Below are 57671 nucleotides of genomic sequence, written 5' to 3'. Positions count from 1 at the left end.
TTAGCCAGCCCGGGAATGCAGCAAATAAAGCAAATGGTAGAGCGATGGCCAATGAAAACCCTAACATACCAATAATTGGGCCTATTTGGTTACCGCCAGCTGCTGCCTCAACAAGTAAAGTTCCAACAATAGGGCCGGTACAAGAAAAAGATACTATGGCCAATGCCAATGCCATAAAGAAAATACCAATCAATCCGCCTCTATCGGCTTGTCTGTCTACCTTGTTTGCCCACGAATGGGGTAGCATAATTTCAAAAGCCCCTAAAAATGAAGCTGCAAACACGAGCAGTAAAATAAAAAACGCAACGTTAAACCAAACATTTGTTGAGAGTGCATTAAGTGCATCTGCACCAAATATCAAGCTAACAAGCGTACCTAGCAACACATAAATAACGATGATTGAGATACCGTAAATTATAGCATTTCTGATGCCCTTGGCTTTATTTTTACTTTGTTTGGTAAAAAAACTAACCGTCATGGGTATCATTGGGAACACGCACGGGGTTAAAAGTGCTGCAAAACCAGAAAGAAAGGCGATAAAAAAGATGCCCCAAAGCCCTTTTTTAGAGCCTGATTCTGGAAATGGACCGGTTTCATTTTCTGGTATGGTCCGGACAGTTTCTTTGGTGTTTGTGCCATCTTCCGTTACCAAAGTATTTGCGGCAAGGTTGAACACCAAATCGACCTCGGTTGGGGGCAAGCATCGGCTATCGTCGCACACCATAAACTCCACGGTACCGTTAACCGCTTTTTTATCTTCTGATACTTCTATGGTTTGTTCAAAAACGGCACTTTTTTCAAAAAACTTGATCATCATTCCAAAAACGGGATCATCAACGGTATGCCCTTCATCTTCTGAGGTATTCCCAATTATTTTAATGGCGCCACCTTCATCATCATAAGTAAATGTTGTTGGAATGGGGCCACCCTCTGGAACGTTTTGAGCGTATAAGTGCCAGCCAGATTCTATAGACGCCTTGGTTATTAACTTGTATTTGGTTTCAGATATTTTCTCAACGGATGTTGACCATTTTACAGGGTCAAGAATTTGCGAAAACATATTGGAACAGTAAACCAACACTAAAATTAAAACTGTTTTCTTCATCATTTTATATTTTTTCAAGTCAATGACCGATAATAAATTGGTAAAGGTCATGACTTTTAACTAGGGTTATTTGTGCGAAACTGGGCTATTTTAAGCCCAAAATCTACCCTAACCTTTTCACGGAACAAAAGTAACAAGAAAGATATTGTTTTTTGTTTTAATGGAACGCCATTTTCGTCTGCCGGCCTTTTTTTAACAATGATTAACTTTTCAAAAGCAAAACAATAACAGTTAAGGCGATAGGGACAATAAGATTAAAATTGGATTTTGCGAAACATTCAAAATGCGCTTCCATAGAAAAAGTTTACTTTTAACCAATCACAAACCAACAACCAATTTGAATTATTCCGAAGTTTTACAATCATTCCATTTATCGGTAGTGCAATGGATAGCCATTTGCTTTACTGTTTTTTTATTGGGCCTTTCGAAATCTGGAATAAAAGGGATAGGCATTATCATTGTTGTGATATTGGCTTTTGTTTTTGGTGAAAAAACATCTACGGGAATCCTGCTCCCTATGTTAATTTTTGCCGATATTTTTGCCGTGATTTATTACAACAAGCACGCACAGTGGCATTACATAAAAAAACTGTTGCCCGCTATGGTATTCGGGGTTTTGGTGGGTGTTTGGGTAGGCAACGATATTTCCGAAATCATATTTAAACGTACTATGGCGGTCATTGTCATTGGGTCTGTGTTGATTATGTTTTTTATGGAAAACCGCAAATCCACAGCCATTCCTACCAACAGATGGTTTTCAAACGCTGCTGGATTCCTTGCTGGGTTTACCACCATGATAGGGAATTTAGCGGGCCCCATTTCCGACATTTATTTTCTTGCCATGCGCTTGCCCAAAAACGAATTTATAGGTACTGCAGCGTGGTTATTCTTCATAATAAACCTCTTTAAATTGCCCTTTCATATTTTTGTTTGGGAAACCGTAAGCGCAGAAACTTTGGTTTTAAATTCGGTTTTAATACCCATGGTTATTCTGGGCTTTTTTTTGGGAGCTTATATGGTTAAGCTCATATCGAATGTAAATTACAGACGTTTTGTGCTCATGGTCACGGCTTTGGGTGGCATCATTATGTTGTTTAGGTAACAATAAGTTTTTATTTTAAATCCATTTTTTTAGTATCTTAGTCTTCTAACTAAAAAAAACAATATATATGTCTGACGAAAAAAATATTAACGATAATCTTAACGATGATGCTAATCAATTTGCCGATCATCGTCAAGACCCTGCTCCGCAGTTTACTGAAAACGCCAAACCCATTTTATACGACGGTAAAAATGTGGCAATCATAGCCCATATTACGCTAATTGGCTGGATAATAGCTTTGTTTATGAACAATAACACTAAAAATGAATTCGCTTCCTTCTACATCAGGCAAATGTTAGGATTGATGATTGTGGCCTTCATTCTGTCTTTTATCCCATTTGTTGGATGGATATTAAACATTATCATGTTAGTGCTTTGGATAATTAGTTTACTCGGAGCATTTGAAGGACAAAAAAAGTTGGTTCCAGTATTGGGCGAATATTTCCAAGACTGGTTTAAATCTTTATAAACTTAAAAGTCGAAATCGATTATATTGTAACCGTTTGCGACCATGCCAACGAAAACTGCCCATACATCATACCAAGCAAAAGCGCCAAACGTTTGCACCATAATTTTTTCGACCCCTCAAAAGTAGTGGACAACGATGCAGAAAAACATGTCGCTTTTTTAAAGGCAAGGGAAGAAATTAAAGGGTATTTTAAGGGGTTTGTTGAGGAATTTAGTCTTGCCCCTAATCTTTTCAAAGTTATTTGGTCGCGATAGCCATCGGGATGGATTTTTTTTTTTTTGAATTTTAATATCTTGTTGGCTCTGCCTCGAGTTAGTTTATTCCTCATTATTCTCTAAAAACTTGCGTTCCAGTTCTGCTTGGAACTCTTCCATAACGGGGCGTACGGTGCTTTCGGGAAGGTCGGCTATTTTAATAGAGACCCTTAACAAACGTTGTCAATGTTACTTTTATATTTTGGTTATAAAGACTTTATATTTTATGACTAAAATTTATGTGGTTTTTTATAAAATTTATCTTCTACAGAGATCCCGAGTTATTGCACGCTGTTAGGTTACGATTACCATTATTAAGTGAAAGAGGTTTTTAGGTAGATGGCGGTTTTTATAAACCTGCCTTTATCATTCTCATTAAAAAGGCAGGCTATAAGTTAAAACCTAAGGATGGTATGCGATTCGGAATGATTACCAAAACTAATCGATATATACATCGTGTTATATGAGAACCCACTAAGGCCCACATCTCCACCTGATTTAAGTAATTGGGTGGTAGATAGCAATTGGCCGTAGGCTGAGTACAATTTAGCAATTGGATAGAAGTTATCAGGGACGACATTGGGATCTTTTAAAGTAATGTGTGCAAAATAAGCGCCTGTTGGATTAGGTGCTATAGTGTAGTATTTGGATGGCGGTGTTGGCGGTGTTGGCGGTGTGGTTGTACCATCGTTCTAAACAAAATATCTCCATGGTCCCCAACCACAGCTATTTTTAACCCGGCATTTAAATTGCAATGGCTTATCTGTGGGATTTGGACCGGTTAGATATATATTAGCCTGCTTACCACTGCGTGTATTACTATTGTATTGACTATTTTCCAAAAAATAAAAATTACCGGAAACCTTTTCCCATTGCCAATCAGAATCCTGTGGCACATAACTGCCAAGAGTTGCAGACAATGAAAACAACAAATAATTATTATTGGCAGCTACGTTCAAATTACATGGTGCACTATCTGTAATGCATGTAAAACCATCTATAGTGGGCATGGTGGAGCCTACAAGAATATTTTTAGTTTTGCTATACGATTGCCCACATCCGTCATAAATAGTGGCCGTGAGCGTAAAAGCACCGCTACCAGTTAGGTTCAAGTTGACGCCCGTGTTAGAACCATTGCTTAAAGTACCTACATTACTGTTAGATAGGCTCCAAGAAACGCTTTGCCCCGGTAAAACTTGTTCTGAACCGAAATTGTAATTATAACTACCACTGCATAGTGTGGAGGCACCAGAAATAGCTGTGATGGTCTGTATAATGTTATATCGTGTAACCGTTGCAGTTTTAGGTGGGTATGGTACCCCGTTTAAGGTAGCTGTCATGGTAACGTTTGAAGGCAATCCAGTACCTGATGCAGGCAATAACTGAATTACATTAGTGGTAGTTGTAAATGTACCACTTACAGGAACTCCATTATATTTCCAACCTGTACCAACATTCCAGCTGTAACTTAAAGTACCAGGAGAGTTGTTTACATTTACCGCTGTAAAAACTCGAGAACCTGCGGAACCACATGCCAAACTTACTGTTGTGGGTTGTAAATTAAACTGTGGTGTTGGCGTTTTAGTAATTGGATAGCTACAACTTGAAGTTTTATTGCCTCCAGAAGTTTCAAATTCTAAATAAATAGAACTACCCGTTTGTTGAACTTGAGATGCAGATATATCACGACTAATAGTTGTTTCATATGATGTACCGTTCCAAAAGGAATCCAAAATGTCTTGAGGTGCACCAATTATTTGAGGATTTGAAGTAGAGTTTAATTTAAACATAACCCTTAACTTACCTGTTCCGCTGGGTAAACTTTGAGGTCTAGAAAGCTTGAAATAAAAAACGAGATTGTTATTTTGAACAGTTCCAAAATCCAGAGTGTTACAATTTAAGACCGTCGTCTGGTTATTCAAATAAACGTTATTGATTGAGGTCGTAATCTGGGCATTTATATTTGCATAAGTTAAATATAATAGAATAAAAAGTAATATTTTTTTCATGATTTATAATTTTAGTTATTTTTCTAAATGAATTTGAAAACCCAATCCTAAACTAAAAATGTTATAGTTTGTCGATGAATCAAGTTTATTTAAGTTATAATTTAATGTCATTTCAAGAGCTACGCTACTGTTAAAAAACACTACTGGACCAGCTCTGAAATCCAACGCCGTACTTTTATCATTAGCTCTATTGTCCCCAAAATAAGAGTAACCAACATGTGATAAAACATTTATTCTATTTTCTGGTTTTAAAAAATAATATCTTATGTATGGACCAATACCATAACTTATTACCGAAATGCCATTTTCAGGTTTATAATATGCAAAAAGAGGAGACATACCCATCGCAAACTTATCTGTAATAAAATAGCCCAAATTTGGTCTTAACTCTAATCCTATTCCATTACTGGTCATATTATCATTTTTAAGTTGAGCACTATAAAAATTTCCGGTTCCCCCAACCATCCAGTTCCCCTTGGTTATTTGGGCATTAGCGGTTAAAAGGGTTGCAAATAGAACTAAGAAAAATAATGTTAATGTTTTCATTTGTTGTTAATATTAAATAGGTTATAAAAGTTGCAATACTATAAACTAAGCATGCGTTTATTTTTAAGCACACTTTGTTACATTAATCAGGTAGCCCAATAAGTTTGTAAAAAACCTATTAAGTTGCCATGGGCGTACTGCACATTAATAACATACACGTTTTTTTGTCTATGCAGTCTATAAAAAATGTCTATAAATTTGGTCTATGGTTGGTCTATTTTTTTTATAATACCGCAGCCTAAACCTGTATTTTTAAGCTACTAAATGTTACTTGGAGAGTAAAATAAAAAACTAGCGCTGGTTAAAAAGCACTCTTTATTGCCCTCAACATCTTTTTTGTATAGACCAAACAAAAAATAGGCTTTTGGACAGTACAAATATCAAAAAAAAAACATAACACACAAGTTTTTCCCACATTTTTTTAAAGATTTTTCGCTTTATGGGATTCCCGTAATTACTTTGAAGAAGAGGATTACTTTTGCCTAAATTGTATTTAATTTTCCATTGCGAGTGTAACAGCATGTTCCGTTATTTTTTCGAGAAAACACTCTGTTTATGTGTGGTTATCATAAACTTTAGAGTAAACATCATGAGATCGCTTCGTTCCCCGCAATGACGTTATTCCTCATTATTCTCTAAAAACTTGCGTTCCAGTTCTGCTTGGAACTCTTCCATAACGGGGCGCACGGTGCTTTCGGGAAGGTCGGAAATTCTGATGTACATCAATCCATCAACCGAGTTGTTGAACAAGGGATCCACATTAAAAGCCACCAATTTGGCATTTTGTTTGATGTACTTTTTAAGCAGTACGGGTAGGCGCAAGGCGCCTGGTTCTATTTCGTCGATAACCTTGTCAAATTTGTTTAAATCGGCTTCGGTTTCATCAAAAACAAAGTCTTTATCGGCATCCTTTAGCTTTACCTTAAATTCTTTTTTAGGGTGCACGTACTGCGCAATATAGGGGTCGTAATAATGCGATTTCATAAACTCGATCATCAACGATTTTGAGAAATTTGAAAACTGGTTACTAATGCTCACGCCACCAATTAAAAACTTATGTTCTGGGTAGCGCAGTGTGGTGTGTACAATGCCTTTCCAAAGTAAAAACAGTGGCATGGGTTTTTGTTGGTATTCTTTAATAATGAAAGCACGCCCCATTTCGATGGACTGGCTCATCATTTTATAAAGCTCGGGTTCAAACCGAAATAAATCCTGCAAATAAAAACCATCGATGCCGTAACGTTCAAAAATTTTAGAGCCTAGGCCCATTCTATAAGCGCCCGCCAACACATTCCGTTCATTGTCCCACAAAAACATGTGGTGGTAATACGTGTCGAAAGCATCCAAATCGATGGCTTCATTGGTGCCTTCGCCAACCTCTCTAAAGGTTATTTCGCGTAAACGCCCAATTTCCCGTAAGATATTAGGTATTTTAGAGGCTTCTGCCAAATACACTTCGTAATTTTTGCTTACCAAGAGACGGGAATCATCCTTAAGTAAAGCCGCAACTTCTGCAATCATTAATTTTGGATCCACCGGTGTGACAATGCGCTTTGGTGTTTTAGGTGTTTTTAAAGTAGATTGGATGTTATCCAATATCTTCGGTTTGTCCTCAAAAGAATTGGATAGCATATAGGTTTTCCGTCTTAAAAATTCCGAAAAATCTTCAAGTGAGGTGTGTTCTTTTTGATCTTCAACCAAAATGGGTTTCCCAATACGAACTTTAATGGTGCGTCGTTTTTGGGTCAATAATTCCGAAGGCAGTTTAGCAGTTCTAAAGGTGTCGCTAATTTTAGAGAGTTTGTAGAACAATCTACTGTTTTTAGCATGAAAATAAATAGGCACTACAGGAACTTCGGCTTTTTTAATCAATTTTATGGCAGCTTCTTCCCATGGTCTGTCAATTACCAATTTCCCGTCTCTATAGGTTGAAACTTCGCCCGCCGGAAAAATACCTAGCGGATGCCCATTGCGCAAGTGCAGTAACGCATTTTTAAATCCTGAAACGCTGGATTTAGCATCCTTTCGGTCTTCAAAAGGATTTACGGGCATAATATAGGGTTTCATGGGGGCAATGCGGTGCAACAAGAAATTAGCGATTATTTTAAAATCGGTGCGTTGTTCCAGCATCAGTTTTAAAAGCAATATGCCATCAATACCACCAAGCGGATGGTTGGATACCGTTATATAAGCACCATCTTTAGGTAAACGTTTTAAATCTTCTTCCGGAATTTCGAATTTAATTTGAAAATCATCTAAAATGGCATCCAAAAAAGGTAGATCGTTAAGATGCTTGTGTCGTTTATATATTTTATTGAGTGTGGAAATTTTAAGCAACTTCATAAGCAACCATCCAATAAACGTTCCAATAAACCCATAGTTATCTATGTTTATTGCTTTGGCTACTTCTTTAGCAGAGACTAATCCGGGATCTTGTTGTTTGGTCATGCCTGTAAATGTACTAAATTGTTTATTTACTTACTACTTGAACCGTTTCTTGTGTTAATTGTTTTAACAACACTGTTTTACCACCTTCAATTTGGTTAATGGCGGCTTGATTGTAATGGCGAATGGTGTAAAGTGATACATTTTCATTACAGGTTACTTTAAATTTCGCTTTTAAATGATGCAATAATTTGTCGAGGTTGTTATACATATTATCAACACATACCGAAAAGCTGATGGCGGAATTTTGAATAAGATCTACCTTCATTTTATATAAATGCAATAAATTGAATATGTCGCTAATGTTTTCTTCAACGATGTATGAAAAATCCAATGATGACAATGAAATTAAAATCTGATTCTTTTTCACTATAAAGCAGGGAACCATAGGGTCCAAGGTACTGTTTTTGCCAATTCTGGTGCCAGCGGCTTGGGGGTTTAGAAACGATTTTACGTATAACGGAATTTCTTTTCCCTGTAAAGGTTGCAAGGTTTTGGGATGGATCACCGAGGCCCCATAAAAGGCTAATTCTATGGCTTCTCTGTAACTTATTTTGTTCAGTAACTGGGTATTTTCAAAATAACGGGGGTCGGCATTTAAAACCCCTGGGACGTCTTTCCAGATGGTGACACTTTCGGCATTTAAGCAATATGCGTAAATAGCTGCCGTATAATCACTTCCTTCCCTGCCCAAAGTGGTTGTGAAGTTATTGGGGTCGCTTCCTAAAAAGCCTTGGGTGATATTCAAAACCGATTTGTTGAAATTGGCGGTTATCAAACGCTGGGTTTCCTCCCAATTTACATTGGCGCGTCGGTAATAATTATCGGTCTTGATCTGTTCGCGAACATCAATCCACTTGTTTTTTAAACCTACAGTATTAAAATATTCGCTTATAATTAGGGTTGAAACCAACTCGCCATAACCAATAACTTGATCGTAAACAAAATTATAATCGGGTGATTTATTGGTTTTAAAAAAACTGTTCAGTTCATCAAAAAGATTGGAAACTTTTTTAAAAACAGCATGGGTTTCATTATCAAACAAATCAAATAAAATCTGATTGTGGTATTTTATAACGTCTTGTAGCGAGCTTTGTAATTCGGCTTTGTTCTCGAAATAATTTTTAATGACAAATTCCAGGGCATTGGTTGTTTTTCCCATGGCAGAAACCACGATCAACGTGTTTTTGTAACCTACTTTCTGTAAAACGGAAGTTATATTTTTTACACCGTCGGCATCCTTTACCGATGCGCCACCAAATTTGAATACTTGCATTTTTGAGTGTTGGGTTATAAGGTTATGGGTTTATGAGGGTATAAGTTTATGGGTTTATCAGATTATTTAGTTATTGGGAAAAACCTAATTGCTTAATAACTCAATAATTTTTAACCTTTTAATTTAGACATATAATTCTTAATGTTTTGTTCGTCCATGTGAACAACGCGCCATTCCTCTTTTATAGCAGCACCTTTTTGTTTGTAAAAATCAATGGCAGGTTGGTTCCAATCAAGCACTTCCCAATTAATGCGTTTAACGCCCAATTGATGCCCATATTTAACGATTTCATCTAAAAGAGCTGTTCCCAATCCGGTGCCTCGCATGGTTTCATTCACTATTAGATCTTCCAAATGAATAGCTTTTCCTTTCCAGGTAGAATAGCGGTTGTAGCCTAAAGCAATGCCTTCTATTTTAGAATCCACTTCGGCCACAAAACAAAAGAAAGCGGGAGGCGATCCGAATCCGTCTTTTTGCAAATCCTCAGCCGAAATAATTACAGCTTCGGGTTCGTTTTCAAAGTGTGCCAACTGGTTTATAAGTGCCAAGACTTGTGGCATGTCCTCTTTTTTTGCTTTTCTAATTGTAAAATCCATAATGTTTTTTAATGAGTTCAAATATAACTTAAAGTTGACTATTTCAAAGATTAATCTTTAGCGAAATCGTTGTAGTTCCTTAAAAATAACGGATATTTGCATTATAAAATATATCATATATGGCTCATAAAAATCAAACGCTGGGAGAATTTATTATTGAAAACCAGTCTTCTTTTAAATATTCTTCTGGCGAGTTATCCAGTCTTTTAAACTCCATTCGTTTAGCCGCTAAAATAGTAAACCATGAAGTAAACAAAGCAGGATTGGTAGATATTATTGGGGCTGCGGGCGACACCAATATACAAGGGGAGGATCAGCAAAAGTTGGATGTTTATGCGAATGAAAAGTTTATACAAACACTTACCAAACGAAATATTGTTTGCGGGATTGCCAGTGAGGAGGAGGACGATTTTATATCTGTTAACAGCATTGATGAAAACCATCAAAATAAATACATCGTTCTAATTGACCCTTTGGATGGCTCCACTAATATTGATGTTAATGTATCGGTGGGGACTATTTTTTCTATATACAGACGTGTAACGCCCATAGGAACGCCGGTTTCCATACAAGATTTTTTGCAAAAAGGAAGTCAACAGGTAGCGGCGGGATATGTGGTGTATGGAACTTCTACCATGATAGTTTACACCACTGGTGATGGGGTTAATGGGTTTACCTTAAATCCTGCAATCGGGTCGTTTTATTTATCGCACCCAAGTATGCAATTTCCTGAGGATGGCACCATTTATTCTGTAAATGAAGGCAATTACATCCATTTCCCGCAAGGCATCAAAAACTATATAAAATACTGTCAAAAAGAAGAAGAAGACCGACCGTACAGGTCTAGATACATTGGTTCTTTAGTGTCCGATTTCCATAGGAACATGATAAAAGGAGGCATTTATATGTATCCTCAAAGTTCTAAAAACCCCAATGGTAAATTGCGTTTGTTATATGAATGTAACCCTATGGCATTTTTAGCCGAACAGGCTTTTGGAAAGGCCAGTGATGGATTTAATAGAATCATGGATATCCAACCAACGGAATTGCACCAACGTGTGCCCTTTATTTGTGGCAGCAAAAACATGGTTGAAAAAGCAGAAGAATTTATGCGGGATGCACAGTTACAGAAATAGTTATGCGAATCAAGGGTTTAAAATATTGTAACTATTAAGCCGAGTGAAAATTGGAGAGCGCGCTTGACTTAGGGGCGTTAGCCCTGTAGTCTTAGTAGCAAAATGAGCCATGATGATTAATTAGGGGCGTTAGCCCTGACATCTTTGATAAATTAATTGTGTACGTGTTTGCCATGTTTATTAATTTTACGAAGATAACAGGGCTACGCCCCTTTTTATTTAATTAACGTTTGTATCTACGACGATTTTAGGGCTAACGCCCCTGATATTGCTTTATAAATCATAATGGGTTTTAATCTTTTCAACACTTGATTAGCATTAGTTATTGAACTCATCTTGACTTTTTCTATTTCCTAAAAAACGGCTAAAATTCGTCCATATTTCGTTACCTTTTTTATGCGTAGCGATGCTATGCCTTTCAAAAAGTGCCTCATCTGAACAAATTTTATCTCGTTTTCGGTCAAAAACAAAAAGTCAAGATGAGTTCATTATAAAAAAAGAGGCTGTGCAAAAAATAAATATCATTACTTTGTCCGTTCGAGCGCAGTCGAAACCTTATTGATAGTAAACAATTTGAAGTTCTCGACTGTGCTCCCATTGACAAGTATTTTATATATTCATTTTCAAATATTCAAATAGTGCTCAAATTTTAAAAACACCCCTAAAGTCCCCTCTAGGGGACCATCCATATTTTCAAATTTTCAGTTTCAAATTCAATTTAATTGTCAACAATATCGCTTGATAAATTTTTTTATCTGATACCTCGAACGGACAGTAAACGTTACTTTTTGCACAGCCTCTTTTTTTGTGTCCTAATCTTTATGGGTATCTTTCACATTATCTTTAACCCAAGTCAGACATTCATTAAATGTTTCGAACAAACAGTCCTTAGAAATTAAATCTGGAATAATATCGATACGTTCCATCATGTACTTTGGCTGATTGTGCAAACCAACAAACAACACGTTTATATCATCCTTTCTTAAATCTACCAATACATCTTCCATAGCATATAAGCCAGATTGATCGATATAGGGCATTTTTTCCAAACGAATAACCACGGTAGATGCTGTTTTAGGTATTTGTTTTGCCAATTGCTGAAAATCGCTTGTGGTTCCAAAAAACAAGGGCCCTTTTATATGTTTTATAAAAACCTCTTCTTTTAATTTTTCAGGGAACCCGATTTCGTCCGTCCAAGCTTCTTCTTTTAAGGGTTTTACATCGGAGTTTTGCGCCGTAAGATCCCCAATTTTTTTCATGAACATGAGCGATGCGATTACCAGCCCAATTCCAACGGCGTACACCAAATTCCACAAACTGGAAAGTACTAAAACCACTAGCATGATACCGACTTCCGAACTCACTTTAAGAGGGCCTATTTTGGTGTCTTTTGGTAAACTTGGTATGGCTCTCAATCCTTTGTAGTCCATTACGCCAATACCCACGGTAATCAAAATCCCTGCTAAAACGGCCGCAGGAATTTTTGAAGCAATGGGGCCTAAGGCCAATAAAATAAAAAGCAGCACAATACCAGCTATCATGCCTGAAAGCTTTGTTTTTCCACCAGAATTGATGTTCACAACTGTTCTTATGGTGGCGCCAGCACCGGGTATTCCTCCAAAAATGGCACCAATACTGTTACCTATACCTTGGCCGATTAATTCTTTATTGGGTTGATGCTTGGTTTTTGTCATATTATCGGCAACCACACTGGTTAAAAGCGAATCGATGGCCCCCAAAAGTGCTAATGTGAGCGCGGTAAAAATATAGGGAGTGATGGTACTTAATTTAAAACCTGTTATAATCTCTAAATTTGGAATGGGCAACCCTGAGGGTATTTCTTCAATAGGTCTAAAATCCAATCCAAAGCCCACAGCAACTCCCGAAACTACCAGTAAAGCTACCAAAGTACTTGGAACAGCACTGGTAATGCGCTTAAACCCGTAGATGATCAATATGGTTGCCAATGCTAAAATAAATTCCAGCCAATTGATATTTTTTATGGCTTGGGGCAATACTTTGATGGCCCCTAAAACCCCCGATGCATTATTGGCAGCCAGGGTTTTTGATTCCTTTAGAATATCCTCCGGGGTCATGCCTTCAGCCCTGTCTATGGTCTCTTTAAAATCTTCTAAAACCAAAATGCCTTCCCCGGCTTCTTCCTTTAAAATATTTTCTAAAATGATTTCTTCCGCTTTAGGTTTGAATGTTTCAACAAAAGCCACATCTTCTTTGGGATAATAACCAATAGCGGGAAGAATTTGGGTAATTAAAATAATGACACCAATGGCGGTCATAAAACCCGAAACCACGGGGTAGGGAATGTATTTGATATATTTGCCCAAACCCAAAGCACCCAAGCCCACTTGCATGAGGCCTGCCAATAAAAAAACGGTTAATATGGCAGGAAGCGCTTTATTTACGTCGCCGTCGTTTACAGCTATGATGCCCGCAATTACAACCATGCTAACTGCTGTCATGGGAGCTGTTGGCCCTGAAATTTGCGTATTGGTGCCACCAAGCAAAGCAGCAAAAAAACTTAAGAATATGGCACCGTAAAGTCCAGCACTTGGACCTAATCCAGAGGATACCCCAAAGGCTAAAGCTAATGGCAAGGCGACTATTCCTGCCGTAATACCGCCAAAGGCATCTCCTTTAATGTTTGAAAACAGTTTTTTCATAATTTACTGCATTTAGGTTTTTTGGTAATTTACAGCTTTATTTAAACTTTTATAAATTTAAAAGGATACGAATGTAATAATATTAAATTGATCTCTGCTATTGGTTTCAAAAAACTGGTTCATGTAACCAGCTTCAATTTTAATGGACTTGTTTATATGGTAACCCATTCCTCCATAAAGCCGATTTCTATCAAAAATAGCTGTTTTGGTGTTCAAAAATATTTCATTGTAAGCTGAAAGATACCATTTGTTGGTTTCTTTTTTGCTAAACGGCACATTTAAACCTAAAAAATACCGAAAACGCATTTTAAAATCGCTTTCTACAAAACGTTGTTCAAAACGGTAGCGATGGCTCAATTTTACATTGCCCATACTTTGTTTTGATATAAATTGCTGAAAAATCCGATGTTCGTTTACCGAAACTTTATCATCTGTATTGCCTATATAATTTTCCGATAAAATATAGCCATACCCTAATAGAACATTGTTTTTTCCTTGGTTAAAGGTGTAGCCCAAACCTGTACGCAACAACAATTGTTCTAAATCGCCAAGGGCATTGTAGTTACGGTATTGAATTTCATTATGAATGTTCCATTTAGGGTTTATTTTTTTATCTCCTATATAAATCAACCAATTTCCAAAATCACTTTTTTGTGCATTCATAAAATTAGATAGCGCCAACACGAGTGTTAACGCTACCATGCTTATTTTCTTTTTCAAATTATTTTCTCCCATTAAATCAGTTTGTTTTATTCAAAAAATGTTACTTCGCCCGTATTGATGTCGTACATGGCGCCAATAATCATTATTTCTCCGCTTTGTTCCATTTCAGTTAAAATTGGGCTTTCGGCATGAATTCTAGCAATTGTCAATTCTACATTTTTTTTGGCAACGGTATCTACAAAATCCAAGTTTTCGGAATTTCTTAAACTAGCATCCTTAGGTTCTGAAACCGCGTTCACTGCAGGCCTTATCTTTTCAATGAGTTTTGTTAGGTTGCCCATTTTTGCATCATCGCAAGCACCTTTAATGGCACCGCAACTGGTATGGCCCAAAACCACTATTAGTTTGGTTCCTGCTAATTTACTGGCAAATTCCATACTGCCTAAAATATCTTCGTTTACAAAATTCCCTGCGATACGAACACTGAAAACATCGCCCAATCCTTGGTCGAATACCAATTCTGCCGAAACCCGGGAATCTATACAGCTTAATATGGTTGCAAATGGAAATTGCCCATCGCTGGTATCGTTAACCTGTTCTAAAAGGTTTCTATTGGCTTTTAAATTATTTTGGAAGCGTTGGTTGCCTTCTTTTAAATATTGCAATGACTTTTGTGGCGTCATGGTTGCCTGTGTTTCTCTGGTATGTGCTTTCATGATATATAATTATTTAAATGAATGTATTGGTTTTTTTTAATATGGTGTGTTGAAGTTGTATATTATTGACTTCCAGTTAGCAAGACACACACATTTAAGTTTTTAATGACGTCTTTAACATCTGACTTGATTGGATTTTTTTTGTTATCGCTTCTATCAACACATAATAAGTTCACATTGTTCTTTGATAGATAGTTTGAAAGGTTCTTGATGATGTTATCGTTATGTTCAAACACATATTCAATAGTGTTTTTGTCTTTTGGAACATCACTTTCCTTTAATGTATTTGTGTTTTTAATTATTTTAAACGATTTTATAGGTTCTTGGGTATTAGCCATTAAATCATCCATAAGCACCATATTAAATGGAGTATCCATATTATTGAGAATGCCAAGCGATAATTTTTTACCAGGCTCTAAAGTATTGTGTTTGTCGACTATCAAAACAGCACCGGAGTGTGTTTTTAAAACAAAATCGGTAATGTTATCTCCAATAAAATTTAATGCTTTCGATTTTCTTTTTCCCAATACAATCATATTGGGTTTTTTATCAAGAATGAATTTTTCAATTTCATTTTTCACGTTACCAAAAGAATATGTGTAATTTATGGTTACCCCATAATCTTTTGATATTGGGTTTATCAAATTTTGTATGTCTTTATCGGTTATAGTGTATTCTTTGTTAATAACACGATTTGCAGATAGCTGATTATCGTTTTCTATGATCTCGTTCGGTTTTTTCACATAGAAAAAATTAATTTCTGCATTGATCATTTTTGCAAGACTTACAGTGCTTTGAAGTGTTTTGCTTGTTGATTTATTTAAATCTGAAAGCACTAATATTTTATATTTATTTTTTTTTCATGATTTTTTATTTTAACTTAAACTTAATTTTGATTTGGGCCTTGTTTTAAAGAACTCAATAAAACTTGGTGGGTTTTCTACAACACCGCGTTTTGAAATTAGCTTGATGTCAATATTTCTTTCTTTGGCTTTAAACGCAAAATCTTCAAGTATTTCAATAACATCATTGTCTAAATACCGGGTTTTAATAAGGTCTATTTCTAAATAGGTGTCTCTTGGTAAACTGTCTAATTCTCTAAGGATAGCTCCTTTGTTAAAAAACGTTACTTCCTCGGCAAACGTCATTTTTATTTTATGCTTACCGTTACTATTATCTTCAATGTGAAGAAAATGGGAATTTTGGTAGCTTTTTAATAGTATCACTATAATACCAACACCTAAGCCTAAACCAATTCCGTAAAGCAAATCGATAAAAACAATTCCGAGAACTGTTACTGTAAATGGGATGGATTGTTTCCAGCCTAAATTGTACATTTCTTTAAATAAACGGGGTTTTGCTAACTTGTAACCAACAATCAATAAAATAGCGGCCAATACCGATAAAGGAATCATGTTTAACAACCTAGGAATTAAAATGACAGAAATCAATAAGAAAAAACCATGAATTATTGTAGACATTTTGCTTCTTCCACCAGATTGGATATTAGCTGAGCTTCTTACTATAACTTGTGTTATGGGAAGCCCACCGATCATTCCCGAAATAATATTTCCTGTTCCTTGTGCCAATAGTTCCCTGTTAGTTGGTGTTACATTCTTATGAGGGTCTAATTTATCTGTTGCTTCAACACACAAAAGGGTTTCTAAACTAGCCACTAATGCAATTGTGAAAGCTACAATCCAAACTTCTTGATTTGTTATGGCACTAAAATTCGGAAAACTAAACTGCCCCATAAAAGATGCAGCATCTTCAGGTATAGGCACGCTTACCAAATGGGATGGCAATATTGCTAACCCGTTATTAGACTGTGTTAACACGTAAAAAACAATCCCGACAACAACAGCCACAAATGGTCCTTGGATTAATTGGAATACTTTTCCTTTTTTTGACAATACTTTGTCCCACAGCAATATAATAGCTAAAGCAATAAAGCCTACAACCATGGAACCAACCATAATATTGTCAAATACGTGTAAAAGTGCTGAAAATGTATTTTCTCCCGATAATTCAAAAAAACTGTCTGCTCCTTCAGGTTCGGCGTCGTAGCCAAAAAAATGGGGGATCTGTTTTAAAATAATAATGATTCCAATACCCGTTAGCATGCCTTTAATTACCGAAGACGGAAAGTAATACCCTATAATGCCCGCTTTAAGAATACCAAATAGTATCTGAATTATTCCACCTAGCACAACAGCTACCAAGAAATTTTCATAACCGCCCAGCGTGCCAATGGCGGTTAACACAATGGCTGCCAATCCTGCAGCAGGACCACTAACACCAATTTTAGAACCACTTAAAGCCCCTACAACAATTCCACCAACAATTCCAGCAATAATCCCTGAAAATAGTGGCGCCCCACTTGCCAATGCAATACCTAAACACAAAGGTAATGCAACAAAAAATACGACTATACTCGCTGGTAAGTCACTTTTAATATATTTGAACATTTTATAAATAAATTTTACCCAAACCCAATAGAGTTTGAGATAATTAGACATGTTTTTTGGGTTGATAAACCCGAAACCTGAATTATAAAATGTTTACTTCTGGAGGAGGGGAAATTAGGTTAAGATGTGGTTTTGGATAATTTTTAAATTGGTAAGCAAAAAATTGATGTGTTTTTATTTTGAAATAAGTTAAAACACCATTGTTTTGTAAAGAAAAAGGGGATACCAATTTTTTGGCCTTGCCATTCTCTTCTTCCTCTGTTATAGAGTAGAATATAGAAGTATCAATAGAATCGTCCAATACAACAATTACTGATGGCGCCACAATGAGTGCCATGAATAGTATTGTAAAAAATGTTGCAATGGTTCTTTTGTACATCTAAAAAAGATTAAAGAGCAAATATAACATATACAATGGTTTAAATTGTTAAATAATTTCAAAAAAATCAGTCAACAATGGGCTGCTGCATTAAAATAGAAAAGGCTTTCAATTCTAGATTGAAAGCCTTTTTATTAAATTAAGTGATTTTATAGGGCCACTAAATCGTCCGTTTGGTTTTTTGTGGGTAAATCTGTTTTGCCCATCAAATAGATATCGATTTCACGAGCCGCTTCACGACCTTCGGAAATTGCCCAAACAATTAACGATTGGCCTCTACGCATATCGCCAGCAGTAAATATATTAGGAATATTGGTTTGGTATTTGCCATATTCTGCCTTGTAGTTGGTACGGGCATCTATATCTAAACCTAACTGGTCTGCAATAGTGCTTTCAGCACCTGTAAAACCAAGCGCTAACAAGGCTAAGTTACAAGGCCATGTTTTTTCTGTGCCTTCAATTTCTATGAGTTGTGGACGTTCGCCAAGAACCATTTTCCACTCGACATTCACTGTTTTTAAAGCGGTCAATTTTCCATTGGCATCCTTTATAAATTCTTTGGTATTTATCAACCAGTTACGTTCAACACCTTCTTCGTGTGAAGAGGAGGTTTTTAACTGTAATGGCCAAAAAGGCCAAGGTGTAGTGGGCGATCTATACCCTGGAGGTTTAGGCATAATTTCAAAATTCACAACTGATTTTGCACCTTGGCGGTTTGAGGTTCCCACACAATCGGAGCCCGTATCGCCACCACCAATCACAATAACGTTTTTATCAGTAGCCAATACTTGGTCCTTAACTTCTTTACCAAACAAGACTTTGGTTTGTTGTGTTAAGAAGTCCATAGCCTGTACCACGCCATCGGCATCGGCACCTGGAGTAGGCAAGCTTCTTCTTACGGTGGCTCCACCACATAAAACTACGGCATCAAAAGCTTTTAATTCTTTTGCATCATAGTTAACACCAACATTTATGTTCACTTTAAAAATAATGCCTTCGGCTTCCAAAATGGCAATTCTGCGATCTATGATCCCTTTTTCCATTTTAAAATTAGGAATTCCGTAACGCAGTAAGCCACCAACTTCATCATCTCTTTCAAAAACAGTTACAGTATGCCCCGCTCTGTTCAATTGTTGGGCTGCTGCTAATCCGGCAGGACCGGAACCTACAATGGCAATGGTTTTGCCTGTTCTGGTTTTAGGAGGTTGTGGCTTAATCCAACCTTCCTTAAACGCACGTTCTACAATTTGTTTCTCAATATTTTCAATAGAAACGGGGTCTTCAATAATACCCAAAACACATGATTTTTCACAGGGTGCCGGACATAAACGCCCCGTAAATTCTGGGAAGTTATTCGTTGAATGCAACAACCAAGAGGCTTTTTGCCATTCGCCTTGGTACACCATGTGGTTAAAATCTGGGATCAAATTACCAAGGGGGCAACCACTGTGGCAAAACGGAATGCCACAATCCATACAGCGTGCTCCTTGTTTAGTCATTTCAGCATCACTTAAAGGCACTGTAAATTCTTTATAATGTTTTACACGGTCTTTTACAGGCGTGTATGCTTCATCTTGTCTTTCAAATTCTTTAAATCCTGTTACTTTTCCCATGACACTATGCTGTTGTTAATTCTTCTACCATTTGTTCTTCAGTCTCTAAACGTTTTAACGCTTTTTTGTATTCGGTAGGCATTACTTTTACAAAATTTTTCAAGCTGGTTTCCCAGTTTGCCAATAATTCTTTACCGCGGTTACTATGGGTGTACAGTACATGATTTTCAATAAGTTCTTTTAAATCCTCGGCATCTTCATTTAAAACTGCTTCAAATTCTATGGATTGGGTATTGCACAACCCGTTGGTGAATTTGTTTTCGGGGTCGTAAACATACGAGATACCACCACTCATACCAGCAGCAAAATTTCTGCCTGTTTTGCCCAGTACCACTATTTTGCCACCCGTCATATACTCACAACCATGGTCGCCAACACCTTCAACAACAGCAATGGCACCCGAATTACGAACCGCAAATCGTTCGCCAGCAATGCCATTTATATAAGCTTGACCTTGTATAGCACCGAACAAACAAACGTTACCAACAATAATGTTATTTTCAGCAATAAAAGTGGCTTTGGCAGGTTTTTTAACAATTAATTTGGCTCCCGATAATCCTTTGCCTAAATAATCGTTGGTGTTTCCTTCAAGAGTAAACGTAAGTCCGTTAGCACCAAAGGCACCAAAACTTTGACCAGCAGAACCTGTAAAGTTGATGTTAAGGGTGTTTTCCGGTAATCCTAGATGGCCGTATATTTTAGAGATTTCATTACTAACGATGGCGCCCACCGTACGATCTGTGTTGTGTATTGGATAAGCCAAGGTCGTTTTTTCTTTTCTGTATAAGGCTCTGTGGGAATCCTTTAATATTTCAAAATCGAGAACCTCATCTAAATTATGGTCTTGTTTTTCAGTATTTCTAACGGTCATGCTCTTATAAGCTTCCGGTCTGTGTAAAATAGCCGATAAGTCCAAACCTTTCGCTTTATAATGGGTAATCGCTTTATTGGCATTGATTTTATGGGTTTGACCCACCATTTCCGCTAGGGTCCTAAACCCTAGCTGCGCCATGATACCTCTTAATTCTTCAGCAATGTAGAAGAAGAAATTAATAACATGTTCTGGTGTTCCTTTAAAGTTTTTGCGTAATTGCTTATCTTGGGTTGCAATGCCGACAGGACAGGTATTTAAGTGGCATTTACGCATCATTATACAACCAGATGCTACCAAAGGGGCTGTGGCAAAACCAAATTCTTCGGCCCCTAATAAAGCAGCAATCGCAACATCCCTACCCGTTTTTAATTGGCCATCGCATTCTACAACAATTCTACTTCTTAAGTTGTTTAAAACCAAGGTTTGTTGTGCTTCGGCCAAACCAAGTTCCCAAGGCAAGCCTGCGTGTTTTAATGAGGTTAAAGGAGAGGCTCCCGTACCGCCGTCATAGCCGGCAATAAGTACCACATCGGCTTTGGCTTTGGCAACACCGGCAGCAATGGTGCCAACACCAACTTCGGATACTAATTTTACATTGATCCGCGCTTCGCGATTGGCATTTTTTAAATCGAAAATCAATTGCGCTAAATCCTCAATCGAGTAAATATCGTGATGCGGCGGCGGCGAAATCAAGCCCACAAAAGGGGTTGAGTTACGAACGGCTGCAATCCAAGGATATACTTTTTCTCCGGGTAACTGACCGCCTTCGCCAGGTTTGGCACCTTGCGCCATTTTAATTTGAATCTCTCTGGCATTTGTTAGATAGTGGGAGGTTACACCAAATCTACCAGAAGCCACTTGCTTGATTGCCGAATTTCGACTATCGCCATTGGAGTCTGGATGGAAACGTTTTCTATCCTCGCCACCTTCGCCAGAATTGGATTTACCGCCAATGCGGTTCATGGCAATGGCCAAGTTTTCGTGTGCTTCCCTGGAAATGGACCCGTAAGACATGGCACCTGTTTTGAAACGTTTTACAATTTCGGTCCAAGGCTCCACTTCATCCAATGGAATGGGGTCCAATTTATCAAATTCAAATAAACCACGGATGGTCATTAAATTTTCAGATTGTTCGTTGATGGCGTTTGCATATACATCATAACTAGCCTGGTCGCTCAATCTTACGGCCTGTTGCAATTTAGCAACGGTGGTTGGGTTAAACATGTGGCGTTCCCCATTACGTCTCCATCGGTAATCGCCACCAATATTCAATCCTAAGCGTTTATCGATTAAATTATCTGGGTATGCGTATTTATAGCGTTCGTTGATTTCTTTTTCAATTTCATACAAACCTATGCCTTCTATTCTCGAAGCCGTATATGGGAAGTATTTTCCAACAAAAGCAGAACTGAAACCGACGATTTCAAAAATTTGGGAACCTCGGTACGAATGCAAGGTTGAGATGCCGATTTTGTTCATGATTTTTAAAATACCCGAACCAATGGCTTTGTTGAAATTATTGACCGCTTTTTCTTCGTCCATACCGGTTATGAAGCCTTCTTTTACTTGCGATCTGATAATTTCATTCACCATATAGGGGTTGATGGCACTAGCGCCATAACCAAACAAGGTTGCAAAATGATGGGGTTCGCGAGGTTCTGCCGATTCGATAATGATATCGAAATAAGAACGCTTGCGCAAACGGTTCATTTGATGGTTTACATACGAACAAGCCAGAAGTGCCGGAATTGGGGCAAACTCTTTATTAACCCCTCTATCTGATAATATGATAATATTGGCACCAGTGTCTAATGCTTTGGAAACTTTAATGATCATAGCTTCCAAAGCATCTTCAAGACCGTTAAGTCCTTGTGCTTTTGGATATAGAATATGAATGGTTTCAGCTTTGAATGCTTCTATTGAAATACTTCTGATTTTTTCTAGATCGGCATTGGAAATAACAGGGTTTTGTATTCTTAGTTTTCTACACTGTCTTTCCGTAATGCTGAAAATGTTTCTGTCTTTTCCCAGATTTAAGCTGATATCTGTAACAATTTCTTCGCGAATACCATCCAAAGGCGGGTTGGTAACTTGTGCGAACAATTGTTTGAAGTAGTTTGAGATCAATTGGGGTCTATCCGATAGAACCGCCAAAGGGGTGTCCGTTCCCATAGAGCCTAAGGCTTCCTTGCCCGCAACCGCCATGGGTGTAATAACATCCTGGATATCTTCAAACGTGTAATTGAATAAACGTTGTCTGGTTTTAATGTCAATGGTCTCTATGGGGCAAGTTTCGTTGGTGTAAGGCACATCCTTTAAATGTAAACGGGTTTGGTCCAACCATTTTTTATAAGGTCTTTCGCTAACAATTTTACTTTTAATTTCCTCATCTTCAATAATGCGGCCCTTGTTCATATCTACCAAGAACATTTTTCCTGGTTCCAATCTACCATGTCTTTCCACATCTTCTGGAGCAATATCAACCACCCCAATTTCTGATGCCATGATTAATTTACCGCTTTTTGTAATGGTGTATCTAGAAGGCCTCAGTCCGTTTCTATCCAATAAAGCGCCAATATAATCGCCGTCTGTAAATGGTACCGATGCAGGCCCATCCCAAGCTTCCATAATGCAGGCATTGTATTCGTAAAATGCTTTGCGTTCAGGAGACATGGTGGCATGTTTTTCCCAAGCTTCAGGAATCATCATCATCATGATTTCAGGTAATGAACGGTCTGTATGCGTTAACAATTCCACCACCATATCCATGGAAGCAGAATCTGATTTTCCGGGTAATATAATGGGGAATAATTTTTCTATTTGAGGGCCGAAAACATCGCTTTTCATGATTTCTTCACGAACGCGCATTCTACTAACGTTTCCACGGAGGGTATTTATTTCACCGTTTTGGCACATAAATCGGAACGGTTGCGCCAATTCCCAAGTTGGCATCGTGTTGGTAGAGAAACGCTGGTGCACCAAAGCTAAGCGGGTTACCAAATCTATTTGTTGTAAATCGGTATAATAAGGTCCGATATCCTCAGGCATGATGATGCCCTTATATATTAAAGTTGTTGTTGATAAACTTGGTACGTAAAAATAACCGCTTTCAGAGGTTTTGGATTTTCTAATGGTATGTTCTGCTATCTTGCGGCCAGCGAAGAGTTTGGCTTTAAAAACTTTTTCCTCAATGGCATCCGTTTTCCCAATAAAAACTTGTTCTATGGTAGGCTCTGAGGCTAAGGCAATTTCCCCTAGCTGGGAAGAATCTACCGGTACTTTTCTCCAGCCTAAAATGGTAAGCCCTTGTGCTTTTATCTCTTTTTCAAACGTGTTTTTGCAATAGTGGTATTGGTTGTGTGTTTTTGGTAAAAACACCATGCCTACGGCGTACTCTCTTGGGTCGGGAAGCGGGAAATTACAGACACGTTTAAAATAATCATGAGGAATATCAATCAGCAAACCAGCGCCATCACCAGTTTTTCCATCGGCACTTACACCGCCTCGGTGTTCTAATTTCACAAGAATTTCCAACGCATCATGGATGATTTGATTTGTTTTTTCCCCTTTAAGGTTACAAATAAAACCCGCCCCACAATTTTCGTGTTCGAATTCCGGCAAATACAGTCCTTGTTTCTTCATCATAATCAGCAAATATTGGTTTAAAAAATGAGTTGAAACGCTAAGATATGACCTAGTTTTTGAATAACCACAAGAGGCAATTCATTATTTCGATTTTAGAAGCGAAGTTGAGCTAAAAATAACTATATGTTAATAATAGAGGGATATATTAATAAAAATTCAATACATAATAAGTAGTAATAAATATGAATATATGAATTAATATTAAGAATTCTTCTTATTACTCAAAATAATAGCATTAAAAATTTGAAAATACTGACAATAATTCAATGAATTGATTTGTTAAAAAATCAAAAAACCACTTAAATAACATAATACCCATAAAAAAATAGGGTAAAAACTATAATATCAATAAAAATAGACTAAACCACCCCATTTTTTATGGGGGTTAAAACTTTTTACATAGATTTGCTTCATTCCTAAGGAACAAAAACCAATAAAATATTAACTTAAAAATTAAAACATTATGAAAAGATTAATTACACTTTCAATGCTTTTTATGGCTTCGGTTCTATTTGCCCAAGAAGGAGTAGAAGCAGCAAAATTTACATTAAGTGGTAGCATAGATGCTTATTATAGAGCAAATTTAAATGCCCCAAATGATGAAAACTTTATCGCGCCAGGATCATCATTTGCAAATTTACCTGGGTTTGCTTTAGGCATGGCAAATGTTGTTGCTTCCTATGAAGGCGAAAAAGTTGGTTTTGTTGCCGATTTGGTATTTGGCCCAAGAGGGGAAGATGCTGTTTTTGGCTCTCCTATGTACCAGTCTTTAAAAGGTACATTTGGTGGAAGCTCCCAAATAATCAACCAATTATTTGTGTACTGGAATGTAAGTGAATCTGTAAAACTTACATTTGGTAACTTCAACACCTTTTTAGGATATGAAGTTATTTCTCCTGTTGGCAACTTTAACTACAGTACATCTTACTTATTCTCCTATGGGCCGTTTAGCCATACGGGCCTAAAGGCGGATTTTGCATTGTCTGAAGATTTCAGTTTGGGGTTAATGCTTTTGAACCCAACGGATATGACAGAGTTCAATCCTTCAGGTGACTACCACTATGGTGCACAGTTAGGGTATTCAGGCCAATACTTAAATTTCATAGGGTCTTCAAATACGTTCCAAATTGACTATACGGGAGGTTTTGACGTTTCGGATGCTTTCCATTTGGGATTGAATCTTTCCTATGCAGATCTGGATGGCCCTGCGTTTTATGGTGCCGCCATATACCCCCAACTTGCAACTTCTGATTCGTTCTCAATTGGTTTGAGGGCTGAATATTTTGCAGAGACTGAAGGCGGTGCGGGCGGTATAGGCGCATACGATACAGACGGGGATGGAAATGTATTTGAATTTACCTTAACAGGAAGCTACATTATTGATAACCTTACCATCAAGCCAGAACTAAGATTGGATTCTGCAAGTGAAAATGCTTTTATAAATAATGATCTAGCTCCAACAAAAAGTTTAGGGTCATTTGTGTTAGCAGCTATTTATTCATTCTAATTTTATAAAAACAATTAATTATGAAAAAAATCGAAGCGATTATTAGAAAATCAAAATACAGCGTTGTAAAAGAAGCACTACACGAAATTGGCGTTACCTTTTTCTCTTATTGGGATGTTACTGGTATAGGTAATGAAAAAGAGGGCCATGTGTACCGTGGTATATCTTATAGTACAAGCGATATTCAGCGCAGATACCTTTCAATAGTAGTGAATGATAACTTTGAGGAAATTACCATAAAGGCTATTCTTAAGTCTGCTGGTACAGGAGAGGTTGGCGACGGTAAAATCTTTGTGTCTGATATCAAGGAAAGTTACAGAATAAGAACCGGAGAAAAAGGCGGCAACACTTTAAAATAATAACCATCTAAACAAAAATAATATTATGGAATTACTTACAGTAAACAATGTATGGATGATGATCTGTACAGCATTGGTGTTTTTTATGCACTTAGGGTTTTCATTCTTGGAAATAGGATTGACAAGACAAAAAAACACCATAAATATTTTATTCAAAAATATTTTTATCATAACCATTGGGTTGCTTTTATACGGTTTTGTAGGGTTCAATTTAATGTATCCAGGAGAGTTTAACGGATTTTTAGGTTTTGCCGGATTCGGTCTGGATTCGCCATTAACCGCCGAGGGTACTTTGGATTTAACCTATAACGAAGGCTATACGTACTGGACCGATTTCTTGTTCCAAGGTATGTTTGCCGCTACGGCCGCCACCATTGTTTCTGGAGCGGTTGCTGAGCGTGTTAAAATTGTACCGTTCATGATTTTTACAATCATATATGTAGGCTTGGTTTACCCCATTGCAGGATCTTGGAAATGGGGCGGAGGTTTTTTGCAAACTTTAGAAACTCCTTTTTACGATTTCGCAGGTTCTACCTTGGTGCACTCTGTAGGTGGATGGGCAGCAGTGGTGGCTGTTTGTTTATTAGGCCCACGTATTGGTAAGTTTAAAGAAGGAAAACCTCAGGCGATTCCTGGGCATAATATTCCATTGGCAGCTGCCGGTGTTTTGATCTTATGGTTGGGATGGTTCGGGTTTAATGGTGGTTCGGTGCTTTCTGCCGATCCTGGGTTAACTTCATTAACCCTAGTAACTACCTGTTTAGCAGCTGCAGCTGGCGGTGTTGTAGCTATGTTGGTATCTACGGCCATGTACAAAAACCTGGATTTAACCATGTTTTTAAATGGTATTTTAGGTGGATTGGTAGGTATTACTGCAGGTGCAGACCAAATGAGCCCAACCGATGCTATTTTAATTGGATCTATAGCGGGAGCAATTATTGTGTTTGCCGTAGCTTTTATTGACAGATTAAAATTAGACGATCCCGTTGGCGCCATTGCAGTACACTTAATATGTGGTATATGGGGAACTTTAGCGGTAGGTATTTTTGGCAATTTGGCTGGAATAGATCAATTTATAAGTCAATTGATAGGTGTTGGTTCTTATGCTGCGTTCTGTTTGCTATCGGCATTTATCATCATTTTTACACTTAAGAAAACCATGGGAATACGCGTTTCCGAAAAAGAAGAATTAGAAGGATTGGATGCCCATGAACACGGTATGGATGCCTATCCGGACTTTAGGTTGAATGAGCATTAATAACAAGTTTAGTTAGTGTTAAAGGATGTTTTGTCTATTGATGATAAAACATCCTTTTTTATTTTAGAACTCTTTTGATTTTTTTTTAGCCTATTGGAAAAGTCTACTCTATGTTGAAAAGGGTTTTTTAATAAAAAAACGACTTCGTGAAACTCTTTGTTTGTTTGTGCGGCTTTGCAATATAGCCTTTACACAAAGGGGCACAGAGTTTTACACGAAGTTACACAAAGAAAGGGAAAATTCCAATTTACAATAAACAATGCAGAAGCAAAAGTTTAAATGAGTTCTGTTACAAATTGTTGCCAATAATTCTTTAATTTTGAAATAAACAATTAAAAAGGGTTATTATGAAAAAAATTGAGGCGATTATTAGAAAATCCAAGTTTCGAGTAGTGAAAGAGGCACTGCACAACGTGGGAGTAAATTTTTTTTCATATTGGGATGTTACGGGTTCAGGAAACGAAAAGGAAGGCCATGTGTACCGAGGGGTTTCATACAGTACCAGCGATATTCAACGAAGATATTTGTCCATAGTTGTTAATGATGATTTTGAAGAAGTTACCATACAAGCCATTCTTAAATCGGCCGCAACAGGAGAAGTGGGCGACGGTAAAATATTTGTGTCCGACATCCATGAAGGCTATAGAATAAGAACTGGGGAAAAAGGCGGACATACTTTAAATTAGGATTTTCTGTTTATTGATAATTAAATTATTTCCACCATTGGCGTCTTTTTTAAGTTATTGATATCCATCGTATTATATTCAAATCTAAACCAAGATCCCTAGCCATTTTTTGCACAGAACGCTCGCTAATACGTATATGATCGGTAACCAGATATTATTATTCTTGTTTAAATAGAATTCACGTTTACATTATAATGTGTCCCTTAATTTTTTGGGCATGCCTTTTACAACCATATCATAAGAATGGTCTATAAGTTCTAAAATGAATTTAGGGTGCAACTCGCCATCGTTTATATAAATGCTATTCCAATGTTTTTTACTCATGTGGTAACCGGGTTGGATACTGCCATATTCGGCCCGTAGTTCTTCGGCATAATCGGGGTCGCATTTTAGATTGATGGCTTTCTCGGCTGCTTCCCACTTTTGCAACCCAATTAAGGCAAACATTTTACCCAATACTTTAAACACAAGCGTGTCTTCATCAAAAGGCAAGTCTTCGGTAACACCTTTCTTTCTAATACAATGGTCGCGTAGTTGTTCTATGTCCATAATTCCATCCTAACCTTCCCGAAAGGAAGAAACCCTTATTAAACGCTCCATCACTTTTTCGGGATGCTTCAATTCAGAATACCCAAATTGCTTATATAATTCGTGGGCATCAGCGGTTTTTAGCATCCAAGTTTTGCACGATTTAAGTTGCGGCTCATCATCAATAACTTTCATTAATTGTTTTGAATGGCCTTTACCTCCATGCTCCAGTAAAATAAACACATCCATCAAATAAGCAAAAACAGTATAATCGGTAACTATTCTGGCGAAACCAATTTGTTTTGTATTTAAATAAACGCCAAAACACAAACAAGTATCCATTGTTTTTTTTGACTTCATCAATAGTTTTCCCTTTACCCAATAAGTCTCGGTTAAAAATTGATGTATCACTTCAATTTGGAGTTTGCTTTTATCTGTTGAAATCTCCATCATTGCTTTCCTATGTTCCCTAAATGTGTATGTTTAAAATTATCGAAATATTTTAGACCATATCCAAAAATCATAATATATTGTCTATGTAATGGGTGTTATGCCAATTGCTGTTAAGTTACTACTGCCAAAAGTTAGAGATAATGCCTCCGCAGAGCAATAATGAGAATACAAATCCTGATTATTTGTGATTGTTTGATAGATTAAAAAGCGGTATTTTTGAACTATGAAAACCCTAAAGGAAATAAAAAGCACATTGAGTAGTCATAAAAGCAGATTATTTCGTGACTATCCTATAAAGTCAATGGCTATTTTTGGTTCTTATTCGCGCACGGAGCAAAAAGATTCCAGTGATTTGGATATTCTTGTGGAGTTCTCAGACCAGATAGGCATTCGATTTGTTGATTTAGCTGAGGAATTGGAAAATATTGTTGGATTTAAGGTGGATTTGGTTTCAAAAAATGGTGTTAAGACAAAATATTTAAATTCAATTGATTCAGATTTAATTTATGTCTAGGCGTGATACAATATTGTTATTGGAGGATATGTTGGAATCAGCGCAAAAAATTAAGCTATATACTAAAGGGCTTGATTATAATTCATTTTTAGCAGATGACAAAACAGTTGATGCAGTTGTTCGTAATTTTGAAATAATTGGGGAGGCAGCAAATCGTATTGACCCAGATTTCAGGGAAAGAAACCCAGAGATTGAATGGAAGAGATTACGAGGGTTTCGAAATAGGATTGACCATGATTATTTTGGGATTGACCATGGGATTGTTTGGAGTATTATAGAAAATTATCTTGATGAAATGATTGCTTGGTTGCACACAAAAATTGACAGTAATAGAGGTACACAGTCCTAAGATACGTAAAAAACCCGTAAAGGTTTCTGCGTTACACAGCTTAACAACTTCATCTAATTTTTTTTCTTTATAGGTTGATAAGTTCTCAATTCCTTACTACCCATACCATCAAAAAGGTTTGTTCAGACCCGTTAATTCCGAAGTTATAAGAATGCATCTTTTTCAATTGGTATTAGTTCAGCATAAATAAATCGGAAGCAATTCCGTCACTTAAAAATTTTCCTTTTTTAGTTACGAGTAATTTATCATCATCAAGATACAATAAATGCTCATTTATGTGTTTTTGGGATTGTTCTAAAAGATACTTTTTATAATGAAGTCCAAAATCTTGCTCCACTTTTTCTAAAGAAACACCCCAAATGGTTCGCAAACCCGTCATAACATATTCGTTGTATTTATCGGTAATTGACAAAGTTTCAGTTTCAATGGGAAGTATATTTTCTTCTAAAGCTTTTATGTATTTTGAATTGTTTCGCACATTCCAACCACGTTCGTTTCCGTTGAACGAATGTGCCGAAGGTCCAATACCCAAATAGGGTTTTCCTTGCCAATATGCCGAATTGTTTTTACTGAAATAACCGGGCTTTCCAAAATTTGACAGTTCGTAATGAACAAAGCCTGAAGCCTCTAGTTTTTCAATCAAAATATGGAATTGTTCTTGCGCCAACTCATCATCCACATTTTTAATGATGCCTTTTTTAATAAAAGTTTCCAAAGCTGTTTTAGGCTCTACGGTCAACGCATAGCTCGAAATATGCGGAATATTGTAACTTAAAACAGTGTTTATGTTTTTAATCCAATTTTCATTGGTCAATCCGGGAATTCCATAGATTAAATCGACCGAAATATTATCAAAATGGTTTGTGGCTTCTTGTAAACAGGCTTTTGCTTCTTCGGCATTGTGAGCGCGATTCATGAGTTTTAAGTCGGCTTCGAAGAATGATTGGATGCCGATGGATAAGCGGTTGATTCCGATTTTTAGGTAATTTTCATATATTGAATTACTTGTGAGACCTCTCGTCCCGATAGCCATCGGGAGCGCTCGAGGTGACATTTGAGATTGAATTAAATCGTCTGGATTGGCTTCTAACGTAATTTCTGGATTATCGGCAACTTGGTAATTCTTATATACGGTATCAATCAAAAACCGTAATTCATCAATCGTCAATAAACTTGGGGTGCCTCCTCCAAAGTAAATGGTCTCAACGGTTTGATTTTTAAATTCATCCTTGCGTAAAACCAATTCTTTTACCAGTGAATTTACCAACTCATCTTTCTTCTTTAATGAAGTCGAAAAATGAAAATCGCAATAATGGCATGCTTGTTTGCAAAATGGGATGTGTATATAAATAGCCCCCAAACCCCCAAAGGGGGCTTTTTTATAATCGCTTTCCATTTTGAAATGTTTATAAGAATTTATTTTGATTTTTTACGAAGATTAACAACAGTCTGCGCTTTTGCTCCCCCTTTGGGGGCGGGGGGGGCTTTCTGTTTCACAAAAGCACTCCACCCAGAATAACTGGTGCCTATCTCCACTTTTCCTGCGTTATAAAAATGGCACACCGCTGCCGCCAATCCATCTGTTGCATCGAGGTTTTTTGGCAAGGTTTTTAAGCCCAATAGACTTTGCAACATTTTGGCAACCTGTTCTTTACTGGCATTTCCGTTGCCGGTAATCGCCATTTTTATTTTTTTTGGAGAGTATTCCGTTATGGGGATTTCCCTGCTCAGGCCCGCTGCCATAGCAACACCTTGCGCGCGCCCGAGTTTTAACATACTTTGTACATTCTTGCCAAAAAAAGGCGCTTCAATCGCAATTTCGTCGGGGTGATGGGTGTCAATAAGTTCTATGGTACGTTCAAAAATGAGCTTTAGTTTTAGGTAATGGTCTTCATATTTTTTTAAATCCAGTTCATTGAGCTGTAAAAAAACCATGGATTTTCCAACAACCTTGATAAGTCCGAAACCCATAATGGTTGTTCCAGGGTCAATACCTAAAATGATCTTTTCTTTACTCATTAATGAACGCTATTTGATATGGTACCAGAATATTGGTTTAATTTGCAGCTTGGGTTTATGATGAATACGTTGCCATACAAAACTAAACAATTCTTTTTTGTGCTTATTAAAATAAGCATCGTTGTTGCTGCTTTTTATTTTATTTATCTAAAACTGACAAGAAATAGCAGTTTTGAATATTCGGGTTTTATTGATTTTTTAAACAAAAACAATCTTTTTTCATTAAAAATCATCGTTTTTTTAGTGGTTTTAACTGGTTTTAACTGTTTTTTCGAAATTTTAAAATGGCATAAATTAGTATCGGTAACCAGGAAAATTTCATTTAAAAGTGCACTCGAACAAAGTTTAGGATCGTTAACCGCTTCTATATTTACGCCCAATAGAATTGGTGAATATGGTGCCAAAGCCATGCATTATACCAAAGAATTTAGAAAAAGCATCCTGCTTATTAATTTACTTAGCAACGTTTTGCAAATGAGTGTTACGGTAATTTTAGGTATTATTGGTCTATGGTTTTTTATTTCTGCATACCCTATTGCATTGAACTATTCTAAAATATTCCTGACATTAACACTTATAGCATTTATTATAACCTTAATGGTTTTTGTATTGCGGAAAACAAAATTCACTATTAAAGGGTTTTCTTTGGAAAAACTGAAAGGTTTCATTTTAAATTATCCTAAAAAAATAATTTTCTATGCGTTTTGCTTATCGCTATTACGGTATCTTGTTTTTTCATTTCAATTTTATTATTTATTAGCCATTTTTGGAATAGACATTCCTTATTTACATGCTATGGCGTTCATTACCTCCATGTATTTATTGGCATCCATCATACCAACTATTTTTATTTTCGATGTGGTCGTTAAAGGTGGTGTTGCCATTTATTTATTTAGCTATGTGGGCGTTAATCCGGTAACCGTTATAAGTATTACAACCATTATGTGGTTGTTTAATTTTGTGATTCCTAGTATTATAGGAAGCTATTTTGTGTTGAATTTTAAATCTCCAAAGAACTAAACCATGATTTTAATAAGCATAACAATTACCCTAGTTTATCTGTTGTTAATAGGAAGTTTCGCTTTTGGTTTTGATAAAATCAGCGTTTTTAAACTTGAAGATTTACCTTCCAAAACAAAATTTTCAGTAGTTATTCCGTTTAGAAATGAAGCTGAAAATTTACCGGGTTTGTTAAAATCCATTCCATCCTTAAATTATCCTAAGGAATTATTCGAAGTTATTTTTGTTGATGATGCATCTGAGGATGATTCTGTGGAAACAATAAATAAATCTTTAGGCAATCAACCGAATATTTCAATTCTAAAAAACCAAAGAACCTCCAATTCCCCAAAAAAAGATGCTATTTCAATAGCCATTCAACACGCCAAAAATGAATGGATTGTTACCACCGATGCCGACTGTAAATTACCTAAATATTGGTTGGATTGCTTTGATACTTACATTCAAAAAAACAATGCCGGCTGCATTGCGGCTCCTGTAACCTATTTGGCAGAAAACAACTTTTTAAACCGGTTCCAATTGCTTGATATGTTGAGTTTACAAGGAGCAACCATAGGTGGTTTTGGCATTAACAAACCTTTTTTATGCAATGGTGCTAACTTTGCGTACAAAAAAGCTTTGTTCAACGAATTGAATGGTTTTAAGGGCAATACAGATACCGCAAGTGGCGATGATATTTTCCTATTGGAAAAAGCCGTAAAAAAATACCCTAAGCAAGTGCATCATTTAAAGTGCGAACACGCCATTGTATTAACCCATTCCCAGCCAACTTGGGAAACATTAGTATCGCAACGAATACGTTGGGCAGCAAAAACGAGTGCTTACAAGAATGGGTTTGGCAAGTTTACTGGGCTTATTGTTTTGCTTATGAATGCTTTAATGATTTCTACTCTTTTAATGACTATTTTGGGAGCATTCAACCTGAAAATATTCTTGTACTTAGTGATTATAAAATTCAATATCGATTTCTTTTTAATCTATAAATCGGCCCTATTTTTTAATCAGAAAGGTGTTTTAAGAAGCTTTATCGTTGGGTTTCTACTGTATCCTTTTTTTAGTGTTTACGTTGCCTGCATTTCGGTTTTTTCAAGCTACACATGGAAAGGGCGTACTTTTAAAAAGTAAAACAGACTGAAAGCCTGTTAAATTGGTAAAATTCAAAAACATCATTAACGAGTACATTTTCAACTAATGAAAGATTCGTGAAAATTTGTGTAATTCGTGTCTAATTTTTTTTGAGACCAATAACATTAATTGGCTTGAATAATAATGGGCAATTCAAACTCGGTTTTAACTTGCTGACCGCGTTTTGTAGCGGGAAATATTTTGGGCAACGAATCTAAACTTGAATGGATCAAATTTTCCAGGTTTGGTATTTCTTGAACAATAAGACTGTCCAGTTTCACATCTGAAAGCGATAAAACGCCCGTTTCAGAAACTTGGAAGTGGAGGTAAATGGTCTCGTTTACATCTTTTGTTACAACAATGGAGTCGTTTTCCAGATATTTTAAAATATGATTGGTTAAAACTTCAGTAAAACACGCCGTTTTATCATCCTTTGTTTCTAAAGAATCGCAGATAGAAAAGGACGGGTACACATCTACATCGTTCCAATTAAAAGTCTGTAACTCTTCATTTAAAATAGCTTCTGAAGATGTTTTTTTCACATTGAAATACTCGCATGATTGGAGCATTAAGATAAATAGAAAAATCCAAATTTTTTTCATAGACTAAAACTAAAGGCGAAAAGTACGATTTTTTTGGTTTTTAATCCATTTTTTTCCCTTCCTTAATAAATTTTTCTTCTTTAAGCTTTTTTATTCGGCTATCAATATATTCAGAATAATGGTCTGTTGGAAACTTCTTTTTAAAATCTTCATGAATTTTAATTCGAACATCTAAATCAGCATAATAATTATCTTTTGTAATCAATAAAAAAAATTCTGTTTCTGCGTTTCCGGGATTTTCTTTCAGTGCTTTATTAAGTGCAACAATGGCTTCTTCATACTTTTTTTGTTGATTCAATACAGTTGCTAGTTTTGCATATTCAGCATCTAGAGGCACATCTTTTAACTCTAATGAGCGTTTAATATATTTCTCCGCATTTACAAAATCGTTATTTTCATAATACAGATTTCCCAGAATATATAGGTTATTAACATTTTTAGGCTCAGATTTTAATGCATTTAATCCATTTTCAATAGCTTTATTATACTTAAACATTTTGGCATAACAAAAGCATAAACTTTCATAAATAAACTGATTGGACTCTCCAAGTTCCAATAATTTTTCAAACCAAATTACTGAGCTTTCAAATTCTTCTTGCCACAAGAAATTTTGGGCTTTTAAATTTATAAGTTCAACATTATTAGGATAGCTTTCTAAACCTGTGTTGGTGTATTTGTCTACTAATTTGTATTTTTTGTTTTGAAGATAATATAGCGCAATTTTATAAATTGCTTTTTGATGTGTTTGGTCTAAATTATAGGCTGATATAAAGCGGTTGATTGCTGAATCATCCTCTAGTTTTTCTAATACAAGTCCTAATTGGAAATGATAATTTGGGTTATTATAATCGACATGTATTAAATCATTAAAAAGTATGGAAGCCTCTTTATATTTTTTAACACTTAAAAGCAACCTTGCATAATCATATTTTAATAATGCATCATGGGGCTTTACTTCTATACTCGCTTTATAATTTTTTAAAGCTTCATCAAAATTTCCAATTGCTACGTATGATCTTGCAATTTTATCATACACATCGGCTTGGTTTTGAAACAACTTATATTGGGTTATAGCTTTTGAATAATTCCCATTTGCATATAAGCTATCAGCAATGATTAAAACCGAAGTTTGAGCCTCGGTTTTGTTTAATATAAATACTAAAAACAAAAAGACTATTCTATTCATTCTTTTTCTGGTAAAGGTTTATCTTCAGCTATTTGAAAAACTATTGGCAAAGAATAAAGCACTGTTACTTTTCTGCCTTTATGTTCGCCAGGAATCATTTTAGGCATAGTTCCAATAACACGAACCGCTTCAGCTTCCAAAATTGGGTGTGGCGCTCTAGAACGGACACCTACAATATTACCTTCTGCATCAATTTTAAAAATAACGTTGATGCGTTGTTTGCCAACCAAATTATTTTCTTTTGCTATATTAATATTAAAGTTTTTGTTCACGTGGTCTGAAATACTTCTAGACATACATTTTCGTTGTTCTTCATTTGATAAACCTTCACAACTTGGAAATACTGGTACTTGGTCTATAACTGCAAACGGCACTTCTATGGAGTCCAGATATTTCTCTTTCAGTAGTAAAAGTTCCGCTTCTCGTTTACTTTTAGCATCTTCATCAAGCATAAAATAATTGTATTCTATTCCTTTTCTTCCGTCGGCATAAACAATTTCATTTTTCTCATAGTCCTCTGGCACAGCTTCATTTTTATGATGAATTGAATAACTTGCTTCTTTCTTTTTCTCATCATAAATAGCCCATCCAACATAATCTGGGTTTTCTTTTAAAAATGTACTATATTTTTGGAATTTATCCTTGACAATGGCATTATCAGCATCAACTTGTACAGTGTAGCTAAATTGACTCAAATCTATATTTTTAGATTTTTCTTGTCCATAAGAAGATGAATAAACCAACATCCCAAATACCATTGGAATTAATAGGGCATACTTTAATAAGTTAACTTGTTTTGATTTTGATTTGCTTAACATAACGATTCGTTTTTTGATTAATGATTGTTTAAAAAATGGATTGATTAATGATATATTTTTAGTTTCGAAAACTTGTGTGAGCAGGTTTTGGTAATAGCTTGCTTTATCGTCATTTTCAATGGCTTTCGCATCGGCAATAAACTCATGAAGCGTTATTATTCTGTTTTGGTACATATATATTAGAGGATTGAACCAAAATAGAATACGCAACACTTCAAAAAACAATAAATCTAAACTGTGCTTTTCCTTAACATGTATGAATTCATGCTTTAAAATAGCCTCTTTTTCGTTTTTTTCTAATCGTTCTCCTAAAAAAACATAATTGAAAAATGAAAAGGCAGCATTACTGTTTTGCAGTTTTATAATGAACAAATTCCCCAATTTACTCTTAGGATTTTGAGATAGCATATATATTATTTTAGCCATTTTAAAAACCAATAAAAGAGTTGCTATTGCCATACCTACATACAGCATGGTTTCCCAGGTCCAAAACGTTTTAGATTCCACCACAAAAGACTCTAATTGCAAATTTGTTGGTTCGCTTGGTATTGTATTACCAATTACAACTTCTGGGAGATTGATGATAAATTGTTGGGGAATGACTTCCTTGAATTTTTCTACTTTAACAAAATGAACAACTACCGATATGAAGGCAGAAACCATTAAATAGCCCCTGTTCCAATTAAAAAAAGTCTCTTTCTTTAAAACGGTATCATAAATGAGCAAAAAAACCAATTGAAATGCAATGACTTGGATAATATAATGTGCCATAACCTACTCTTTTTTATTGATTTCCTTTAGTACAGATTCCAATTCCTTAAGACTGATGTCATTCTTTTTTACGAAGAAGGACACCATGCTTTTAAAGGATCCTTGAAAATAATTATCCACCAAATTATTTATGGACTGATTACTATAGTCTTGTTGTTTTAGCAGCGGAAAATAAATATGTCCCTTTCCCTCTTTCTTATAATCAACAAATCCTTTATTTTCTAATATTCTAACAATAGTGGAAACCGTATTGTACGCAGGTTTAGGCGCTGGGAATTCTTCCATGATAGCTTTTACGTTGGCTTTTTTAAGCCGCCAAAGTATGTGCATAATATCTTCTTCGGCTTTGGTAAGTTGTTTCATTTTGGGCTGTATTTGATTTTTCAAACTAAAGGCTTAGTTCAACAAAACAAATATAACTAAAAAATTAGTTTAAACTAATTTTTTAGTTAAAAATTAAATAAAAGAAGAAACCCTATGGGTCTCTCACATCCATAGGGTTAATGTAAATTGCTATTATCAACAAAAAAATTGAGGGATTACAAATTTTTGAAGTGCTGATAGTACAAATATATAAATTACTTTTCGCATCGAGTTACGGGAAACCCGTAACAACATTACGGGTTAGTTATAAAACGCAAGTATAATGCACTAATTGAGAGGTCAAAAAAATTGAAAAAAATTAAAAAAAATTGAAAAAAATCAAATACAATAAGAAACAGACTACTTTGCTACACAAATCCTTTAGATCGGGCAGCTTCCAACAAGGTTTCATCCTGCCCGTCTTTTACTTTAAAAATGTCCCTTAATTGTTTTTTGCGCTTCTCAACGGCACTTAAAGAAAGATCTAAATGTGAAGCAAGATTTTTTGTTTTTATACCTTGCGATAATAAGTGGAGTATCTTTCTGTTTTTTTCATCTATAACAATATCGCTTGAAACTGCTTTTCTAATAAAGCTATTTACCGTACCACTATAAAAAGGCGGATTATAAAGTACCGCTTGGAACGCACTGGCAAGTTCGCTAGAGGTTAAATCACTTTTAATTAAAAAGCCTTCCGGATTGATGGTTTTAATGATGTTATGGATCCTGAAAGATTCATTGAACATCGTTAAGATGATAATTTTCGCTTTTGGCAAAACTTTACGTGCATAAGCCGCTAAATCTTCGCCCGAGGTCATTAACCCATCCGTAGAAGGCGGCAAGCTAATATCAACAAACAACAGATGATAAGGATTTACCTTTTCGACTGCCTTATCCATAAATGCGATGGCTTCATCACAGTTATTGGCAATATCTATTTCAAGTATTTGATCCTCTTTTTTAGTGAAGAGCAAAGTATTTTGATAGCCCTCAATAATCATGGGGTGGTCGTCTATCATTAATATTTTAATTTTTTGGCTCATAAGTTTGGTTAGGTTATGGGTACTTGTATGGTTACGGTTGTTCCTGTTCCTTTTATTGAAGTTATATTGATGGCACCATTGATTTCATTGATTCTGGAATTCATGTTTTTTAAACCTATGCCTGATTTTGCTCTATTAACATCAAACCCGGAACCATCGTCAATTATGGATAGCCAAATGGCATTGTTTTTTAATTTAAAACCAATGTTTACTTGTGTGGCCGTAGCATGTTTATAGATATTGTGCAATGCTTCTTGAATGATTCTGTAAATATGGATTTTCTTTTTATTGGAAACCTCATCCCAGTTAATAGCATCATCATGCGTAAATGCATATTTTAGGCCGTAAGCCAAGGTTTGTGTTTCTACCAATGTTTTAATAATATCAACAAAACCAGCACCCGAAACAAAGTCTGTGTTCAGTTCGTGCGATACTTTTCTAATGTCATCTTCAATGGTTTTAATGTCCTTTATGTACTTGCTTCTAATGTTAACAGCTTCTTCGCCTGCAGCTATGTTAAAGGTGTCTAAATTTAATCTTATCCCAAATAACCGTCCTAAAACACCATCGTGCAGTTCTTGCGAAATCGTTTTTTTTTCTAAAATTCGTGCTTCTTCAATTTTTTCATTTTGGGAAAGCATTAAGTTGTAAATTTCTTCGTTGGTTTGTTGTTGTTGTTGTATAAATTTCAGTTCTTTATTTTTATTTCTTTGATAGATAACAAGATACAACAGAAAGGACGCTATAATCAGAACTACCGAAATTATTAAAAGCCACATACGCTCTTTGGCTATTTGTATATTTTCTTGCTCTATTTGATTGGTTTCAAAACGGATTCTTGCAAACTTATTTCTTATGGTACGTTCGTTTTTCTGCAAACTATCGTTAAGTTCAATGTAATCTTTTAAAAACTTAGCGGATGCATCGCCGGTTTCTACTTTAGAAAGTAATAGCAACGATTTTAATAAATCGTCGTTGTTATATTGTTCTGAGATATCTTTAGCTCTATAAGCATAATGCCTAGCTAAATCTTTTTGGTTTCTATTATTATAATACTCTGCAAGATGTTGATGGATTATAATTGAATTATAGCCTCCATAACTTATGCTGTCACTAATTTCCAAAGCCTTTAGAAACAAATCCGGCAATTCTTTAAAATCCTTGGAAAGGTATAGTGTGTACGCATAATTATCGAGCACTAATGCATAAAAATCTGAACGTTCGTTTATTAAATCATTATCACTTAAAATACCTTTGAAAATATTTAAGGCTAAATCATATTTCCCTGATCTCCTATAAGTTTTAGCCAGGTTATTTAAAGTATTGTCAATACTATTGCTAAAATCCCCTTTTAATTCTTTTTTATATTTAAGAGCTAGTTTGTAATATTTAACAGATTCATCAAACTGTTCCAATTCATCAAAGGCTATTCCGAGATTGTTAAATATAAACGATTTATACTTTTTAACATCATTGGACTCATCCAATTCTTCCAACAAGGAAATTGCTTCGATTGAAGTGACTTCACTTCCAGTATAATCTTTCTCATAAGTTTGGATAACGGCTATACCATAAAGAGTTACTGCTGTTTCGTATTTATACTTTAACTTTTTAAAAATCTTTTCAGCTTTTTGGTAATAATAATACGCACTATCACTTTTAAGGGAATACCGATATAATTCTCCTATTATGTAATGCTCTTTGGCCATAAAAACAGAATCTTTTGATTTTGTATTAAATAAAAGCTTTTTAACAGAATCTATTTTACTTAAATTCTCATCTATTTGGGCCAATGCTGTAAATGAAAAAACCAAAAAAATATATAAACTTATAGATTTCAATGCAAATGGTGTATTGACTATTGTTCCAAATGTATTTATAATTTTTCAATTATACATAACAAAAAAAATCCTTTACGTCTGTAAAGGATTTTCACTATTGTTTTTTGTACTATTATTTAGTCTTGTACATTTCCTCCTGTATAAAGAGTTTCTTGATTGTTTGGTGATACTAATACATCATCCTCATTTAAGTCTTGTTTTGTGCACGAAGTTAATGATGCAAATAAAAGTGCTAAGATTAAGGTAACTTTTAGGGTTTTCATAAATATTTGATTTTAAGGTTAAATTATTTTTTTTCTAAATTTTAAACAAAACAGTAACTAAGACTTAAAAAAATCTTGGTTAGAGGGAAAAAATGGATAATTAACTTAAAATCGAATGCATATAAAAACGCACAGATTTTATCTACATACTATATTGTTTTGAGGGAATATGACCTTGAGGCCAAAATGGATTATTTTTCTTAATTAGCTGAGGGGATGGTATTGCGCCCATTAAGAGAGTGCTAATATAAGTGAAAAGAAATCAATAATCGTAAAATAATCGATAAAATGTGCTTTTTTTTCGATTAAAAGTTAATTTATAATAACTTATTCGTTTAATGGAAAGTAATTTCCTATAAAGTAGATTTGTTTTTTACCAAACTGGTCTTAACAATTTTGGTCTTGACGTCTTCCTCCAAAGCCTTATTTTGCAACCTATTGATAAGCATTTGTGCTGCATAAGCACCTATCTCTTTAGCATGTTGCCTGATAGTGGTTAGTTTAGGAATGGTGTGATAAGAATCGGATTTGCTGGCAAAACCAATTACCGATATGTCTTTAGGCACATGAAGCCCCAACTTTATGGCCGTGTTAATAGCAATAATGGCAGAAGAACTATCCGCAGCCACCACGCCATCAATAGTTGGGTTTTTCTTAAAAAAAGCCATTATTTTTTTTTGTTGGTCGTCTTTCTTCTTGATTTTTAAAATCAGTGGCTGATGGTGTGCGCTCTCCAATACGGCTTTATTGTAACCTCTTTCCCTTAATTTGCCAACGCTCAAGCCGTCAATACTACTTATAAAGGCCATGTTTTTTCGTTTTTCCAGTTGCAAACTTTTAGTAGCGTTATAGGTAGCATCAAAATCATCTACAATTACCTTATCGCACAGAACATCATGCGCCACCCTATCGAACATGACGATGGGCAACCCTTGGCCAATGGTTTTTTTAAAGTGTTCTATCTCGTTTTTCAATTGGGTTTCTTCTGCTACCGATAAAATAAAACCATCAACACTTCCATTGGCCAACAACCTTAAGCTTTCCTTTTCTTGCTCTAAAGACTCGTTTGATATGCAAGTAATAATGTTATAACCATATTTTACAGCTTCCCTTTCTATGCCAAAAAGCACTTTTGCCAAAAAATGGTTCAATATATCCGGAATAATAACCCCAATGGTTTTCGTTTTATTCTGCTTTAAACTTAAAGCAACTTTATTGGGTTTGTAATTATATAATTCGGCCAGTTCTTTAACACGTTTAACAGTTTCTTCCCCAATTTCCTCACTGTTGTTCAGTGCTTTTGAAACTGTTGAAATAGAAACATTTAACTCTTTTGCTAATTGCTTTAATGTAACCATGCTGTTTAACGTATCAATTTAAAATTAACGCAATTTACAAAAATACCTTTATCAAAAACAGATTCCCCATATTTTGAAACCATAAAAAATGCTAAACTTAAAATAGAATAATAATTACCTAACACATATTAAACTTTATAATGGTATTTTTGCCACTTAATTTGTTTTATGGATTTCTCAAAAGTAAAATTAGTAGTTACCGATATGGATGGCACCTTGCTAAATCCGAAGAGCGAGGTTAGCAATCGGTTTTTGGCACAATTTAACGAATTAAAAAAACGAAACATCCATTTTGCAGCGGCCAGTGGCAGGCAATATCAAAGTATTTTAGAAAAATTAAACCTTATAAAGAATGATATTTCGATCATTGCCGAAAATGGCGGCATCATGAAACATGACCATAAAGAACATGTTTTATTAAAATTATCGCATGAAAACATTACTAAGGCCATAGAAACTTTGCGCCAAATAAAAGAAGTTTACATTGTTTTGTGTGGCAAAAAATCTGCTTACATTGAAACAACCGATGTTCAATTTATTTCGAGATTCAGAAACTACTATTCAGAATATGCTGTTGTTGACGATTTGACCAAAGTTACCGATGATGATTTTTTAAAAATAGCTGTTTTTCATTTTGATTCCTCAGAAAAACACATTTATCCCCATATAAATGGATTAAAAAACGATATGCAGGTTATTGTTTCCGGACAAAATTGGCTGGACATTTCGCATGCCGAAGCCAACAAAGGATATGCTTTAAAAATTTTGCAAAAGGCATTGGGCGTTACAAAAGAAGAGACGATGGCATTTGGCGATTATAACAACGATCTGCAAATGTTGGAGCTGGCACATTTTAGTTATGCTATGGAAAATGCACATTCAGAAGTCAAAAAAATAGCGCGTTTTAAAACCAAAAGCAACTCGGAACAAGGCGTGGAAACCATTCTTGAACAGCTTATAAATTTCAAAAATTGAATCTTAAAATCAATACTCCCTGGGCAATCCTAGAGGGGAGGTATTAAAACCCACTAGTGGAAATAAATTTAGCCCATAGTAACTGTAACAACAGTTTTTATGAGCATCAATAATGTGGTTAAATAAAACACTGTTTTAAATAGCCTTACTTATTTAAAACAGTGTTTTTGTTTTTAGTTAAAAAGACTTATTTTCCTAAGATTCTAAACATGCCTGTACCACAAGTTGGGCATTTGCCTTTCATTGCCTTTCTGCCATTTTTCATAGTAACTTCAGCAGCATCTTTTATCTCTTTTTTGTCTTTACATTTTACGCAGTATCCTTCCATAATGATGTTAAATTATATTTTATTAAATTAATTATTTATAAATGTAGGTTTTATTCTAAGTGCGTGCAAATAAAAAATAAAATTTATCGTCTTTTTTGTTATAATTCTGTGTTTAAATCCATTTTTGCAAGCTCAATTACTCCTTTCGGTTCCATTAAGCCTAATGTTTTACAATATCTTTAAAACAAAAAAGCATCCCAATCTTCTGTAAATAAAAAAGGAAATCCTCTCATTGGAATACCACGCGATAATTATCGGGATTACTGTTAAACTACTTCCTTGAATAAAGTAGGGGCTAAATTATATTTCCACAGACATATAAATAATGACGGAACAACATGACTACTTAACTTATGGGATAAAATGATTCCATGCATCAGCTTTAAGTTCTGGATGTACCACGAATAAAAATCGATTTTGATCTTCTTCAAATTGGGAATAAATCGGTTTTCCTTTTTCGATGCCGAACTCAGCATAATCCGAAGGTGATTTCACAATCAACTCACATTCCGTATAATTTGGATTTTTCACCCATTCTATTTCCCCATTCCTGTTAAATATTGGAAACCAAGCCAACCCACTATGCGCTCGCACATCATCGTATTCAAAACCATACGCCCTATCGCACCAAGCACCGAAGGTAAGTGGTTGTTTGGGGTCGGCACTAATGGTTGCATGCGCCCAATATGGAGGAACAATCACCACATCACCGGGTTTTGCAACTACTGCAAAGCAGCGCCTAGGGTTATCCTTTGCTGTTTCCTGCATATAAATGATTGCCTTTCCCGACCATATTTCATAAACCTCGGGAGTGGACCAACCACTTAATGGTGACACTTTATGTATATGCCCTTGGCTGCGTACAGGCTCATTACCTAAACGTCCAGCTGCATAGGTAACCGCGCCATATAGCAAATGGAGTTGCTTCAATTGGGCAAGGTGTTCTTTTTTCCCAACGTCCATAGCTATGGAATAAACCGGGTCTGGTCCTAAACAATCTGGATTCCGAAGGCTTTTGCGGATGGAATCGAGAGTTCTATTTTCTACTTCGGGACCAAATACAGTTGAAGCGTATTCAAAACCCAAAGGTTGGTTGGTTGGAAGAATATCAAATCCTGGATAAAATTTCATTTTGGATGTTTTTTCATGTCTTTATTTACTACGCAGGTTTTACTAAAACCTAACATATCCTTTCATGGTTGCGCAGGTCTGTCCTTCACTGGTTCCGTAAGGGCGAATGGTGTATGCCCCTACTTTTGCTGGCACAATAAATACCTCGGCATAATGCACTACTAAAGGTTCAAAAGCGTTTGTTGGACTTTCCACAATGACTTCATCCCCATCAACCAGACAAATCATATCCACGCCGCCATGGGTGTGATGTTCCACCTTTTTGGTGAACCAATGCCGGCGTGTTTCAATAAACTCTCGTTCATGCAAACCCGTTCGCTCTTCAACCCAACCATCACCTTCAGCTACTTTTTCAATTTGGTTCAGCAGATTCTGGCGTGTCCATTCGGTTGTTCTATCCCACTGCAAGTTCTTTTTGGCGTGTTCAATGTTAATAGGACGTGGTCTTCCATCCAACCCCAAACGACCCCAATCCCATAGTTTGAATGTAAAAATATAGGGTGTAGCACTTATTTCCAGCACCATGCTGTTTTTAGCTGAACAATGTATGGTGCCTGCAGGAATTAGCACATGGTCGTGTTTTTTCATGGGCCAAGTCTGAACATGTTTTTCAACATCAAAGGGTGTCCCCTCTGTCTGAGCGTTCTCCAATTCTGAAAGCATGTCATCAGGATCTATCGTTTCCTTAAAACCTAAGTAAACAATGGCATCGTCGCCCACATCCATCATGTAATAACTCTCGTCCTGTGTATAATGCATGCCGAACTTCTCCTGTATATATTCCGTTAACGGATGAACCTGCAAACTTAAATGACCACCTTCCATCGTATCAAGTAAATCAAAACGAATAGGGAATTCGTCGCCAAAACGACCGTGTACAGGATGCCCCATTAATTCCTGTGGATGGCGAAAAACCAAGTTGATCGACGGAATCTCAATCACATCCTCACCAAACTTTAACAGCAAACTGTTTTCTTCAGGAACACCATTAAAACACCACGCATAATTTTTAGCCGATGGATCCAGATTGCAGACTTCCTTCATCCATTGCCCACCCCAAGGACCGGGATCAAAAAATGGCACGACGCTAAAGGGTCGGTTCGTTGCCATTTCGAGCCCTTCCAAAATGGCTTTTCCCTCAATCAGTTTGGGCTGATCGATTTTGTTGGTATCGAGCAGAAAATCCCATTTTTCAAAAAGGGTCTTTTTCAATCGGTCGCAAACACGCCAATCCACAAAAAAACCTTGTTTGTACAAAAGCATCCAATCTTCAGTATCCCTGTTTTTCACACCAAGATTGTCCACCAAATGTTGGCGCATTCGCAACTGTATTTCCCAACGAGCCATATCGGCGTAAACCAATAAATTATTATTCGGACAAACCAATGCGGCACCACAACCATAAATTACCGTCACGCCATCATCATTTCCAATGGTATTCTGAAAATTCTGAACTTTTTCAGCATCAAAAAAAGCATCCATGGTCAGTCGCGTAATAAACCCGAATATCCGATCGTTGGTCACATCGGGGAAAACCATTTTTTTAATCTCTTCCTCCGGAAGCATAAAATATTCAGATTTTATAAACCGGTCACATTTTATACCACCCATCAGATTTTCAAACAATTCTTCTTCAATGACACCTTGATAGGTTTCAATAACTATCAATTTTGTTTTTTGGGTAATTGAAGCAATGGCGTTGTTCAATTTCTCTATGATATTTTCCCAGCCATTTATCACTTTGTAAGCCTCATTTTTTACCTCAATGCAAGGGGAATTATTAAATTTTGAGGGCTTATTGAAATACTTTTTTTCCATCTTTAAGATTAATTTTATTTTTTATTGAACTGGGAAATTACCTCAGTTTTTTAGCAATTCTCTTTACATGTTAGCTGTTCTAACCAAATAATCAGCACCATATAAAGCAGCCGAATCAGGGTGTGCAGCATTAACAACTTTTACCTTTCCCCATGGTGTCCAAGCTAATTGGTGAACTTTTTCTTGAATGGCTGGCAAAATAATGTCAGCACTTTTCATAATGCCTCCACTTATAATCACCATTTCCGGATCAAAAGCATGGATCATGCTGATAATGCCAGAACTCCAAGCTGAAATACAATGATTGCGGACTTCTTTAGCTACCTCATCATTATTATTCGCGTGATGAAACAGCGTTTTAAAATCGAGTATTTCCTCATTTTTCATGGTACTCTCAGGAAATTTTGGATGGTCTTTCAACAACGTGGGCAATCGCCATGTGGAGGCTTCAGACTCTACACAACCCACGTTGCCACAGGTGCAAACAGTTCCTTTATGGTTCACCACAAAGTGACCGCCCAAATTCCCCGCTTGAAAATGTTTTCCGATGAGTAACTGCCCACCCATCAAAACTGCCGATCCTATCCCTGTGCCCAAAGTCAGCATCACCACATCAGAACAACCCTTTCCTGCGCCATGTTGCCATTCGCCCAACAAAGCCATGCGAGCATCGTTCATTGCAAATAGTTGCCAATTCCATTTTTTCTTTGCCCATGCCACTAAATTGGTTTTTGGACCGTCATCATATTTTTGGTTTGTGGACAAAATTCGGTTTTCAACAGAATCAACTAAACCCGCAAATGAAAACCCGATACCTAAAACATTGTTCGCTTTAAGTTGATTGGACTTTAGTAATTGATCTATCTCGTCTTCCAATATAGGGAGTTGTGATTTTAACCCTGAGGCAGATTGGGCTGGAATTTCTTTCCGATCAATGAGTTCGCCGTCGTGAAGCAACCCGATTTTAATAAACGTTCCGCCTAAGTCGATACCGATGGTAAAGTTTCTCCCAACCTTTTCTCTATTGTGAGTGCTAAACTCGGTATTGGCAGATTTTTTCATAATCTCGCTTCAAAAATCACATTAACTTAGGTTTTCCATCCACTTCAAATAAGCGAGCAGAAAATCCATTTTTGGCAATTTCCTCATAATTATGTCCAGCATCCGATGGCCAACAGGCACCCACAATCAAATTTTCATCGCCCGTATTAGCCAATCGGTGTCCAATTTCACTGTCTATATAATGTAAGCTTCCGGGATACACCTCTTCAGCCCATGTATTTCTGTCCCGATCCATCAAAATCAACATGCCTTTTCCCTTTATTCCCCAGTAAAACTCGGCGCGGTCCGAATTTAAATGAAAATGTCCTTTGGTCATGAAATACTCATTTCCAACTTTACCGGGATAAATGGTGGAAGCGCCAAAGAAAAGGCCGCCAAGGGTTCCTTCCGCTACGGGCAACCATGCTTGTACTGTGTACACCAGTTTTTCCTGAGACATATTTGAAAAAGCTTTTTCATCTTGAAAAATGCCCAGAATGTCTTTAATTTTTCGAGTTTGATTTATAATGGGGTCGCCAGTCATTCGATAATCATCGAGACCTAATTCTACGGGTGATTTTTTTATTTGTAAATGTTTCATTTGAATACATTATTTTGTTAAACCTTGAAAAAAATCATTTTTAATCTATTGTTATTTCATTCAGTACATGACAAAAATTAGTTTAGCCTTCATTAAACGATAGTAATGTTACTGAAATTGAGACCTGTCAGGTTTTAAAAACCTGACAGGTCTGGAAACATCCAAAAGCATAAAATTATTGATAATTAGCAACATAAAATGTATGTTTCAATTTTTGTCATGTCCATAGGTTATTTCTTTACGCTCAAATACATTTCCATCAACTTCCATATCTCTTTTTTAACAAATCCATCATAAAAACGTTGATATCCCATTGATTGGATAAAGGGGTTTGTGAGTAGGGAAGAACGGGCATATAAGGTTGTGGTCCAAATTCTGGCGTGATAGTCAACTCCTTTTCGTGGGCGCTTTTTTTCAATGCAACTACTTTATCCCACCATAATAAATGATGGTTTAGCGCACTTTTCCATTCTGGCGCTCTTGGGTCGCTAATTTGAGGACCTTCAGGAAAACCAACCCGAGCGTGTATGTGTTCGGTTCTCGATATAGCGATGGCAACAGCTGCCTCTTGATCTTCCAAAAACGACTCCGCCACATTTACCCAATGGGAAATATCCAACGTAAGTTTTAAATCTTTAATTTTCTCTAAATAAATTTTGGTAATATGTGCAGCAAAACTGAATTTGTTCCGGTGTGTCTCGTGCAATACTTGTATGCCTTTTTTTTGCGTAAAGGCACTGGCAATATCAAAGAGTTTTTTGTTTTGTTCAAAAGTAAAATAATCCTTACCTGTTTGGGAATTTACTTTTACACAAGGATAATCTGATATTTTATCAAACCAAGCGGCATACATATCGTAATGTTTGTTATAATCAGAATGGTTGGTATCATAATGCTGAACAATAATTTCCGCATTAAATTTTTCAGCATCATTCCAAAAGTTATCCAGTTTTTTTTGTTCTAACTGACTTTCTATGGCAAACTCAACACCATCATATCCAGCATCTTTAATCTTTTTGAAAAAATCCTCATTTTTAAAATGATCATTTCCCCAGTAAGGACAAAAATAATTAATGGTCATCATTGGCATTTCATAATTATTAAAAAAAACTTCCACAAACCTATTACAGTTTATGGAAGCCAACTCAACAAACTAAAACTAACTCAATATATATTATAAATGAATTTCCTAATGAACGGTAAAATTAAAAAATAGCTATTTGGTTTTTAATAGGATTTATAAATCCATTGTTAAAAGTTTCGTTTTTTTCGTTCTACAACTTCACTTTCTAAACTTCCCTTTATTATTATTTATAATCCATCCACAATATTAAATTGTAAATCGGTATTCCATAAACATTGATGCGGGTGTTTGTTATGATGGTTTTTCAAACCTACCTCTATATTAAAATCATCTAGAAAAGCATCGATGCGTATCAACAAAGCATTTTTTCCTTTCACTAAATCCAAAGCCACGTTATGTGCTAAAGGATACGATCTTATCAATTCTTCATTCTTAAATACTTCTTTGCTATTGTGCCAAACAGTTAAATAATTCGGACTGCCCAAAGACAGCCATTTTGTACACACTTTTTCTGCATCTATTTCAGTATATAAATAAATGGTACGTTCTCCTTTTCCGTAAAAATAATTCTGTAGATCCATTTTCATTTCTGAAGGATGGATTATTTGTGCATGAAAATCTTGACCAAAAACATTCTTTTTCTTAATTAAATCTTCCACTTTTTCTTGAGTTAAAAATTCAGTGGGAGATTTTGCTAAATCTTGATTCATGTATTTTACAGAAGGTAACGAAGACATGCCGTGATCAGGATAAGCAGAAGTAGATTTAATGAGATTCTCATCTTCCTCTATAAACGGCCCAAGCATGAGCCAATTGCCGTAATACGGAAATCCTTTTTCAAAAATTTGAGTATGTCCATTCTCCAATCTTACCTTTACGGTGTAAGGTACTTTAGTATTTTTGGTTGAAAAATTAGTGTCATTCCAATTAAAATGAATTGTTTTTGTAATGATAGCATTTGCGGCTACCGATAGTGTTACTAATTCACAAGTAAAATACGGTGATGCGAGTAGAACATCAACATCTTGAACCTTATTTGTAAGATTTTCATAAACTATATTTATAAGCGCACCTGTTTTATTCGATGGATTCGGGAATGATTGCACATCACAGTGTACATCATATAATTTTTCGGGGCCTGAAAAGAGTATATCCTCAGGGCAATTGGTAATAGTTTCTGGATTATTAATAAAATTTATCCCCGCTTTACAGGTTAATTCGCTTAGCTCTGTAATGGTTTCAGGACAATAAATACCAACAATTTCTGGACTTACCAATAACTCGTTACCAACCCTTGTTTTCCAAATTTCTGGAATGGCATCGTACCCCAAAACAATGCCTAATAAAGCACCTGCGGTAGCCACGACGCAATCACTATCATGGCCTAAATGAAAGGCATCAATTAAAAAATCAAAAGAATTGTTGGCATGTAATAAAGATAATATGGTAAAAGCCACATTCATGGGAGAATTGGTAAAATCGGCATCGCCATAAAAACTTTTAATTTTACCTGCTACAATGTAAAAATCATAACTTTCATTCCAAGCAAAAACCTGTTCTACCATTTCTTTGCAAGCGGAATCTTTTGGTATATAGTCCAAGCCTTTTTGAAGAATTACGTTTAAATCATTTTCAAAAAAAGCGATGGAAGCACATGCAGACAAATATTGTTCAGCCTCAACCGAAAACCCAAAATGATCTAACCTTGAATCCATGCCTGCAAATAATGCCGCTTTTTCTGGTTGTCCCGGATTTACCATGCCCCAAATCTCACTTCTTATGGGAGAACCCATTCCGGTGTTCCAATACCAATTGTTATGGTTTCCTGAATTTGGATTATCCAGACCCATATTTATATTTCTTGTTGCAATGCCATATTCGCACCACGGAAAATCCACATGATTTTTCCAATGTTCATTAAGATCTGTTGCCCTTACTTTATGCCCCTTCTTTAGCAACATATCCAACCAGAGCACTTGTAGGTCTAAATCGTCATTGGCAAAATTTGTTGCGAACAAATCTTCAGTAAATGGTATGGTATTAAATTTTTTGAATCCTTCTATGGGCGCTCCTAAAATGCCTCCCGCACATTTACCAATCCATCCACCAAGCACCTTGTTATAATACTCTTTATACTCTAAGTTTTGTTTCATAAACATTTTAAATTTGAAGAAAAATATTGTATTGACAGTTATTGCCAAAATTTTTAGCAATATCCTCATTTACTGCCTAGATTTTCTATGGATTTATAATTCTGAACCACAAAAAAAATATTTGAAAAAGAAATTGTTTAATACTTAATCAAATTAAATAAATAGCTAAAAATCCCTTATTCTACGGGGGTTTAGGCTTATTTATGGTATTATTATAAATGTATTATTTCATTTGAATTTAGAAATCAAAAGATTAGGAAGAGTGGTAATCATATATATTTAACAGAAATTTAGCATTAACCATTAAGGTCTGCATGTAAACATTATAGACCCTTTAAAATTAAATTGCTGGACTAAATAACTACTAAACATTTATTAACTAATTTTTAAGTATGAAAACAAACTTTATTTTTAAAAGAACAATTCTACTGTTACTCCTTTTTATTGGATTTGGTGCCATTCATGGCCAAAACCGAACCAATATTTCTGGAACAGTAACCGATGCCCAAAGCATCCCTTTGCCTGGAACATCCATAATCGAGAAAGGCACATCAAATGGAACCCAATCTGATTTTGATGGAAAATTTTCCTTAAGCGTGGCAAATCCAAATGCTACCTTAGTAATTAGTTACATAGGCTATGTAACAACAGAAATCTCTTTAAATGGGCAAAAAAACATTCAAGTATCACTTGTAGAAGATGTTTCTAAATTAGACGAGATTGTTGTAATTGCCTATGGAACCCAAAAGAAAGGAAATGTATCGGGTGCTATAGCTTCCTTAAGCTCGGAAGCATTAGAAGGCAGGCCTGTTGCCGATTTTCAAAACTCTATGCAAGGACAGGTTGCCGGTTTAAATATAACCAAAAATTCTGGCGCACCTGGTGGGGGCACCAGTGTAGTAATTAGAGGTAAAGGATCCATTTCAGGAGGAAGTAACCCTTTATATGTTATAGATGGCAATATTATGAATAATGGTATTGGTAATCAAGGAGCTGGATTTACAAATCCTGATCCGTTGGCTACCATCAACCCTTCAGATATTGAATCCATTACTGTTTTAAAAGATGCCTCTGCGGCTTCCATTTATGGTGCTCGTGGAGCAAATGGTGTTATTTTGATAACAACTAAACGAGGAAAGACTGGAAAAGCGCGCTTTGAATTAAATTCATATTCAGGTTTCCAAAAAGCATGGAATACGCTTGACTTATTGAATTCCCAAGAGTATCAACAAGTTTGGAATGCCGTTAGAGACAATTCGGGTTTAAATAGAATTCCTGCATTGGATGGCACTACACTAACAACCAACACCAATTGGCAACGAGAAGTTTTAAAAACCGCTAATATTTCAAATTATGAATTTAGAGCGTCAGGCGGCGGTGAAAAAACAACCTATTCTACATCGGTCGGTTATCTAGACCAAGATGGTATTATCATGAATACTGGAATGAAAAGATATAACCTAACAGTGAATACCGACACCCAATTAGGTAAATTTAAATTTGGCAATTCATTATTTGTTTCTCGAACCATTTATGATAAGGAGAGTATTAATGACCAAACATCTATATTAAATTCCGCCATTTTATCAGCCCCGAATGTGCCCATCTACGACCCAAATAATATTGGCGGTTTTGCTGGACCCACTTTACAGGATGGCGAACCAACCATGAACCCAGTAGCGGCCCAAACTTTAATTGATAACACCAATACCGTTAACAGGATTTTAGGAAATATATATGGCGAATATGAACTAGTGAAAAATTTAAAGTTCAAAGTAAATGCAGGATTTGACCTTATCACTTTCCACGATCGATTAACGGTGCCTGAATTTAAACTAAATCAAAATCAAGTACCAGGTTTTGAGCAAGGTGCTATGGTTAGAGAATACAGAGGGGAAAACAATTCTGCATTATTAGAAAACACATTAAACTATAAAAACACCTTTGGGAAACATACTCTGGATTTATTAGCTGGCTATACGGCACAAGAATTACAATACGCCGATATGCAGGCAACCGTTCTTGGTCAATTCTCTGGCACTGGTTTACCTGTATTAAGTGGTTCAAAAAACGTTTCAACAGTAAGTGGTATCATTTCAGAAAACAAAACAACCTCCATTATTGGTCGGGCAATATATGATTATGATAGTAAATATTTGGCAACCGTAAATTTTAGACGGGATGGTTCTTCAAAGTTTGTAGGCGACAACAAATTTGCTAATTTTTACTCTGCTTCTGCAGGATGGCGCATCAGTAATGAAGCTTTCTTAAAAAACACCGCTGTTAGCGACTTAAAACTGCGTGCCAGTTACGGCTCATTAGGTAATGATAACATTAATGCGAATTCGGCCCGTTTTACACTAAACCAAAATGCCACTTATGTGCTTGGAACCAGTCAAGCATTGGCTCCAGGCGTTGGCCCTTCTGGATCTATGCAAAACGCCGATTTACGATGGGAGAAACAAGTGCAATTAAATTACGGTTTGGATCTAGGGTTATTTAATAACCGCTTTACCATGACCGTGGATTATTTTAATAAAACCTCTAAAGATTTATTATTATCCATTCCCGTTCCGGGCCATACAGGGTTTGGTGGCATTACTTTGAACGCTGGTGAAATTGTAAATAAAGGATTAGAGATTACTGCAAATTATCGCGATAAAATTGGTGAGGACTTCACTTTTAGTATTGGAGGAAATGTTACCACTTTAGACAATAAAGTTACTAAATTAGCTAATGGATTGGATTATATTGAAACATCAGCATTTGGACAATTAAGCAGTGTGCTAAGAGTTCGTATCGACGAAGGTCAATCTGTCCAGTCATTCTATGGCTATCAAGTTGAAGGTATTTTTCAAACCCAAGCAGAAATTGATGCAGCTCCTTTTCAAGGCGAATCAACAAGGCCAGGGGATTTTAAATATAAAAACATAAAAGCTGATGACAACGTTATTGACGAAAAAGACCAAACTTTTATTGGAGACGCTATCCCAGATGTTACTTATGGCATCAATTTGAATATGGGATACAAAAACTGGGATTTTAGCATGCAATTCTTTGGGGTTTCTGGCAACGATATTTGGAGCGAAACAAAATTCTATACACAAAGTTATGCCAGAACAAATAACTTGAATCGTGTTGTTTTAGATGCTTGGACACCAAGTAACCCTTCAACAACCAACCCTAGACAATTCCCAAGAACTTTAAGCGGGAATGCCAAAGTATCCAGTTTCTTTATTGAAGATGGGTCTTATTTTAGACTGAAAAATTTGCAATTGGGATATTCATTTCCTGAAAGTTTAATTAATAAAATGAAACTTTCAAAATTCAGATGCTATTTGGCTGGTCAAAATGTATTTACTATTTCAGGATATTCAGATGTTGGTTACGACCCAGAAGTAGGTAGTGATGGTATTGATAACGTAGTGTACCCTCAAGCAAGAACATTCACTTTAGGTTTACAAGTTGGATTTTAAATTATAAAAAATTATGAAAAAACATATTAGAATAACAGGATTTTTAGCATTGATATTAACCATGTCAATTCCAATGGGCTGTGGCAGTGGCTATCTGGAAGATGTGGATGTATTTACCGCATTGGACGGAAATACATTTTACCAATCGGAGGATGATGCCGTAAAGGCAGTTACAGCAGCCTATACCATTTTACAGGGTAGGGCACTTTATAAAGTGGAACTTTATGCATTAGAATATTCTACCGGTGATTACGCCATGACAGAAGGAGGATTTCAATATGCCAATTTTGTGAATTTTCAATTTGACAATACCGAGCCCCAAGTAATCACAAATGTTTACTCAGATTGTTACAAAGGCATAGCCAGGGCCAATGCTGTGATAGATAAAGTACCTAAAATTACATTTGCCAATCAAGACTTACAAAAAAGAATCATTGGTGAAGCTAGATTTTTAAGAGGTTTATACTATTTTCATTTAGCCAAAATTTATGGTGCCGTTCCTATAATTGACAGGTTGGTAACGGGCCCTAATGACCCATTATTTTTCCCTTCAAGAAATCCAGTAACTGAAGTTTATGCTTTTATTGAAGAAGACTTTAAGGCAGCCATTGCCGCTTTGCCCAAAAAAGGCGAATATAATGCTGCGAATTTAGGTAGAGCCACCAGTGCTGCCGCTGCGGGTTATTTAGGAAAAGTATATTTATATCAAAAGAAATACCCAGAAGCCAGAGATGCTTTTGCAGATGTAATTAGCGGTAAATACGGAAATCTCGATTTAGTTAATTATGAAAATAACTTTTTAGATACTACTGAAAACAATTTAGAATCTGTGTTCGAGGTTCAATTTGTTGGTGGATATGGAAACGTTTGGGCTGGCGATGACGGAGGTGCTGAAACTGAAAGCACCTATTTGGGGACTTTATTTGGGCCCAAACAATTTGGGAATGCCTATCCATCTGATTATGTGAATTCAGTTTTCGACAATAATGGCGAAGCCAATAGTTTAAGAAGAATTTATACCATAGCTCGACCTGGAGATAGTTGGGGAACTTGGACTCCTGTAACTGTTGCGCAATGGAATGCCCGAATTCCGGATGCTGGAGGTAATTCGGCTATAAGAAAAGGTAATTTGGGTAACAATGAATCCTTATTGCAATCTAGTATCAACTATAGAATGATGCGCTTTTCAGATGTATTGCTTATGTATGCCGAAGCCATAAACGAAGCTAATAATGGCCCAAACCAAGCTGCTTACGATGCGATAAACCGTGTTAGAACCCGTGCTGCAGTATTACCCATCCAAACGGGCTTGGATAAAGCAGCATTTTTTCAAAAAATAAAAACCGAAAGAGTTTTGGAATTCTCTTTTGAGTTAAGCCGTTATTTCGATTTAATCCGTTGGGGGCTTGGTACAGAAATGCCAGGTTTCAAAGTTGGCAAAAACGAATTAATTCCTATTCCAGCATCTGAAATATCAAAAAATCAAAATTTATTGCCTAACAACCCTGGTTGGTAAAATACAGTACGTTGACCTGAATCAATTAACGCAATAACAATACATTAAAGCCTCCGGAACTAGTTCCGGAGGCTTTAATTTTAGAAACCATTTCATTATCAAAACTACAAACATAAAACCGTTTTGTTAAATTGTCGCTTTTTTTTTAGTTAATTTCATCTTTACTCAAAACATATTATTTTTTTTCAGAAAATCTTATTACTTTCATCATTTTAAAGTTATTTGTTAAAAAAAATAGGATTTTAGAACACTATGGCTGTTGGATTGTTTATTTGGGGTTTTATTCAAAGTTTTGTTGTAGGATTATTGATTCCTATGGTAAAAAAAGCTAGGAACAATTATTTACTCTCCATTATATTTTTTACCACTGCTTTAAATATCTTATTTCAATACTTATTGCGTTATGAAGGTTTAAAGATAGACCATCCTGCATTTTTAATAGTCCCAGATATATTGGACTTATTGCTTCCTGCTTTTGTGCTTATTTACATTACCAATATTATGGGTAGGCGCTATGACAAAAAAATGTTTTATTATTTCATCTTTCCGGCAGTTTGGTCTTTGGTCCTTATAACTGAGGTCTTGTTTACAGAAAATTTTGGAGTATCAACATACATTGGCTCAACATTTCATCAAATTAGCTTGGGCGCTATTTTTTTATGGAAATTATTTCTTTTTTATAAAGGTCTTGCCTTATTTCGGTTTAAAGACGAATCCCTAAAACAAAAACAAGCATCCCTATTGGTTTGGCCAAGAGTTTTGGTGGTGTTTTTAGGCTTGCTAAGTTTTATTGCGCTAACCAATTTATCCTATTGGTTAATTGTTGGCAAACAAAGTGCTGAGAATCCCGAAGTTATTGGTCAGCAAATTGTAGAAATAAACTATGTTCTTTTTACATGCTTCATCATATTTATAACCATTTATTTTTCCTTTAAGCATCCTAAAATATTATCCGGCTTACCGGTTATAAAAAGTTTGGATGAAAATCAATTCCCAGAAGGGGAAAAATATGAATCAGAACTAAATGCGCTTATCCATACTAAAAAAATCCATCTTGACACAGAGTTAAATGAAAAGGTATTGGCTGATGCACTAGGCGTACATTCATACATTCTTTCTAGATTATTGAATGATCATATAGGCAAATCATTTAGTGAGTATATCAATGAAAAAAGGATTGAAGAAGCCATAAGAATCCTTTCCGATCCAGCAAATAAAGACCTGACCATATTTGCCGTAGCTGTTGATAGTGGGTTTAGATCAGAATCGGTATTCTATGTCAATTTTAAAAAAATCACTGGTTTTACACCTGCACAGTTTAAAAAGAATATCCATAAAAAAGGCTCAAAAGGGTAACAGGCTTACCACATAGTTTAAAGAATATTATATTTTTCCACTTTGATTTTAAAAATACACACTCTTTTTTGTGTCTAACCTTAAATCCGCAAGCGATTAATTTGCTATTTTAAACATTTATTTTATGTGGTAAAAGTAATCTTTTCGGATAA

At 35.8% G+C, this 57671-nt stretch carries 48 protein-coding genes (1 of these 48 running past the window's edge); 15 read left to right on the top strand and 33 right to left on the bottom strand.

The features are described from left to right. A protein-coding gene (locus tag ACU1LP_RS10985) for a protein-disulfide reductase DsbD family protein (protein WP_445734471.1) crosses the window boundary here: on the bottom strand, nucleotides 1-1105 show its 5' portion. 878 nt of this gene lie to the left of the window's left edge; 1105 of the gene's 1983 nt are visible here — the first part of the coding sequence; the start codon lies at nucleotides 1103-1105; its stop codon lies beyond the left edge, outside the window. A 283-nt stretch (nucleotides 1106-1388) separates the two neighbouring features. Between ACU1LP_RS10985 and ACU1LP_RS10980 the strand changes: the two genes are divergently transcribed. Then, nucleotides 1389-2207 carry a sulfite exporter TauE/SafE family protein gene (locus ACU1LP_RS10980; RefSeq protein WP_445736275.1) on the top strand — a complete coding sequence of 273 codons (819 nt, stop codon included), beginning with the start codon at nucleotides 1389-1391 and terminating at the stop codon, nucleotides 2205-2207. A 67-nt stretch (nucleotides 2208-2274) separates the two neighbouring features. Next, nucleotides 2275-2676, top strand: a complete 402-nt coding sequence (locus tag ACU1LP_RS10975) for a DUF4870 domain-containing protein (protein WP_445734467.1) — start codon at nucleotides 2275-2277, stop codon at nucleotides 2674-2676. A gap of 946 nt (nucleotides 2677-3622) precedes the next feature. Here the strand turns inward: ACU1LP_RS10975 and ACU1LP_RS10970 are convergent. The 5 genes from ACU1LP_RS10970 to ACU1LP_RS10950 all read right to left on the bottom strand — a co-directional run bounded on the left by ACU1LP_RS10970 (nucleotide 3623) and on the right by ACU1LP_RS10950 (nucleotide 9802). Next, a complete protein-coding gene (locus ACU1LP_RS10970; RefSeq protein WP_445736274.1) occupies nucleotides 3623-4939 on the bottom strand; it encodes a hypothetical protein in 1317 nt (438 codons plus the stop codon). A 15-nt stretch (nucleotides 4940-4954) separates the two neighbouring features. Continuing rightward, nucleotides 4955-5485, bottom strand: coding sequence for an outer membrane beta-barrel protein (locus ACU1LP_RS10965; protein WP_445736273.1), 531 nt, complete (start codon nucleotides 5483-5485; stop codon nucleotides 4955-4957). Between the two features lie 618 nt (nucleotides 5486-6103). After that, nucleotides 6104-7933: a GNAT family N-acyltransferase gene (locus ACU1LP_RS10960; RefSeq protein ID WP_445736272.1), complete on the bottom strand. Its 1830-nt coding sequence runs from the start codon at nucleotides 7931-7933 to the stop codon at nucleotides 6104-6106. Between the two features lie 22 nt (nucleotides 7934-7955). Continuing rightward, the gene (locus ACU1LP_RS10955; RefSeq protein WP_445736271.1) at nucleotides 7956-9206 is read right to left on the bottom strand and encodes an aspartate kinase; all 1251 of its coding nucleotides are present in this window, start codon (nucleotides 9204-9206) and stop codon (nucleotides 7956-7958) included. 110 nt (nucleotides 9207-9316) lie between these two features. Then, nucleotides 9317-9802, bottom strand: coding sequence for a GNAT family N-acetyltransferase (locus ACU1LP_RS10950; protein WP_445736270.1), 486 nt, complete (start codon nucleotides 9800-9802; stop codon nucleotides 9317-9319). A 119-nt stretch (nucleotides 9803-9921) separates the two neighbouring features. On the opposite strand from ACU1LP_RS10950, the gene fbp reads away from it, so the two are divergent. After that, a complete protein-coding gene (gene fbp / locus ACU1LP_RS10945) occupies nucleotides 9922-10938 on the top strand; it encodes a class 1 fructose-bisphosphatase (protein WP_445736269.1) in 1017 nt (338 codons plus the stop codon). A gap of 812 nt (nucleotides 10939-11750) precedes the next feature. On the opposite strand, the gene ACU1LP_RS10940 is transcribed toward fbp, so the two are convergent. The 8 genes from ACU1LP_RS10940 to gltB all read right to left on the bottom strand — a co-directional run bounded on the left by ACU1LP_RS10940 (nucleotide 11751) and on the right by gltB (nucleotide 23974). Further along, nucleotides 11751-13619, bottom strand: a complete 1869-nt coding sequence (locus ACU1LP_RS10940) for a SulP family inorganic anion transporter (RefSeq protein WP_445731927.1) — start codon at nucleotides 13617-13619, stop codon at nucleotides 11751-11753. Between the two features lie 57 nt (nucleotides 13620-13676). Beyond that, a complete protein-coding gene (locus ACU1LP_RS10935) occupies nucleotides 13677-14354 on the bottom strand; it encodes a DUF2490 domain-containing protein (RefSeq protein ID WP_445731926.1) in 678 nt (225 codons plus the stop codon). Nucleotides 14355-14368: 14 nt separating this feature from the next. Continuing rightward, a complete protein-coding gene (locus tag ACU1LP_RS10930) occupies nucleotides 14369-14998 on the bottom strand; it encodes a carbonic anhydrase family protein (protein ID WP_445731925.1) in 630 nt (209 codons plus the stop codon). Nucleotides 14999-15060: 62 nt separating this feature from the next. Then, nucleotides 15061-15834: a universal stress protein gene (locus tag ACU1LP_RS10925; RefSeq protein WP_445734706.1), complete on the bottom strand. Its 774-nt coding sequence runs from the start codon at nucleotides 15832-15834 to the stop codon at nucleotides 15061-15063. Between the two features lie 39 nt (nucleotides 15835-15873). Continuing rightward, entirely contained in the window at nucleotides 15874-17466 is a 1593-nt protein-coding gene (locus tag ACU1LP_RS10920) for a SulP family inorganic anion transporter (protein WP_445731923.1), read from the bottom strand. A gap of 82 nt (nucleotides 17467-17548) precedes the next feature. Next, entirely contained in the window at nucleotides 17549-17845 is a 297-nt protein-coding gene (locus ACU1LP_RS10915; protein WP_445731922.1) for a hypothetical protein, read from the bottom strand. A 149-nt stretch (nucleotides 17846-17994) separates the two neighbouring features. Continuing rightward, the gene (locus tag ACU1LP_RS10910) at nucleotides 17995-19458 is read right to left on the bottom strand and encodes a glutamate synthase subunit beta (protein WP_445731921.1); all 1464 of its coding nucleotides are present in this window, start codon (nucleotides 19456-19458) and stop codon (nucleotides 17995-17997) included. Between the two features lie 4 nt (nucleotides 19459-19462). Continuing rightward, on the bottom strand, nucleotides 19463-23974 hold the full coding sequence (gene gltB, locus ACU1LP_RS10905) for a glutamate synthase large subunit (RefSeq protein WP_445736276.1): 4512 nt from the start codon (nucleotides 23972-23974) through the stop codon (nucleotides 19463-19465). A 466-nt stretch (nucleotides 23975-24440) separates the two neighbouring features. Here gltB and ACU1LP_RS10900 point away from each other — a divergent pair, with 466 nt between their 5' ends. The 4 genes from ACU1LP_RS10900 (at nucleotide 24441) to ACU1LP_RS10885 (ending at nucleotide 27787) form a co-directional block, all read left to right on the top strand. Continuing rightward, entirely contained in the window at nucleotides 24441-25484 is a 1044-nt protein-coding gene (locus ACU1LP_RS10900; protein ID WP_445736268.1) for a porin, read from the top strand. A gap of 20 nt (nucleotides 25485-25504) precedes the next feature. Beyond that, on the top strand, nucleotides 25505-25843 hold the full coding sequence (locus ACU1LP_RS10895) for a P-II family nitrogen regulator (RefSeq protein ID WP_445734968.1): 339 nt from the start codon (nucleotides 25505-25507) through the stop codon (nucleotides 25841-25843). A gap of 25 nt (nucleotides 25844-25868) precedes the next feature. Beyond that, nucleotides 25869-27101, top strand: a complete 1233-nt coding sequence (locus tag ACU1LP_RS10890) for an ammonium transporter (RefSeq protein ID WP_445736267.1) — start codon at nucleotides 25869-25871, stop codon at nucleotides 27099-27101. Nucleotides 27102-27448: 347 nt separating this feature from the next. Next, nucleotides 27449-27787 carry a P-II family nitrogen regulator gene (locus ACU1LP_RS10885; RefSeq protein ID WP_445734203.1) on the top strand — a complete coding sequence of 113 codons (339 nt, stop codon included), beginning with the start codon at nucleotides 27449-27451 and terminating at the stop codon, nucleotides 27785-27787. Nucleotides 27788-27976: 189 nt separating this feature from the next. Here the strand turns inward: ACU1LP_RS10885 and ACU1LP_RS10880 are convergent, their stop codons facing one another. After that, the gene (locus ACU1LP_RS10880; protein ID WP_445734202.1) at nucleotides 27977-28336 is read right to left on the bottom strand and encodes an MmcQ/YjbR family DNA-binding protein; all 360 of its coding nucleotides are present in this window, start codon (nucleotides 28334-28336) and stop codon (nucleotides 27977-27979) included. Between the two features lie 9 nt (nucleotides 28337-28345). Further along, entirely contained in the window at nucleotides 28346-28768 is a 423-nt protein-coding gene (locus tag ACU1LP_RS10875; protein WP_445734201.1) for a GNAT family N-acetyltransferase, read from the bottom strand. A 223-nt stretch (nucleotides 28769-28991) separates the two neighbouring features. Between ACU1LP_RS10875 and ACU1LP_RS10870 the strand changes: the two genes are divergently transcribed. Continuing rightward, nucleotides 28992-29282 (top strand): nucleotidyltransferase family protein, encoded by a 291-nt coding sequence (locus ACU1LP_RS10870; RefSeq protein ID WP_445734200.1) that lies wholly within the window; start codon nucleotides 28992-28994, stop codon nucleotides 29280-29282. Then, nucleotides 29275-29631, top strand: coding sequence for a HepT-like ribonuclease domain-containing protein (locus ACU1LP_RS10865; RefSeq protein WP_445734199.1), 357 nt, complete (start codon nucleotides 29275-29277; stop codon nucleotides 29629-29631). Before ACU1LP_RS10870 ends, ACU1LP_RS10865 begins: the two co-directional genes overlap by 8 nt. 172 nt (nucleotides 29632-29803) lie before the next feature. On the opposite strand, the gene ACU1LP_RS10860 is transcribed toward ACU1LP_RS10865, so the two are convergent. Together ACU1LP_RS10860 and ruvC are read right to left on the bottom strand one after the other, a co-directional pair. Further along, nucleotides 29804-30991, bottom strand: a complete 1188-nt coding sequence (locus ACU1LP_RS10860; protein ID WP_445734205.1) for a coproporphyrinogen-III oxidase family protein — start codon at nucleotides 30989-30991, stop codon at nucleotides 29804-29806. A 56-nt stretch (nucleotides 30992-31047) separates the two neighbouring features. Further along, a complete protein-coding gene (gene ruvC / locus ACU1LP_RS10855) occupies nucleotides 31048-31650 on the bottom strand; it encodes a crossover junction endodeoxyribonuclease RuvC (RefSeq protein WP_445734198.1) in 603 nt (200 codons plus the stop codon). 57 nt (nucleotides 31651-31707) lie between these two features. Between ruvC and ACU1LP_RS10850 the strand changes: the two genes are divergently transcribed. Together ACU1LP_RS10850 and ACU1LP_RS10845 are read left to right on the top strand one after the other, a co-directional pair. Further along, nucleotides 31708-32670, top strand: coding sequence for a lysylphosphatidylglycerol synthase domain-containing protein (locus ACU1LP_RS10850; protein WP_445734204.1), 963 nt, complete (start codon nucleotides 31708-31710; stop codon nucleotides 32668-32670). A gap of 3 nt (nucleotides 32671-32673) precedes the next feature. Next, on the top strand, nucleotides 32674-33795 hold the full coding sequence (locus ACU1LP_RS10845) for a glycosyltransferase family 2 protein (protein ID WP_445734197.1): 1122 nt from the start codon (nucleotides 32674-32676) through the stop codon (nucleotides 33793-33795). 125 nt (nucleotides 33796-33920) lie between these two features. Here the strand turns inward: ACU1LP_RS10845 and ACU1LP_RS10840 are convergent, their stop codons facing one another. The 8 genes from ACU1LP_RS10840 to ACU1LP_RS10805 form a co-directional block, all read right to left on the bottom strand. Further along, on the bottom strand, nucleotides 33921-34337 hold the full coding sequence (locus tag ACU1LP_RS10840) for a hypothetical protein (RefSeq protein WP_445734196.1): 417 nt from the start codon (nucleotides 34335-34337) through the stop codon (nucleotides 33921-33923). 100 nt (nucleotides 34338-34437) lie between these two features. Beyond that, nucleotides 34438-35565, bottom strand: coding sequence for a tetratricopeptide repeat protein (locus ACU1LP_RS10835; RefSeq protein ID WP_445736266.1), 1128 nt, complete (start codon nucleotides 35563-35565; stop codon nucleotides 34438-34440). 14 nt (nucleotides 35566-35579) lie between these two features. Then, nucleotides 35580-37172, bottom strand: a complete 1593-nt coding sequence (locus tag ACU1LP_RS10830; RefSeq protein ID WP_445736265.1) for a M56 family metallopeptidase — start codon at nucleotides 37170-37172, stop codon at nucleotides 35580-35582. 3 nt (nucleotides 37173-37175) lie between these two features. Further along, entirely contained in the window at nucleotides 37176-37535 is a 360-nt protein-coding gene (locus ACU1LP_RS10825) for a BlaI/MecI/CopY family transcriptional regulator (protein ID WP_445736264.1), read from the bottom strand. Between the two features lie 368 nt (nucleotides 37536-37903). Then, nucleotides 37904-38578, bottom strand: a complete 675-nt coding sequence (locus ACU1LP_RS10820; protein ID WP_445732368.1) for a response regulator — start codon at nucleotides 38576-38578, stop codon at nucleotides 37904-37906. An 8-nt stretch (nucleotides 38579-38586) separates the two neighbouring features. Then, on the bottom strand, nucleotides 38587-40419 hold the full coding sequence (locus tag ACU1LP_RS10815; protein WP_445732369.1) for a tetratricopeptide repeat-containing sensor histidine kinase: 1833 nt from the start codon (nucleotides 40417-40419) through the stop codon (nucleotides 38587-38589). Between the two features lie 116 nt (nucleotides 40420-40535). Continuing rightward, nucleotides 40536-40682, bottom strand: coding sequence for a hypothetical protein (locus ACU1LP_RS10810; RefSeq protein WP_445736263.1), 147 nt, complete (start codon nucleotides 40680-40682; stop codon nucleotides 40536-40538). Between the two features lie 353 nt (nucleotides 40683-41035). After that, nucleotides 41036-42040 (bottom strand): LacI family DNA-binding transcriptional regulator, encoded by a 1005-nt coding sequence (locus ACU1LP_RS10805; RefSeq protein WP_445732370.1) that lies wholly within the window; start codon nucleotides 42038-42040, stop codon nucleotides 41036-41038. A 168-nt stretch (nucleotides 42041-42208) separates the two neighbouring features. Between ACU1LP_RS10805 and ACU1LP_RS10800 the strand changes: the two genes are divergently transcribed. After that, complete coding sequence (locus ACU1LP_RS10800; RefSeq protein ID WP_445736262.1) at nucleotides 42209-43015, top strand: HAD family hydrolase; 807 nt, start codon at nucleotides 42209-42211, stop codon at nucleotides 43013-43015. Nucleotides 43016-43202: 187 nt separating this feature from the next. On the opposite strand, the gene ACU1LP_RS10795 is transcribed toward ACU1LP_RS10800, so the two are convergent. From ACU1LP_RS10795 to ACU1LP_RS10765, 7 genes are all read right to left on the bottom strand, one after another. Next, nucleotides 43203-43343: a DUF5679 domain-containing protein gene (locus ACU1LP_RS10795; protein WP_308993201.1), complete on the bottom strand. Its 141-nt coding sequence runs from the start codon at nucleotides 43341-43343 to the stop codon at nucleotides 43203-43205. A 351-nt stretch (nucleotides 43344-43694) separates the two neighbouring features. Next, nucleotides 43695-44474 carry a glucose-6-phosphate isomerase family protein gene (locus ACU1LP_RS10790; protein ID WP_445736261.1) on the bottom strand — a complete coding sequence of 260 codons (780 nt, stop codon included), beginning with the start codon at nucleotides 44472-44474 and terminating at the stop codon, nucleotides 43695-43697. A gap of 42 nt (nucleotides 44475-44516) precedes the next feature. Then, nucleotides 44517-46292, bottom strand: a complete 1776-nt coding sequence (locus ACU1LP_RS10785) for a class I mannose-6-phosphate isomerase (protein WP_445736260.1) — start codon at nucleotides 46290-46292, stop codon at nucleotides 44517-44519. Between the two features lie 63 nt (nucleotides 46293-46355). Continuing rightward, nucleotides 46356-47354, bottom strand: coding sequence for an ROK family protein (locus ACU1LP_RS10780; RefSeq protein WP_445736259.1), 999 nt, complete (start codon nucleotides 47352-47354; stop codon nucleotides 46356-46358). 16 nt (nucleotides 47355-47370) lie between these two features. Further along, nucleotides 47371-47934 (bottom strand): glucose-6-phosphate isomerase family protein, encoded by a 564-nt coding sequence (locus ACU1LP_RS10775; RefSeq protein ID WP_445734903.1) that lies wholly within the window; start codon nucleotides 47932-47934, stop codon nucleotides 47371-47373. Nucleotides 47935-48193: 259 nt separating this feature from the next. Continuing rightward, on the bottom strand, nucleotides 48194-49051 hold the full coding sequence (locus tag ACU1LP_RS10770) for a sugar phosphate isomerase/epimerase family protein (protein ID WP_445736258.1): 858 nt from the start codon (nucleotides 49049-49051) through the stop codon (nucleotides 48194-48196). Between the two features lie 194 nt (nucleotides 49052-49245). Beyond that, a complete protein-coding gene (locus tag ACU1LP_RS10765) occupies nucleotides 49246-51171 on the bottom strand; it encodes an ADP-ribosylglycohydrolase family protein (RefSeq protein ID WP_445736257.1) in 1926 nt (641 codons plus the stop codon). 392 nt (nucleotides 51172-51563) lie between these two features. Between ACU1LP_RS10765 and ACU1LP_RS10760 the strand changes: the two genes are divergently transcribed. The 3 genes from ACU1LP_RS10760 to ACU1LP_RS10750 all read left to right on the top strand — a co-directional run bounded on the left by ACU1LP_RS10760 (nucleotide 51564) and on the right by ACU1LP_RS10750 (nucleotide 57519). After that, complete coding sequence (locus ACU1LP_RS10760; RefSeq protein WP_445736256.1) at nucleotides 51564-54647, top strand: SusC/RagA family TonB-linked outer membrane protein; 3084 nt, start codon at nucleotides 51564-51566, stop codon at nucleotides 54645-54647. A 13-nt stretch (nucleotides 54648-54660) separates the two neighbouring features. Further along, nucleotides 54661-56163 (top strand): RagB/SusD family nutrient uptake outer membrane protein, encoded by a 1503-nt coding sequence (locus tag ACU1LP_RS10755; protein ID WP_445736255.1) that lies wholly within the window; start codon nucleotides 54661-54663, stop codon nucleotides 56161-56163. A gap of 252 nt (nucleotides 56164-56415) precedes the next feature. Next, nucleotides 56416-57519: a helix-turn-helix domain-containing protein gene (locus ACU1LP_RS10750; RefSeq protein WP_445734875.1), complete on the top strand. Its 1104-nt coding sequence runs from the start codon at nucleotides 56416-56418 to the stop codon at nucleotides 57517-57519. Nucleotides 57520-57671 lie beyond the last annotated feature (152 nt).

Source organism: Mariniflexile sp., from assembly GCF_052728615.1.
This window is presented reverse-complemented; position numbering and strand designations above follow the sequence as displayed.

Bases quoted from the DNA above. Each gene is read 5' to 3' on its own strand.
- ACU1LP_RS10775 (WP_445734903.1), bottom strand. From the start codon at position 47,934: ATGAAACATTTACAAATAAAAAAATCACCCGTAGAATTAGGTCTCGAT.
- ACU1LP_RS10885 (WP_445734203.1), top strand. From the start codon at position 27,449: ATGAAAAAAATTGAGGCGATTATTAGAAAATCCAAGTTTCGAGTAGTG.
- ACU1LP_RS10980 (WP_445736275.1), top strand. From the start codon at position 1,389: ATGCGCTTCCATAGAAAAAGTTTACTTTTAACCAATCACAAACCAACA.
- ACU1LP_RS10820 (WP_445732368.1), bottom strand. From the start codon at position 38,578: ATGAGCCAAAAAATTAAAATATTAATGATAGACGACCACCCCATGATT.
- ACU1LP_RS10940 (WP_445731927.1), bottom strand. From the start codon at position 13,619: ATGAAAAAACTGTTTTCAAACATTAAAGGAGATGCCTTTGGCGGTATT.
- ACU1LP_RS10750 (WP_445734875.1), top strand. From the start codon at position 56,416: ATGGCTGTTGGATTGTTTATTTGGGGTTTTATTCAAAGTTTTGTTGTA.
- ACU1LP_RS10825 (WP_445736264.1), bottom strand. From the start codon at position 37,535: ATGAAACAACTTACCAAAGCCGAAGAAGATATTATGCACATACTTTGG.
- ACU1LP_RS10765 (WP_445736257.1), bottom strand. From the start codon at position 51,171: ATGAAACAAAACTTAGAGTATAAAGAGTATTATAACAAGGTGCTTGGT.
- ACU1LP_RS10910 (WP_445731921.1), bottom strand. From the start codon at position 19,458: ATGGGAAAAGTAACAGGATTTAAAGAATTTGAAAGACAAGATGAAGCA.
- gltB (WP_445736276.1), bottom strand. From the start codon at position 23,974: ATGAAGAAACAAGGACTGTATTTGCCGGAATTCGAACACGAAAATTGT.
- ACU1LP_RS10880 (WP_445734202.1), bottom strand. From the start codon at position 28,336: ATGGACATAGAACAACTACGCGACCATTGTATTAGAAAGAAAGGTGTT.
- ACU1LP_RS10850 (WP_445734204.1), top strand. From the start codon at position 31,708: ATGATGAATACGTTGCCATACAAAACTAAACAATTCTTTTTTGTGCTT.
- ACU1LP_RS10960 (WP_445736272.1), bottom strand. From the start codon at position 7,933: ATGACCAAACAACAAGATCCCGGATTAGTCTCTGCTAAAGAAGTAGCC.
- ACU1LP_RS10810 (WP_445736263.1), bottom strand. From the start codon at position 40,682: ATGAAAACCCTAAAAGTTACCTTAATCTTAGCACTTTTATTTGCATCA.
- ACU1LP_RS10790 (WP_445736261.1), bottom strand. From the start codon at position 44,474: ATGAAATTTTATCCAGGATTTGATATTCTTCCAACCAACCAACCTTTG.
- ACU1LP_RS10755 (WP_445736255.1), top strand. From the start codon at position 54,661: ATGAAAAAACATATTAGAATAACAGGATTTTTAGCATTGATATTAACC.
- ACU1LP_RS10845 (WP_445734197.1), top strand. From the start codon at position 32,674: ATGATTTTAATAAGCATAACAATTACCCTAGTTTATCTGTTGTTAATA.
- fbp (WP_445736269.1), top strand. From the start codon at position 9,922: ATGGCTCATAAAAATCAAACGCTGGGAGAATTTATTATTGAAAACCAG.
- ACU1LP_RS10780 (WP_445736259.1), bottom strand. From the start codon at position 47,354: ATGAAAAAATCTGCCAATACCGAGTTTAGCACTCACAATAGAGAAAAG.
- ACU1LP_RS10805 (WP_445732370.1), bottom strand. From the start codon at position 42,040: ATGGTTACATTAAAGCAATTAGCAAAAGAGTTAAATGTTTCTATTTCA.
- ACU1LP_RS10760 (WP_445736256.1), top strand. From the start codon at position 51,564: ATGAAAACAAACTTTATTTTTAAAAGAACAATTCTACTGTTACTCCTT.
- ACU1LP_RS10900 (WP_445736268.1), top strand. From the start codon at position 24,441: ATGAAAAGATTAATTACACTTTCAATGCTTTTTATGGCTTCGGTTCTA.
- ACU1LP_RS10970 (WP_445736274.1), bottom strand. From the start codon at position 4,939: ATGAAAAAAATATTACTTTTTATTCTATTATATTTAACTTATGCAAAT.
- ACU1LP_RS10875 (WP_445734201.1), bottom strand. From the start codon at position 28,768: ATGATGGAGATTTCAACAGATAAAAGCAAACTCCAAATTGAAGTGATA.
- ACU1LP_RS10915 (WP_445731922.1), bottom strand. From the start codon at position 17,845: ATGTACAAAAGAACCATTGCAACATTTTTTACAATACTATTCATGGCA.
- ACU1LP_RS10865 (WP_445734199.1), top strand. From the start codon at position 29,275: ATGTCTAGGCGTGATACAATATTGTTATTGGAGGATATGTTGGAATCA.
- ACU1LP_RS10895 (WP_445734968.1), top strand. From the start codon at position 25,505: ATGAAAAAAATCGAAGCGATTATTAGAAAATCAAAATACAGCGTTGTA.
- ACU1LP_RS10785 (WP_445736260.1), bottom strand. From the start codon at position 46,292: ATGGAAAAAAAGTATTTCAATAAGCCCTCAAAATTTAATAATTCCCCT.
- ACU1LP_RS10795 (WP_308993201.1), bottom strand. From the start codon at position 43,343: ATGGAAGGATACTGCGTAAAATGTAAAGACAAAAAAGAGATAAAAGAT.
- ACU1LP_RS10975 (WP_445734467.1), top strand. From the start codon at position 2,275: ATGTCTGACGAAAAAAATATTAACGATAATCTTAACGATGATGCTAAT.
- ACU1LP_RS10920 (WP_445731923.1), bottom strand. From the start codon at position 17,466: ATGTTCAAATATATTAAAAGTGACTTACCAGCGAGTATAGTCGTATTT.
- ACU1LP_RS10800 (WP_445736262.1), top strand. From the start codon at position 42,209: ATGGATTTCTCAAAAGTAAAATTAGTAGTTACCGATATGGATGGCACC.
- ACU1LP_RS10955 (WP_445736271.1), bottom strand. From the start codon at position 9,206: ATGCAAGTATTCAAATTTGGTGGCGCATCGGTAAAGGATGCCGACGGT.
- ACU1LP_RS10830 (WP_445736265.1), bottom strand. From the start codon at position 37,172: ATGGCACATTATATTATCCAAGTCATTGCATTTCAATTGGTTTTTTTG.
- ACU1LP_RS10965 (WP_445736273.1), bottom strand. From the start codon at position 5,485: ATGAAAACATTAACATTATTTTTCTTAGTTCTATTTGCAACCCTTTTA.
- ACU1LP_RS10890 (WP_445736267.1), top strand. From the start codon at position 25,869: ATGGAATTACTTACAGTAAACAATGTATGGATGATGATCTGTACAGCA.
- ACU1LP_RS10870 (WP_445734200.1), top strand. From the start codon at position 28,992: ATGAAAACCCTAAAGGAAATAAAAAGCACATTGAGTAGTCATAAAAGC.
- ACU1LP_RS10950 (WP_445736270.1), bottom strand. From the start codon at position 9,802: ATGGATTTTACAATTAGAAAAGCAAAAAAAGAGGACATGCCACAAGTC.
- ruvC (WP_445734198.1), bottom strand. From the start codon at position 31,650: ATGAGTAAAGAAAAGATCATTTTAGGTATTGACCCTGGAACAACCATT.
- ACU1LP_RS10930 (WP_445731925.1), bottom strand. From the start codon at position 14,998: ATGAAAGCACATACCAGAGAAACACAGGCAACCATGACGCCACAAAAG.
- ACU1LP_RS10935 (WP_445731926.1), bottom strand. From the start codon at position 14,354: ATGGGAGAAAATAATTTGAAAAAGAAAATAAGCATGGTAGCGTTAACA.